The organism is Variovorax defluvii, from assembly GCF_039541515.1.
Classification (GTDB): domain Bacteria; phylum Pseudomonadota; class Gammaproteobacteria; order Burkholderiales; family Burkholderiaceae_C; genus Variovorax; species Variovorax defluvii.
Window position 1 is genome coordinate 145,027 of the sequence record NZ_BAABGJ010000009.1, and the last position, 57,076, is coordinate 202,102.

47 protein-coding genes, 4 tRNA genes and 1 pseudogene (1 of these 52 cut by a window edge) are annotated in these 57,076 nt (G+C 67.5%); 20 read left to right on the plus strand and 32 right to left on the minus strand.

The features are described from left to right. Positions 1–444 (minus strand): annotated as a pseudogene (locus ABEA07_RS05795) (hypothetical protein); the annotation flags it as partial. A 216-nt stretch (positions 445–660) separates the two neighbouring features. Here ABEA07_RS05795 and ABEA07_RS05800 point away from each other — a divergent pair. The 9 genes from ABEA07_RS05800 (at position 661) to ABEA07_RS05840 (ending at position 9,926) form a co-directional block, all read left to right on the plus strand. Continuing rightward, a complete protein-coding gene (locus tag ABEA07_RS05800; RefSeq protein ID WP_345536478.1) occupies positions 661–2,298 on the plus strand; it encodes an MFS transporter in 1,638 nt (545 codons plus the stop codon). Between the two features lie 207 nt (positions 2,299–2,505). Next, entirely contained in the window at positions 2,506–4,284 is a 1,779-nt protein-coding gene (locus ABEA07_RS05805; RefSeq protein WP_345536479.1) for a nitrite/sulfite reductase, read from the plus strand. Positions 4,285–4,366: 82 nt separating this feature from the next. Beyond that, positions 4,367–4,792: a DUF934 domain-containing protein gene (locus ABEA07_RS05810; RefSeq protein ID WP_345536480.1), complete on the plus strand. Its 426-nt coding sequence runs from the start codon at positions 4,367–4,369 to the stop codon at positions 4,790–4,792. After that, positions 4,789–5,409 (plus strand): phosphoadenosine phosphosulfate reductase domain-containing protein, encoded by a 621-nt coding sequence (locus ABEA07_RS05815; RefSeq protein ID WP_345536481.1) that lies wholly within the window; start codon positions 4,789–4,791, stop codon positions 5,407–5,409. The genes ABEA07_RS05810 and ABEA07_RS05815 overlap by 4 nt, the downstream gene beginning before the upstream one ends. Before the next feature lie 61 nt (positions 5,410–5,470). Continuing rightward, positions 5,471–6,424, plus strand: a complete 954-nt coding sequence (cysD, locus tag ABEA07_RS05820) for a sulfate adenylyltransferase subunit CysD (RefSeq protein ID WP_345536482.1) — start codon at positions 5,471–5,473, stop codon at positions 6,422–6,424. Between the two features lie 127 nt (positions 6,425–6,551). Beyond that, entirely contained in the window at positions 6,552–7,892 is a 1,341-nt protein-coding gene (locus ABEA07_RS05825; protein ID WP_345536483.1) for a sulfate adenylyltransferase subunit 1, read from the plus strand. A 39-nt stretch (positions 7,893–7,931) separates the two neighbouring features. After that, a complete protein-coding gene (fdxA, locus tag ABEA07_RS05830) occupies positions 7,932–8,261 on the plus strand; it encodes a ferredoxin FdxA (RefSeq protein ID WP_345536484.1) in 330 nt (109 codons plus the stop codon). Beyond that, complete coding sequence (locus tag ABEA07_RS05835) at positions 8,219–9,289, plus strand: NAD(P)/FAD-dependent oxidoreductase (RefSeq protein ID WP_345536485.1); 1,071 nt, start codon at positions 8,219–8,221, stop codon at positions 9,287–9,289. Before fdxA ends, ABEA07_RS05835 begins: the two co-directional genes overlap by 43 nt. Before the next feature lie 70 nt (positions 9,290–9,359). Further along, positions 9,360–9,926, plus strand: coding sequence for a phosphatase PAP2 family protein (locus tag ABEA07_RS05840; protein ID WP_345536486.1), 567 nt, complete (start codon positions 9,360–9,362; stop codon positions 9,924–9,926). Between the two features lie 33 nt (positions 9,927–9,959). Here the strand turns inward: ABEA07_RS05840 and ABEA07_RS05845 are convergent, their stop codons facing one another. Further along, entirely contained in the window at positions 9,960–10,220 is a 261-nt protein-coding gene (locus ABEA07_RS05845; RefSeq protein WP_345536487.1) for a TIGR04438 family Trp-rich protein, read from the minus strand. A 102-nt stretch (positions 10,221–10,322) separates the two neighbouring features. Here ABEA07_RS05845 and ABEA07_RS05850 point away from each other — a divergent pair, with 102 nt between their 5' ends. Beyond that, positions 10,323–10,628 carry a c-type cytochrome gene (locus ABEA07_RS05850; RefSeq protein WP_345536489.1) on the plus strand — a complete coding sequence of 102 codons (306 nt, stop codon included), beginning with the start codon at positions 10,323–10,325 and terminating at the stop codon, positions 10,626–10,628. A 5-nt stretch (positions 10,629–10,633) separates the two neighbouring features. Here ABEA07_RS05850 and ABEA07_RS05855 read toward each other — a convergent pair whose 3' ends face one another. Together ABEA07_RS05855 and acs are read right to left on the minus strand one after the other, a co-directional pair. Next, entirely contained in the window at positions 10,634–11,143 is a 510-nt protein-coding gene (locus tag ABEA07_RS05855) for a LapA family protein (RefSeq protein ID WP_345536490.1), read from the minus strand. A 90-nt stretch (positions 11,144–11,233) separates the two neighbouring features. Next, complete coding sequence (acs, locus tag ABEA07_RS05860) at positions 11,234–13,231, minus strand: acetate--CoA ligase (protein ID WP_345536492.1); 1,998 nt, start codon at positions 13,229–13,231, stop codon at positions 11,234–11,236. 186 nt (positions 13,232–13,417) lie between these two features. Between acs and ABEA07_RS05865 the strand changes: the two genes are divergently transcribed. Further along, positions 13,418–14,038 (plus strand): YqhA family protein, encoded by a 621-nt coding sequence (locus ABEA07_RS05865; protein WP_345536493.1) that lies wholly within the window; start codon positions 13,418–13,420, stop codon positions 14,036–14,038. An 18-nt stretch (positions 14,039–14,056) separates the two neighbouring features. On the opposite strand, the gene fumC is transcribed toward ABEA07_RS05865, so the two are convergent. Next, positions 14,057–15,454, minus strand: a complete 1,398-nt coding sequence (fumC, locus tag ABEA07_RS05870) for a class II fumarate hydratase (RefSeq protein ID WP_345536494.1) — start codon at positions 15,452–15,454, stop codon at positions 14,057–14,059. Positions 15,455–15,615: 161 nt separating this feature from the next. Here fumC and ABEA07_RS05875 point away from each other — a divergent pair, with 161 nt between their 5' ends. Genes ABEA07_RS05875 through ABEA07_RS05885 form a run of 3 tightly spaced genes read left to right on the plus strand, consistent with a single transcriptional unit; the run spans position 15,616 to position 18,763 of the window. Further along, positions 15,616–17,169, plus strand: a complete 1,554-nt coding sequence (locus ABEA07_RS05875) for a fumarate hydratase (protein WP_345536496.1) — start codon at positions 15,616–15,618, stop codon at positions 17,167–17,169. Beyond that, on the plus strand, positions 17,166–17,990 hold the full coding sequence (murI, locus tag ABEA07_RS05880) for a glutamate racemase (RefSeq protein ID WP_345536497.1): 825 nt from the start codon (positions 17,166–17,168) through the stop codon (positions 17,988–17,990). The genes ABEA07_RS05875 and murI overlap by 4 nt, the downstream gene beginning before the upstream one ends. 11 nt (positions 17,991–18,001) lie before the next feature. Beyond that, a complete protein-coding gene (locus ABEA07_RS05885; RefSeq protein WP_345536498.1) occupies positions 18,002–18,763 on the plus strand; it encodes a PA3715 family protein in 762 nt (253 codons plus the stop codon). Here the strand turns inward: ABEA07_RS05885 and ABEA07_RS05890 are convergent. The 12 genes from ABEA07_RS05890 to ABEA07_RS05945 form a co-directional block, all read right to left on the minus strand. Next, positions 18,730–20,070, minus strand: a complete 1,341-nt coding sequence (locus ABEA07_RS05890; RefSeq protein WP_345536500.1) for an MFS transporter — start codon at positions 20,068–20,070, stop codon at positions 18,730–18,732. The genes ABEA07_RS05885 and ABEA07_RS05890 overlap by 34 nt on opposite strands. A gap of 72 nt (positions 20,071–20,142) precedes the next feature. Further along, entirely contained in the window at positions 20,143–20,769 is a 627-nt protein-coding gene (locus ABEA07_RS05895; RefSeq protein WP_345536501.1) for a DUF6806 family protein, read from the minus strand. Between the two features lie 22 nt (positions 20,770–20,791). Further along, a tRNA-Leu gene (locus tag ABEA07_RS05900) sits at positions 20,792–20,884 on the minus strand. 90 nt (positions 20,885–20,974) lie between these two features. Then, positions 20,975–21,048, minus strand: a tRNA-Cys gene (locus ABEA07_RS05905). A gap of 77 nt (positions 21,049–21,125) precedes the next feature. Then, positions 21,126–21,201: transfer RNA gene (locus tag ABEA07_RS05910), tRNA-Gly, on the minus strand. Positions 21,202–21,255: 54 nt separating this feature from the next. Next, positions 21,256–23,697: an endopeptidase La gene (lon, locus tag ABEA07_RS05915; RefSeq protein WP_345536502.1), complete on the minus strand. Its 2,442-nt coding sequence runs from the start codon at positions 23,695–23,697 to the stop codon at positions 21,256–21,258. A gap of 123 nt (positions 23,698–23,820) precedes the next feature. Then, positions 23,821–25,086: an ATP-dependent Clp protease ATP-binding subunit ClpX gene (clpX, locus tag ABEA07_RS05920; protein WP_345536503.1), complete on the minus strand. Its 1,266-nt coding sequence runs from the start codon at positions 25,084–25,086 to the stop codon at positions 23,821–23,823. Between the two features lie 146 nt (positions 25,087–25,232). Beyond that, positions 25,233–25,841 carry an ATP-dependent Clp endopeptidase proteolytic subunit ClpP gene (clpP, locus tag ABEA07_RS05925; protein ID WP_345536504.1) on the minus strand — a complete coding sequence of 203 codons (609 nt, stop codon included), beginning with the start codon at positions 25,839–25,841 and terminating at the stop codon, positions 25,233–25,235. Positions 25,842–25,933: 92 nt separating this feature from the next. Next, entirely contained in the window at positions 25,934–27,247 is a 1,314-nt protein-coding gene (gene tig / locus ABEA07_RS05930) for a trigger factor (protein WP_345536505.1), read from the minus strand. Positions 27,248–27,276: 29 nt separating this feature from the next. Then, a tRNA-Leu gene (locus ABEA07_RS05935) sits at positions 27,277–27,363 on the minus strand. Positions 27,364–27,485: 122 nt separating this feature from the next. Then, a complete protein-coding gene (locus ABEA07_RS05940) occupies positions 27,486–30,659 on the minus strand; it encodes an efflux RND transporter permease subunit (RefSeq protein WP_345536506.1) in 3,174 nt (1,057 codons plus the stop codon). Between the two features lie 10 nt (positions 30,660–30,669). Beyond that, entirely contained in the window at positions 30,670–31,839 is a 1,170-nt protein-coding gene (locus ABEA07_RS05945; protein WP_345536507.1) for an efflux RND transporter periplasmic adaptor subunit, read from the minus strand. 181 nt (positions 31,840–32,020) lie between these two features. Between ABEA07_RS05945 and hpnC the strand changes: the two genes are divergently transcribed. The 3 genes from hpnC (at position 32,021) to hpnE (ending at position 35,113) form a co-directional block, all read left to right on the plus strand. Continuing rightward, positions 32,021–32,935 carry a squalene synthase HpnC gene (gene hpnC, locus ABEA07_RS05950; RefSeq protein ID WP_345536508.1) on the plus strand — a complete coding sequence of 305 codons (915 nt, stop codon included), beginning with the start codon at positions 32,021–32,023 and terminating at the stop codon, positions 32,933–32,935. After that, on the plus strand, positions 32,932–33,771 hold the full coding sequence (gene hpnD / locus ABEA07_RS05955) for a presqualene diphosphate synthase HpnD (protein ID WP_345536510.1): 840 nt from the start codon (positions 32,932–32,934) through the stop codon (positions 33,769–33,771). The genes hpnC and hpnD overlap by 4 nt, the downstream gene beginning before the upstream one ends. 76 nt (positions 33,772–33,847) lie before the next feature. Further along, complete coding sequence (hpnE, locus tag ABEA07_RS05960; RefSeq protein ID WP_345536512.1) at positions 33,848–35,113, plus strand: hydroxysqualene dehydroxylase HpnE; 1,266 nt, start codon at positions 33,848–33,850, stop codon at positions 35,111–35,113. An 82-nt stretch (positions 35,114–35,195) separates the two neighbouring features. On the opposite strand, the gene ABEA07_RS05965 is transcribed toward hpnE, so the two are convergent. After that, positions 35,196–35,927: an HAD family hydrolase gene (locus ABEA07_RS05965; protein WP_345536513.1), complete on the minus strand. Its 732-nt coding sequence runs from the start codon at positions 35,925–35,927 to the stop codon at positions 35,196–35,198. 16 nt (positions 35,928–35,943) lie between these two features. On the opposite strand from ABEA07_RS05965, the gene hemH reads away from it, so the two are divergent. Then, on the plus strand, positions 35,944–36,993 hold the full coding sequence (hemH, locus tag ABEA07_RS05970; RefSeq protein ID WP_345536514.1) for a ferrochelatase: 1,050 nt from the start codon (positions 35,944–35,946) through the stop codon (positions 36,991–36,993). Here hemH and ABEA07_RS05975 read toward each other — a convergent pair. The 14 genes from ABEA07_RS05975 to ABEA07_RS06040 all read right to left on the minus strand — a co-directional run bounded on the left by ABEA07_RS05975 (position 36,975) and on the right by ABEA07_RS06040 (position 53,559). Beyond that, complete coding sequence (locus ABEA07_RS05975; protein ID WP_345536515.1) at positions 36,975–37,481, minus strand: DUF1993 domain-containing protein; 507 nt, start codon at positions 37,479–37,481, stop codon at positions 36,975–36,977. The two genes, hemH and ABEA07_RS05975, sit on opposite strands and share 19 nt — an antisense overlap. A gap of 50 nt (positions 37,482–37,531) precedes the next feature. Further along, positions 37,532–38,407, minus strand: coding sequence for an alpha/beta fold hydrolase (locus ABEA07_RS05980; protein WP_345536516.1), 876 nt, complete (start codon positions 38,405–38,407; stop codon positions 37,532–37,534). 168 nt (positions 38,408–38,575) lie between these two features. After that, positions 38,576–39,640, minus strand: coding sequence for a branched-chain amino acid ABC transporter permease (locus ABEA07_RS05985; RefSeq protein WP_345536517.1), 1,065 nt, complete (start codon positions 39,638–39,640; stop codon positions 38,576–38,578). A gap of 10 nt (positions 39,641–39,650) precedes the next feature. Further along, positions 39,651–40,637, minus strand: coding sequence for a branched-chain amino acid ABC transporter permease (locus ABEA07_RS05990; RefSeq protein ID WP_345536519.1), 987 nt, complete (start codon positions 40,635–40,637; stop codon positions 39,651–39,653). Between the two features lie 956 nt (positions 40,638–41,593). After that, a complete protein-coding gene (locus tag ABEA07_RS05995; RefSeq protein ID WP_345536591.1) occupies positions 41,594–42,322 on the minus strand; it encodes an ABC transporter ATP-binding protein in 729 nt (242 codons plus the stop codon). After that, positions 42,319–43,083: an ABC transporter ATP-binding protein gene (locus tag ABEA07_RS06000; RefSeq protein WP_345536520.1), complete on the minus strand. Its 765-nt coding sequence runs from the start codon at positions 43,081–43,083 to the stop codon at positions 42,319–42,321. Before ABEA07_RS06000 ends, ABEA07_RS05995 begins: the two co-directional genes overlap by 4 nt. 9 nt (positions 43,084–43,092) lie before the next feature. Then, positions 43,093–44,277: a substrate-binding domain-containing protein gene (locus tag ABEA07_RS06005; RefSeq protein ID WP_345536521.1), complete on the minus strand. Its 1,185-nt coding sequence runs from the start codon at positions 44,275–44,277 to the stop codon at positions 43,093–43,095. A gap of 263 nt (positions 44,278–44,540) precedes the next feature. Continuing rightward, complete coding sequence (locus ABEA07_RS06010; protein WP_345536522.1) at positions 44,541–45,905, minus strand: HlyD family type I secretion periplasmic adaptor subunit; 1,365 nt, start codon at positions 45,903–45,905, stop codon at positions 44,541–44,543. Then, positions 45,902–47,491 carry a type I secretion system permease/ATPase gene (locus ABEA07_RS06015; protein WP_345536523.1) on the minus strand — a complete coding sequence of 530 codons (1,590 nt, stop codon included), beginning with the start codon at positions 47,489–47,491 and terminating at the stop codon, positions 45,902–45,904. The genes ABEA07_RS06010 and ABEA07_RS06015 overlap by 4 nt, the downstream gene beginning before the upstream one ends. A 142-nt stretch (positions 47,492–47,633) precedes the next feature. Next, complete coding sequence (locus tag ABEA07_RS06020; RefSeq protein ID WP_345536525.1) at positions 47,634–49,616, minus strand: hypothetical protein; 1,983 nt, start codon at positions 49,614–49,616, stop codon at positions 47,634–47,636. Between the two features lie 51 nt (positions 49,617–49,667). Then, positions 49,668–50,306 (minus strand): hypothetical protein, encoded by a 639-nt coding sequence (locus ABEA07_RS06025; RefSeq protein ID WP_345536526.1) that lies wholly within the window; start codon positions 50,304–50,306, stop codon positions 49,668–49,670. 49 nt (positions 50,307–50,355) lie between these two features. After that, positions 50,356–50,994 (minus strand): hypothetical protein, encoded by a 639-nt coding sequence (locus ABEA07_RS06030; RefSeq protein WP_345536528.1) that lies wholly within the window; start codon positions 50,992–50,994, stop codon positions 50,356–50,358. A gap of 114 nt (positions 50,995–51,108) precedes the next feature. Further along, positions 51,109–51,828 (minus strand): helix-turn-helix transcriptional regulator, encoded by a 720-nt coding sequence (locus ABEA07_RS06035; protein WP_345536530.1) that lies wholly within the window; start codon positions 51,826–51,828, stop codon positions 51,109–51,111. A gap of 195 nt (positions 51,829–52,023) precedes the next feature. Further along, on the minus strand, positions 52,024–53,559 hold the full coding sequence (locus ABEA07_RS06040; protein ID WP_345536531.1) for a sigma-54 interaction domain-containing protein: 1,536 nt from the start codon (positions 53,557–53,559) through the stop codon (positions 52,024–52,026). A 140-nt stretch (positions 53,560–53,699) separates the two neighbouring features. On the opposite strand from ABEA07_RS06040, the gene ABEA07_RS06045 reads away from it, so the two are divergent. Then, positions 53,700–55,901 carry an FAD-dependent oxidoreductase gene (locus ABEA07_RS06045; RefSeq protein WP_345536533.1) on the plus strand — a complete coding sequence of 734 codons (2,202 nt, stop codon included), beginning with the start codon at positions 53,700–53,702 and terminating at the stop codon, positions 55,899–55,901. A 244-nt stretch (positions 55,902–56,145) separates the two neighbouring features. Continuing rightward, a protein-coding gene (locus ABEA07_RS06050) for an efflux transporter outer membrane subunit (protein ID WP_345536535.1) crosses the window boundary here: on the plus strand, positions 56,146–57,076 show its 5' portion. Its footprint extends 575 nt past the window's final position; the window shows 931 of its 1,506 coding nt (coding positions 1–931); its start codon is at positions 56,146–56,148; the stop codon falls past the right edge of the window.

Consider the following 57,076-nt stretch of genomic DNA (forward strand, 5'->3'; position numbering starts at 1 on the left):
CCACAAACGTGCCGAACTCTGTGCCCCCACGCTCGGCACTGCGTGTCCTCGCTGCCCCCCGAGGGGGCTGCGCCCGCCTTGGGGCGGCCCGGCGGCGGGCGCAGCCTCGCACCGCACCCAAAGCAGCGATTCGACCGGCAGCCCCTGGGCCGCCAGCGCCGGGCCAAAGGGCTCCTGCGGCGCGCCGATCAGCACCACCGGCCCGGAACGCTCTCGCACCGCCTGCGCCAGCGCGGGCAGCAGCAGCTGCCAGGCATGGGCTTCGGGCGCGGCCTGCAGCAGCTCGGTCATCGCGCCCACCGGCCAGCCGCCGCCGGGCAGCTCCGCATCGAGGGCCGCATGGCCCGTGCCGATGACCCGGCCATCGGCCTGGCCCAGCGCATCCCCGCTCCACAGCTTGTGGCGCGCGGCGGCGGAGAGAGTGTCGAAGGAAGGCAGGCCCATGGTGTCTTGGGAGGCATCCGCTGAACTCAGCGATTGCCCGGAGTACTGTATGAATATACATGCATCCGGGCTGCTGCACCACCGGCGCACACCTTGGCTATGTCGGGGGTGGGGGGGCTACGTCGTCCTGGAGTCCGGCGGCGGGGGGCCTGTGCCGCTGAGCGGCCCCGCCGCCTTCACTTCGCTACCATGCGGGCGCACCCGCCCGGAACACGCATGAAGCCCCCGTCAACGAAGCCCCAGAACATCGCCTTCCACCATCCCCTCGCCTTCTGGATCGGCTGTATCGCCATCATCGGCGGCGTGCTCGCGCACGTGCCGATGTTCATGATGGGCCGCCACACCGGCTGGCAGATGGTCGGCATGGAGATGGACGCGACCATGCTCACCGGCATGGCCATGATCCCGCTGGGCGTCCTGCTGGCCATGTACGGCCTGATGCCGCGCATCGCGCAGATGAAGAAGAGCCTGCACGGCGACCGTCACCTGCAGTTCCACGTGGCCGATGGCGTGCCGCTCAATCGGGAGCACTGGAAGCTGGTGATCGTCCTGGTGATCGCGCTGGCGGTGGACGTGCTCAAGCCGGCGACGCTGGGCTTCGTGATGCCGGGCATGACGACGGAATACGAGATCAGCAAGCAGACCGCCGGCATCCTCGCGCTGGTGGCGCTGACCGGCACCACCGTCGGCTCGGTGCTCTGGGGCCGGATGGCCGACGTATTCGGCCGGCGCGCGGCCATCCTGCTGTCGGCGCTGATGTTCATCGGCACGGCCATCTGCGGCGCGATGCCGACCTTCGGCTGGAACCTCGCCATGTGCTTTTTGATGGGCGCCTCCGCCGGCGGCCTGCTGCCCATCACTTTCACCCTGATGGCCGAAACGGTGCCGGCCGCCCATCGCGGCTGGCTGCTGGTGGCGCTGGGCGGCGTCGGCACCTCGGCCGGCTACCTGCTGGCGGCGGGATCGGCCGCACTGCTGGTGCCGGAATTCAGCTGGCGCGCGCTGTGGCTGCTCGGGCTGCCGACGGGGCTGCTGATCATCTTCCTGGGCCGCTACATCCCTGAATCGCCACGCTTCCTGGCCAACGCGGGACTGGACGACGAGGCGCGCGCGGTGCTCGCGCGCTTCGCCAGGGCGCGGGCCGGCACGAGTGCGACGGCCGAGGCCGCGCCCGCTGCGGTGATCGCCGAGGCGGAGCCGCCGGCCGCCGGCATCGCCCAGCTGCTGCAAGGCCCGCACGCGCGGATCACCTGGGGCCTGATGGTCTGCGGCGTGGCCTGGGGCCTGGTGAACTTCGGCTTCCTGCTGTGGCTGCCGACCAACCTGGGCAGCATGGGCATGGACGCCACCGCCGCCAGCGCTCTGCTGGCGCGCTCGGCGCTGCTGGCCCTGCCCGGCATCGCGCTGGTGATCTGGCTCTACCACCGCTGGAGCAGCATCGGGGCGCTGGTGCTTTTCATCGCGCTCACGACGGCCACCTTGCTGATCTTCTTCGGGCTCGGCCTGGCGCGGGTCCAGTCGAGCATGGCGATGGTGCTGACCACCGCGCTGCTGCTGGTGAGTTCCAGCGGCGTGATCGCAATGCTCATTCCCTACGCGGCCGAGATCTACCCGGTGCACCTGCGCGGCACCGGCTCGGGGGTGGTCGCGGCCGGTTCCAAGTTCGGCGGCATCCTGGGCGCGGGCTTCGGGGTGCTCGGCGTGTTCGGCCATTTCGCCGCCTCGGCCCTCCTGATCGCGCTGCCGATGGCGGTGGCGGCCTTCATGCTGGCGCGCAGCGGCATCGAGACGCGCGGGCGCGGGCTGGAGGACATCCAGGAAGCCCTGGGTACAAGCCGTGGCAGCACGCCTTGAAAACCTGAAGCCACACATCCCCGCCCTCATCGCTCTTATCCGCAATAAGCATTCCATCGGCCCGCAAGCCGCATGGAGACTGGTGAATAAGCTTATCCGCATAAAGCGCGAACCAAAAAATCGTTTGGTTCCATAAGCGTCGCTTCTAAAGTCACGGCCTCGTTGAGGGGGCGTGGACGCACCCCTCCCAGCAGCCAAGAAAACACGATGTACCAATACACAGACTTCGACCGCCAGTTCGTGCAGCAGCGCGCTGCGCAATTCCGGGACCAGCTCGAACGCTGGCAGGCCGGCAAGCTCTCCGAGGACGAATTCCGGCCGCTGCGCCTGCAGAACGGCTGGTACGTGCAGCGCTACGCGCCCATGCTGCGGGTGGCGGTGCCCTACGGCGAGCTGTCCAGCGCCCAGCTGCGCGTGCTGGCCCGCATCGCCCGCGAATACGACGAGCCCGAAGCCGAGGTCTACAAGAATGCCCTGAAGACGCAGGGCAAGCTGGGTACGCACAAGCTGCCCACGCACTACGGCCACTTCACCACGCGCCAGAACGTCCAGTACAACTGGATCCCGCTGGCCAAGTCGGCCGACGTGATGGACCTGCTCGCCTCGGTCGACATGCACGGCATCCAGACCAGCGGCAACTGCATCCGCAACATCACCAGCGACGAGCGCGCCGGCATCGCCATCGACGAAGTGGCCGATCCGCGCCCCTTCGCCGAGATCATGCGCCAGTGGAGCACGCTGCATCCCGAGTTCGCCTTCCTGCCGCGCAAGTTCAAGATCGCCATCACCGGCGCCTCGGAGGACCGCGCCGCCACCGGCTGGCATGACGTGGGCCTCAAGCTCCTGAAGAACGAAGCCGGCGAACTCGGCTTTCGCGTGCAGGTCGGCGGCGGCATGGGCCGCACGCCCATCGTCGGCACCGTGCTGCGCGAGTTCCTGCCCTGGAACCAGATCATGAATTACCTGGAAGCCGTGGTGCGGGTCTACAACCGCTACGGCCGGCGCGACAACATGTACAAGGCGCGCATCAAGATCCTGGTGAAGGCCGAGGGCCAGCGCTACATCGACGACGTCGAGGCCGAGTACAAGCAGATCATCGAACACGACGGCGCGCCGCACACCATTCCGCAGGCCGAGTTCGATCGCGTGGCCGCATCCTTCGTGCCGCCCCAGCTCGCCACCCGCGTGTTCCAGAGCGCCGAGCAGACCGACGCCGAACTGCGTGCGCAGGCCGCGGACGACGTGATGTTCGCGCGCTGGCTGCAGCGCAACGTGGCGCCGCACAAGAACCCGTCGCTGCGTGCGGTCACGCTGTCCTTCAAGCGCATCGGGCAGGCCCCCGGCGACGCTTCGGCCGACCAGCTCGACACCGCCGCCAGGCTGGCCGACCGCTTCTCGGCCGGCGAGGCCCGCGTCACGCACGACCAGAATCTGCTGCTGCCCTGGGTGCATGCCGAAGACCTGCATGCGCTCTGGCTCGCCGCCCGCGAAGCCGGCTTCGCCAGCGCCAACGTGCACCTGCTGACCGACATGATCGCCTGCCCCGGCGGCGACTTCTGCGCGCTGGCCAACGCCCGCTCGATCCCGATCGCCGAGGCCATCACCGAGCGCTACCAGGACCTCGACGAACTCGACGACCTGGGCGAGATCGACCTGCACATCAGCGGCTGCATCAATTCCTGCGGCCACCACCACAGCGGCCACATCGGCATCCTGGGCGTCGACAAGGACGGCAAGGAGTGGTACCAGGTCACGCTGGGCGGCTCCGATGGCTCGGCGCTCTCGGGCGCGGCCCAGCCGGGCAAGGTGGTCGGCCCCTCTTTCTCGGCGGCCGAGGTGCCGGACGTGATCGAAGCCGTGCTCAACACTTACCGCGACACGCGCGAGGCCGGCGAGAGCTTCATCGATGCGCTGCGGCGCGTGGGCATCGAGCCCTTCAAGGCCGCGGCCAACGCCGCGCGCTTCAAGGTGGAGGAAGCAGCATGAGCGCGGCGCAGAACCGCTTCAAGCAAGCTCGCGCCCCCTGGGGGGGCAGCGAGGACACGTCAGTGCCGAGCGTGGGGGCCCTATGAACAAGACTTTGCGCATCCTGTCGGCCGAAGAGCACGTGGACGACGGCAGCCCCAACGTGCTGCAGCTCGACAACGATGCGGACCCGCTCGCGATCGAGGTCTGCCTCGACGACGTCGAGCGCATCGACCTGCACTTCCCGAAGTTCACCGACGGCCGCGCCTACAGCCAGGCCTTCCTGCTGCGCCGCCGCCTGGGCTTCAAGGGCGACATCCGCGCCACCGGCGACGTGCTGATCGACCAGCTGGTGCAGATGCAGCGCACCGGCTTCTCCAGCGCGGTGCTCAAGGAAGGCGTGGACGCCTCCGCCGCACAGCGGCAGTTCGACCGCTTCGCCGCCTACTACCAGGGCGATGCGGTGCAGCCCGCGCCCCACTTCGCGGCGGCGGGATCCTCCGAGTCCGCCCGAGAGGCTTCGGCATGAGCATCGATCTCGCACGCATCAATTCCGAACTGGGCCGCAACGCGGAAGGCCTGGTGGACTGGGCCATCGGCCTGGGCCAGCCCGCGATCGTCACGACGAACTTCCGCCCCTTCGAGGCCGTGATCCTGCACATGGTGACGCGCGCCAAGGCGGATGTGCCCGTGGTCTGGATGGACAACGGCTACAACACCGAGGCCACCTACCGCTTCGCCGACGAGGTGACGAAGCTGCTGGGCCTGCAGCTCCACATCTACCTGCCGCGCCGCTCGCGCGCCCATCGCGAAGCGTTGGAAGGCCCCACGCCCGCGCTCGACGATCCGCGCCACGCGGCCTTCACGGAGGAAGTGAAGCTGGAGCCCTTTGCCCGCGCGCTGCGCGAGACGGCGCCGAAGGTCTGGTTCACCGCGCTGCGGGCCACCGACACGGCCGTGCGCGCGCAGATGGACCCGGTCAGCGTCAACCCGGACGGCCTGATCAAGGTCGCCCCGCTGCTGCACTGGTCGTCCAAGGAGCTGTACGCCTACTGCGAAAAGCACGGCCTGCCCAACAACTTCGACTACGTGGACCCGACCAAGGGCGAAGAGAACCGCGAGTGCGGACTGCATCTCGCGCACTGAGCGCCAACGCCCCGCTTCGCCCCGCTTCGACGATCGATTGCAACACCCAGCACGCCACCCGATGAACGCCCGAACCGACCACGAATTGCTGCTGCAGACCGCGCACGCGCCGGCCCACCTGTCCAATTCCCAGCTCGATGCGCTGGAGGAAGAGACCATCTTCATCCTGCGAGAAGTCGCGGCGTCCTTCGAGCGGCCGACCCTGCTGTTCTCCGGCGGCAAGGATTCGCTGGTGCTGCTGAAGTGCGCCGAGAAGGCCTTCGGCGCGGGCCGGCTGCCCTATCCGCTGCTGATGATCGACACCGGCCACAACTTCCCCGAGGTGACGGCCTTCCGCGACCACCGCGCGCGGGAGCTGGGTGCCGAGCTGATCGTGCGCAGCGTCGAGGATTCGATGGCCCGCGGCACCGTGCGCCTGGCCCACCCGGGCGAGTCGCGCAACGTGCACCAATCGGTCACGCTGCTGGAGGCGATCGAGGAATTCCGCTTCGATGCGCTGATCGGCGGCGCGCGCCGAGACGAGGAAAAGGCCCGCGCCAAGGAGCGCATCTTCTCCCACCGCGATGCCTTCGGCCAGTGGCAGCCCAAGGACCAGCGGCCCGAACTCTGGACCCTGTTCAACACCCGCCTGGCCCCGGGCGAGCATTTCCGCGTGTTCCCGATCTCGAACTGGACCGAGCTGGACGTCTGGCAGTACATCGAGCGCGAGCACGTCGCCCTGCCCTCGATCTACTACACGCACAAGCGCGAAGTGGTGGAGCGCCGCGGCCTGCTCGTGCCCGTGACCGAGCTGACGCCGCCGCGCGACGGCGAGAAGGTCGAAGTGCGCGACGTGCGCTTCCGCACGGTGGGCGACATCACCTGCACCTGCCCGGTCGAGAGCCTGGCCGCCGACGCGGCCGACGTGGTGGTCGAGACGCTGGCGGCCGAAGTCAGCGAGCGCGGCGCGACGCGCATGGACGACAAGACTTCCGAAGCCTCGATGGAGAAGCGCAAGAAGGACGGATATTTCTAGCTCGCCTCCAGGCTTCGCGCACTTCGTGTCGCTTCGCACCCCCCGACCGGGGGCGACACCAGCGGCCCGGCAAAGCCGGCTCCGCGGTGGCCCTGGAATAGCGCCCCAACGGGCAGTTGAGAATCAAATGAACGTGACCACTTCACACGCCGCCGCGTCTTCGTTTCAAGCTGCCGACACTGGCACCGCCCTGCGCTTCATCACCTGCGGCAGCGTCGATGACGGCAAGAGCACGCTGATCGGCCGCCTGCTGGTCGACAGCAAGACCGTGCTGCAGGACCAGCTGGCCGGCGTGCAGCGCGGCGGCGAGACCGACCTCGCCCTGCTGACCGACGGCCTGTCGGCCGAGCGCGAGCAGGGCATCACCATCGACGTGGCGTACCGCTACTTCTCGACCGCGCGGCGCAAGTTCATCATCGGCGACGCGCCGGGTCATGAGCAGTACACGCGCAACATGGTCACAGCCGCGTCCAGCGCCGACGCAGCCGTGGTGCTGGTCGACGCGACCAAGCTGGAATGGGCGGCCGAGGTCAGCGACGGCGAAGTGGTACGCCGCGAGCTGCTGCCGCAGACGCGCCGCCACACGCTGCTGTGCCACCTGCTGCGGGTGCAGTCGATCGTGTTCGCGGTCAACAAGCTGGACGCCATCGCCGATGCCGAACTGGCTTTCGAGCGCATCTCGGCCGCCCTGGCGAGCTTCGCCGAGGCCGCGGGCGTGCAGGTCGCGGCCACGGTGCCGATCTCGGCGCTCAAGGGCTGGAACGTGGCGTCGCGCCATGGTGACTGGTGCGGCTACGAAGGCCCGAGCCTGATCGAGCTGCTGGAAGACCTGCCCGTCACCCAGCAGGACGAAGCCGTGCCCTTCGCCTTCCCGGTGCAGTGGGTCGAGAAGTTTTCCGGCTCGGCCGACACGTCCAAGGGCCGCCGCGTGTTCTGGGGCCGCGTGGCCAGCGGGCACGTCGAACCCGGACAGCGCGTGGCCGTGATGCCCGGCAACCAGACCGCCACCGTGGCCCAGGTGCTCAGCCACACGCGCCAGCCCAAGGCGGTGCACGCGGGCCACAGTGCCGGCATCGTGCTCGACCGTGAGCTCGACGTCTCGCGCGGCGACTGGCTGCTGGCGCCCGAGGCCTTCGAGCCGGTGCGCGAGATCACCGCCACCATCGCATGGCTGGACGACGAGCCGCTGGTCGCCGGGCGCGTCTACTGGGCGCTGCAGGGCCACCGCTGGGTCAAGGCCAAGGTGGCGCGCATCGTCGACCGCGTCAACATCACCACGCTCGAGTCCGAGCCGGCCGAGCGGCTGGAGCCCAATTCGATCGGCGACGTGGTGCTGTCGCTGCAGCAGCCGCTCGTCGTGCTGCCCTTCAAGCAATCGAGGGCACTGGGCTCGCTGGTGCTGGTCGACACCGCCTCGCACAGGACCTCGGCGGCCGTGCTCGTGCAGCCGCCGGCGCCAAGGGCCTAAAATTCAGCGTTTTCTCCAACGATCGATCCCCACCCCGTCATGACCCACGTCGTCTCCGAAGCCTGTATCCGCTGCAAATACACCGATTGCGTCGATGTGTGTCCCGTGGACTGCTTTCGCGAAGGCCCCAACATGCTGGTGATCGACCCGGACGAGTGCATCGATTGCGCGGTCTGCATCCCCGAATGCCCGGTCAACGCGATCTACGCCGAGGAAGACCTGCCCGCCAACCAGTTGGCCTTCATCAAGATCAACGCCGAGCTGGCGGTGGCCGACGGGTGGAAGAGCATCACCAAGCGCAAGCCGGCACTGCCGGATGCCGACGAGTGGAAGGACAAGACCGACAAGATCGGGGAGCTGGTGCGCTGAACGCTCCCGCCGCGCTCCCCGCGCCCATCGAGACCGACGCGCTGGTCATCGGTGCCGGTCCGGTCGGGCTGTTCCAGGCCTTCCAGCTTGGCCTGCTCGAAATCCCTTGCCACATCGTCGATGCGCTGCCAGCCGCGGGCGGCCAGTGCGTCCGGCTCTATGGCGACAAGCCGATCTACGACATCCCGGGCATCCCTGCAACCAGTGGGCAGGGCCTGGCGGACGCGCTGCTGCGGCAGCTCGAGCCGCTGAAGCCCGTTTTCCACTTCGGCCAGCAGGTCCAGACCCTCGAACGGCAGGCCGATCAGCGCCTGCTGCTTCGCACCGATGGCGGCACGGCCTTCCTGGCGAAGACGGTGTTCATCGCGGCCGGTGTCGGCGCCTTCGTTCCCAAGCGCATCGCGCTGGAGGGCATCCAGCGTTTCGAAGGCAGCACGCTTTTCTATCACCCCGATTCCCTGGACCGCTTCGACGGCCAGGCGGTGGTGGTCAACGGCGGCGACGATGCCGGCCTCGCGACGGCGCTGGCTCTGATCGGGCGGGCGCGGCAGGTCACGCTGCTGCACCGCCGCGACGGCTTCCAGGCCGACGACGCGCTGGTGCGCCGGTTTCGCGAGCAGGTGGCGGCCGGTGCCCTGGGCTTCGCGGTCGGCCAACCCATCGCCTTCGACGGCCGGACCCTGGAGATCAACACCCCCGACGCGCAGACCCGCAGCCTGCCGCTCGACGCCCTGATCGCCTGCCTGGGCATCTCGCCCCGCCTGGGGCCGATCGCCGACTGGGGGCTGGAACTGGTGCGCAAGCAGGTCCCGGTGGACACGGAGCGCTTCCAGACGCGCGAGCCGGGCGTGTTCGCGGTCGGCGACGTCAATACCTATCCGGGCAAGAAGAAGCTGATCGTCTGTGGCTTTCACGAAGCGACCCTGGCCGCCTGGGCCGCCACGGAGATCGTGTTCCCGGGCAAGGCCGTGCCGCTGCAGTACACCACCACCAGCACCCGGCTGCATCAGCTGCTGGGGGTGGGCTGACGACCATCAAGCGGCCCGCATCGGCGACCGTTCATCGAACAGTCAGCGCCAGCGTCTACGATTTCCCCCCATGCAGGCATTGAACATCTCGCTCTTCCATGCCATCGCCGCGGGCCATCACCCTGCCTCGCCCTGGCTGCTCTGGTTGGCCGCACGCGTCGCGGAAGGCTCGACCTGGGTGTGTCTGGCGATGATGGCCTGGCTCGCGTGGCGGCAGCCGGCGCAACGGGTCTACGTGCTGGCGGCCCTGTTGGCTGCAGGCGTGGCGTCTGTCCTGGCCCAGCGGTTGGCGGAAGTCATCGGCATGCAGCGGCCCTTTGTGCTGGGCCTGAGCCCTGCCCATATCGAGCACGGCATCCGTGGCACGCTGCCCAGCGCGCATGCCACGGTGATGTTCACGGTGGGCCTTGTGTTCTGCCTCCGCGCGGCCACCCGGTGGCTCGGTATCACCATCCTGGCGATCGCGGCGCTCACAGGCTGGGCACGTGTCTACGTCGGCGTGCATTTCCCCTTGGACATCCTGGCCGGCCTGCTGTTGGCCGGCGTCATCGCCGCGATCTTCTGGGGGCTGGAACGGTGGGGCCGCCGGCTCGTCGCGCCGGCCACTGCGCGCAACGACGACCTGCAAGCGCGCTGACGGGACAGTCGTCGGCGCCGCGCACCCGGCAAGTCAACGCCCGCGCTTGCGCCGGTTGGAGCGGCTGGTCAGCAGGCCCAGCTGGCTGCGCTGGCGGTCGATGCGCGCCTGGCGCCGCTCGTTCTCGCGTTCGACCACCTTGCGCTTGGTGTAGCCCGAGGCATCGGCCCAGGCCCACCAGGCAACCGCCAGCGCGAAGGGAATGAGCACCACCCACCAGCTCCACTGGGCCACGAAGCCGACTTCGAAGAACTTGAGAGCCACGGCGATGAGGCCCAGGAACAGAAACCACATGAAAACCCCTCCGATCGTCCGGCCCCTTCCCGCGAGGGCCGTGCACCGCGCTACCTACAATGGCGTTGGATCCACTTTAACGCACCCACGTCACCTGGCCTTATGAAAAGAGCGTTCCTCGTCGCCGCCCTCGGCCTCGCCGCGGCAGCCCCTGCCCTCGCCGACCTCGCGCTGGCCACCTCCAAGAACTGCATGAGCTGCCACGCCGTGGACCGCAAAGTCCTCGGCCCCTCCTTCAAGGAGGTCGCAGCCAAGTACAAGGACAACAAGGGGGCGGCAGACATGCTGGCCACCAAGATCGTCAAGGGCGGCTCGGGCGTCTGGGGCGCGGTCCCGATGCCCGCCAACAATCAGGTGAGCGAGGCCGACGCGAAGAAGCTGGCGGCCTGGGTGCTCTCCACCAAGTAAGCGCGTCAGACGGCCGGCGGCATGCCGACCGGCTCCCGCGTCTCGCGCCGGCGCTCGAAGCGGTCCTCGAGCTGGCCAATGTGGGCGGCGAGCGCGTTGTCGGTGTGCTCGGAGCGCACCTTGATCATGGTCTCGAGCTGCTCCACCCGTGCCAGCAGCGCCGCATGACGCTCTGCGTTGCGCGCCATGTGGGCGTTCTCCTGTGCCTCGAGAAAGTTGCGCAGTTCCGTGAAGCGCGAGGCCTCGGCCCGATCGGCCAGGTCGCGCTGGGCCTGCATTTCCTTGGTGTGCCGGCGCGTCTCGAGCAGCACGGTGCTCTGCAGGTACACCACGTAGGCGGCGAAGAAGACGCCCAGCAGCACCGTGAGCCCCAGCATGATCAGGCCCAGCGGCGCCGAGACCTCCATGAAGCCGATCGACATCGCGGTGGGCGCGGCCAGCACACCCCAGTTCAGAGCCGCCAGGGCCGCGATCAGCAGCACGATGACCAGGAGCACGCCTGTTCTCAATCCCATGGGAGTCTCTCCTGAAGCTTCGATGGGAACGTTTGTAACGTATCCGGCGCCTCCTGCCTGTCGGACGGGGACGCGGGCCGCCCTGGAGGGCTAGTACGCCTGGCCGAGCTGCTCCAGGATCGCAGGGTTCTCCAGCGTCGAGGTGTCCTGCGTGATGGCCTCGCCCTTGGCGATGCTGCGCAGCAGGCGCCGCATGATCTTGCCGCTGCGCGTCTTGGGCAGGTTCTCGCCGAAGCGGATGTCCTTGGGCTTGGCGATCGGGCCGATCTCCTTGGCGACCCAGTTGCGCAGCTCGGCGGCGATTTGCCTGGCCTCGTCGCCGCTCGGCCGGCCCCGCTTGAGAACGACGAAGGCGCACACGGCCTCGCCCGTCAGGTCGTCGGGCCGGCCGACCACTGCGGCCTCGGCCACCAGGTCGGTCTTGGCGACCAGCGCGGATTCGATTTCCATCGTGCCGAGGCGGTGGCCGGAGACGTTGAGCACATCGTCGATGCGCCCGGTGATGCGGAAGTAGCCGCGGTCGGCGCTGCGCACCGCACCGTCGCCAGCCAGGTAGATGGTGCCGCCCATCTCCTCCGGAAAATAGCTCTTCTTGAAGCGCTCCGGGTCGTTCCAGATGGTGCGGATCATCGAGGGCCAGGGCCGCTTGATGACCAGCATGCCGCCGGCGCCGTTGGGAATGTCCTTGCCGGTCTCGTCGACGATCGCCGCCATGATGCCGGGCAGCGGCAGCGTGCAGGAGCCCGGCACCAGCGGCGTCGCCCCGGGCAACGGCGTGATCACGTGACCGCCGGTCTCGGTCTGCCAGAAGGTGTCGACGATGGGGCACTTCTCGTGGCCCACGTTCCGGTAGTACCACATCCAGGCTTCGGGGTTGATCGGCTCACCCACCGTGCCGAGGATGCGCAGCGAGGAGAGATCCCAGTTCCTGGGGTGCACCTTCTCGTCGCTGTCGGCCGCCTTGATCAGCGAACGGATCGCGGTCGGCGCGGTGTAGAAGACCGTGACCTTGTGCTTCTCGATCATCTGCCAGAAGCGGCCTGCGTGCGGGAAGGTGGGGACGCCCTCGAAGATGACCTGCGTGGCGCCGGCGGCCAGCGGGCCGTAGGCGACATAGGTGTGGCCGGTGATCCAGCCGATGTCGGCGGTACACCAGAAACGGTCCTCGGCACGGATGTCGAAGGTCCAGTCCATCGTGAGCTTGGCCCACAGCAGGTAACCGCCGGTGGAATGCTGCACGCCCTTGGGCTTGCCGGTGGAGCCGGAGGTGTAGAGGATGAAGAGCGGGTGCTCCGCGCCCACGGGCACCGGCGGGCATTCGCTGCTCTGGCCCTTGAGCACCTCGTCGAAGGTCTTGTCGCGGCCTGCGACCATGTTGCATGCGGTCCGGGTGCGCTGGAAGACCAGGACGGTCTTCAGCGTGTCGCAGCCGCCGAGCGCAATGGCGTCGTCGACGATGCCCTTGAGCGGCAGCTCCTTGCCGCCTCGCATCTGGAAGTTGGCGGTGATCACCGCGACCGCACCGGCGTCGATGATGCGCTCCTGCAGCGCCTTGGCCGAGAAGCCGCCGAACACCACGCTGTGCGTGGCGCCGATGCGCGCGCAGGCCTGCATCGCGACCACGCCCTCGATGGTCATGGGCATGTAGACGATGACACGGTCGCCCTTGGCGATGCCCTGCGCCTTCAGCGCGTTGGCGAACTGCGAGACGCGCGCCAGCAGCTCCTTGTAGCTGACCTGCGTGACCGCACCGTCGTCGGCTTCGAAGAGGATCGCGGTCTTGTTCTCGACCGGGGTGCCGACGTGCTTGTCGAGGCAGTTGGCCGAGGCATTGAGCTCGCCGTCGTCGAACCACTTGTAGAACGGCGCATTCGATTCGTCGAGGGTGCGGGTGAAGGGCTTGGTCCACACCACGTTGCTCCTGGCCTGGCGCGCCCAGAAGCCTTCGAAGTCATCGGCGGCCTCCTTGCACAGCGCGTCGTAGGCGGCCATGCCGGAAATTCGGGCGCCCTGCGTGGCACGGGCATCGGGAGGAAAGACTCGGTTCTCGACCAGGACGGACTCGATCGTCGATGCGCTGCTGCTCATTCTTTGTCTCCAGTGACAAGGGGATTGACGGATGCTACTGTCCGCGTCCGCACTTACGGGCGTCTGACGCCCCATGTTAGCGACACGATCGTCACATGGCCGTCCTGGTGGGCACTCTAGAATCGCGCCTTTCCCCGTCATCCCCTCTTCCTTCCCCGACCTGCGTCCCGTCACCGGCCCGCCCCGATGTCCAACCTCGATCCGCTCCTCCAGAACCGCACGGGCAAATCCTCGCCCCTGCGCCCGCTGCCCAACCTGATCTTCGCGAGCCGCTGGCTGCAGCTGCCGCTCTACCTGGGGCTGATCGTCGCGCAAGGCGTGTACGTGGTGCACTTTCTGGTCGAACTGCTGCATCTGGTCGAGGCCGCTTTCGGCAGCGAGGAGGCGCTGAAGTCGCTCATCACCAGCATCGGCTACAAGACCACCGCGCCGATCAACACGCTCAACGAGACGGTGATCATGCTGGTGGTGCTGGCGCTCATCGACGTGGTGATGATCTCCAACCTGCTGATCATGGTGATCGTCGGCGGCTACGAGACCTTCGTCAGCCGCATGAACCTCGAAGGCCACCGCGATCAGCCCGAATGGCTCAGCCACGTGAACGCCTCGGTGCTGAAGGTCAAGCTGGCAACCGCCATCATCGGGATCAGCTCGATCCACCTGCTCAAGACCTTCATCAACGCGGACAACTACTCCGACCGCGTGCTGATCGCGCAGACCGCGATCCACATCGCCTTCCTGCTGTCGGCCATGGCGATTGCCTACACCGACAGACTGATGTCGCCCCCGCCCGGCGGCGGCCACTGACGGCGCCGGCGTCGCGGTTCAGCGGCCGGTCATGTGCTCGGGCACCACCCACTGGTCGAACTGTTCGGCCGTGAGGTGCCCCGAGGCGATCGCCGCCTCGCGCAGGCTGCTGCCTTCCTTGTGCGCCTTCTTCGCGATGAAGGCCGCCTTGTCGTAGCCGATGTGCGTATTGAGCGCCGTGACCAGCATGAGCGAGCGCTGCACCAGCTCCTTGATGCGCTCGCGGTTCGGCTCGATGCCCACGGCGCAATGGTCGTTGAAACTGCGCATGCCGTCGGCCAGGAGCCGCACGCTCTGCAGGAAGTTATGGGCCACCATCGGCCGGAACACATTGAGTTCGAAATTTCCCGAGGCGCCGCCGATGTTGATGGCCACGTCGTTGCCGAACACTTGCGCCGCCAGCATCGTGACCGCCTCGCTCTGGGTCGGGTTGACCTTGCCCGGCATGATGGACGAGCCCGGCTCGTTTTCGGGGATGCTCAGTTCGCCGATGCCGCTGCGCGGGCCGCTGGCCAGCCAGCGCACGTCGTTGGCGATCTTGGTCATGCTGGCCGCCAGGGTCTTGAGCGCGCCATGCGCATGGACCAGGGCGTCGACCGAGGCCATGGCCTCGAACTTGTTGGGCGCGGTCACGAAGGGCAGCCCGGTCAGCCGGGCCAGTTCGGCCGCCACCTGCTCGGCATAGCCCTTCGGCGCATTGAGGCCGGTGCCCACGGCGGTGCCGCCCAGCGCCAGCTCGCACAAGTGAGGCAACGCCGCGCGCACATGGGCCTCGCCGTGGGCCAGTTGCGCCACGTAGCCCGAGAACTCCTGGCCCAGCGTCAGCGGCGTCGCGTCCTGCAGGTGAGTGCGGCCGATCTTCACGATGTCGGCGAAGTCCCGGGACTTCTTCTCCAGCGTGCCGCGCAGCAGCGCGATGGCCGGCAGTAGCCGGTGGGTGATGGCCTCGACCGCCGCCACGTGCATGGCGGTGGGAAACACGTCGTTGGACGACTGGCTGCGGTTCACGTCGTCGTTGGGATGGACCAGGCGCCCTTCGCCACGCTCGCCGCCCAGCAGCTCGCTGGCACGGTTGGCCAGCACCTCGTTGACGTTCATGTTGGTCTGGGTGCCCGAGCCGGTCTGCCACACCACCACCGGGAACTCGCCCTGGTGCCCGCCGGCGATCACCTCGTCGGCTGCCGCGACGATGGCCTGGGTCTTCTTCTCGTCCTGCAGTCCGAGGGCATGGTTCACCGCGGCCGAGGCGCGCTTGACCTTGGCCAGCGCCAGGATGATCTCGCGCGGCTGGCGCTCGCCGGAGATGTCGAAGTTCTGCAGCGAGCGCTGGGTCTGGGCGCCCCACAGCCGGTCGGCCGGGACCTCGATGGGACCGAAGGTGTCGCGTTCGATGCGGGTTCCAGGGGAAATCGTCATGGCGCCATGCTCCAGGGGTCGAAAGGCCGTGCAGTATCGCCCCAAACAAGAACCGCTCGCATTGGGCATCGCATTGCCCGCATTCGCACAGGGGCCCAGCCCTCGTCAGGCTGGGATAATCGCCCGGTTTGCCTGTCCCCCCCTCCCCCACGAAGCACACCATGACCATCATTCAGCAAGCCGACCTGATCGAGTCGGTCGCCGCCGCCCTGCAATACATCAGCTACTACCACCCCAGCGACTACATCGCCCACCTGGCGCGCGCCTACGAGCGCGAGCAGAGCCCCGCGGCCAAGGACGCGATGGCGCAGATCCTCACCAACAGCAAGATGAGCGCCACCGGCCAGCGGCCCATCTGCCAGGACACCGGCATCGTCAACGTCTTCCTCAAGGTGGGCATGGACGTGCGCTGGGGCGGCTTCACCGGCAGCCTCGATGACGCGATCAACGAGGGCGTTCGCCGCGGCTACAACCACCCCGACAACACGCTGCGCGCCTCGGTGGTGGCCGACCCCCAGTTCGACCGCAAGAACACCAAGGACAACACCCCCGCCGTCATCTTCACCGAGATCGTGCCCGGCAACACCGTCGAGGTGACTGTGGCCGCCAAGGGCGGCGGCAGCGAGAACAAGAGCAAGCTGGTCATGCTCAATCCCGGCGACAGCGTGGTCGACTGGGTGCTCAAGACCGTGCCCACCATGGGCGCCGGCTGGTGCCCGCCGGGCATGCTGGGCATCGGCATCGGCGGCACCGCCGAGAAGGCCGCCCTGCTGGCCAAGGAAAGCCTGATGGACGACCTGGACATGCACGAACTGCTGGCCAAGAAGCGCTCCGGCGCCGAACTCGACAAGGTCGAGGCGCTGCGCGTGGAGCTTTACGAGAAGGTCAACGCCCTGGGCATCGGCGCGCAGGGCCTGGGCGGCCTGGCGACGGTGCTGGACGTCAAGATCAAGATGTACCCCACCCATGCGGCCAGCAAGCCGGTGGCGATGATCCCCAACTGCGCGGCCACGCGGCATGCGCACTTCGTGCTGGACGGCTCGGGCCCGGTGTACCTCGAGGCGCCTTCGCTGGACCTCTGGCCCAAGATCGACTGGGCGCCCGACTACAACAAGAGCAAGCGCGTCGACCTGGACAAGCTCACGCCGGAAGAAGTGGCGAGCTGGAAGCCGGGCGACACGCTGCTGCTCAACGGCAAGATGCTCACCGGCCGCGATGCCGCGCACAAGCGCATCCAGGGCATGCTGGCCAAGGGCGAGAAGCTGCCGGTGGACTTCACCAACCGCGTCATCTACTACGTCGGCCCGGTCGACCCGGTCAAGGACGAAGCGGTGGGTCCCGCCGGCCCGACCACGGCCACGCGCATGGACGGCTTCACCGAGATGATGCTGGCACAGACCGGGCTGATCGCGATGATCGGCAAGGCCGAGCGCGGGCCTGTGGCGATCGAAGCCATCAAGAAGCACAAGAGCGCCTACCTCATGGCCGTCGGCGGCGCCGCCTACCTGGTCAGCAAGGCCATCAAGACGGCGAAGGTGGTGGGCTTCGAGGACCTGGGCATGGAAGCCATCTACGAGTTCGACGTGGTGGACATGCCGGTGACCGTGGCGGTCGACGCGGGCGGCACCAGCGCGCACATCACCGGTCCGGCCGAATGGCAGAAGCGCATCGCCACCGGGCAGTTCAAGACCATCATGATGGAAGAGGCTGCTTGAGCAGTCCGGGCGCCTCTGCAGAGCGGCCGATCGGCGTCTTCGACAGCGGCGTCGGCGGCCTCAGCGTGTTGAATGCGCTGCGCGAGGAATTGCCCCGCGAGCGCTTCGTGTACTTCGCCGACAACGGCCACGCGCCCTACGGCGAGCGCGGCGATGCCTACGTGGCGCAGCGCACCGCTGCGGTGGCCCGCTACCTGCGCGAGCGGCATGGCATCAAGGCGCTGGTGGTCGCATGCAATACGGCCACGGCGGCCGCGATCCATGCGTTGCGCGACGAGCACCCGGACCTGCCGGTGGTCGGCGTCGAGCCGGCGCTCAAGCCAGCGGTGGCCGCGAGCCGCACCGGCCACGTCGCGGTGATCGCGACGCGGGTCACGCTGGAGAGCCGCAAGTTCGAGGCCCTGCGTGCCTCTCTGGCGGGCCAGGCGGTGTTCCACGTCGTTCCCTGCGACGGCCTGGCGGGCGCCATCGAGCGCGGTGACGATGCCGCGATCGCCCGACTGAGCGAGGGCTATCTGCACGATGCCGGCCGTTTCGGCACCGCGCCGGGCGAGATCGACACGCTGGTGCTGGGCTGCACGCATTACCCCTTCATCGCCGCCGAGTTGCGCCGCCATTGCGGCGAGTCGGTGCGCTTCATCGACACCGGCGCGCCGGTCGCCCAGCAGACGCGGCGGTTGCTGGCGCAGGCCGGGCAACTGGCCGGCGATGGCGATGGCTCGGTCATGCTCGTCAGCAGTGGGGCGCCGAGCGCACTCGACGCCGCGGCCGCGCGCTGGCTGGTCCGCCCTGCCGCCGGCGCGGTCCTTGCCACGGCTTGATTCGCTTGCGCATGCGCCGAAGCTTGTTCCTTGCCTCGCTGCTGATGGCCGTCGGCACGGCCGGGCATGCCGCCTGCGAGACAGGCCTCGCGGAACGCATGCACGCGAAGCTGCACGCCGACCGCGCGCTCGACCATGAACGCGCGGCCTGCCAGCCCTGGCGCGGTGTCAACGGCCGCGTCATCGTCGTTCTGCCGCTGCCGCGCTCTTCCTCGGTGCCCGGCTTCACCCAGTTCGACCTGGATGTGCTGGTCGTTCAGCTGGCCGACAACGGCAACAGCGAACGCGCCACCATCGTCAGCCGGCTCTTCGAGTCGGAAGCCCTGCGCGAATACGACGTCCGCATCCGCGCGATCAAGGTCGACACCAGCCGCTACGTGCTGGCGGACGGTGCGCGCGCCTTCGGGCTGCGCGTGCTGCGCCAGGGCGCGTCGCGCCTGAGCCCGTATTCGAATGAGACGCTGAGTCTCTACCTCCCACAGGGATCGAAGCTGGCCAAGGTGCTGGACGGAGTCGAGGTGGTATTGGAACGAGGCGAATGGGATGCCAACTGCGCCGGCAGCTTCGAGACCGTGCGCAGCAACTTGTCGGTCGCGCGCAGCACGACCCACGGCTACGCCGACCTGGTTCTGCGCCAGTCGCACTCGGAGACGGTTTCCAGCGCACAGGGCGAGACCTGCACGACACAGGAGCGGCAGTCCACGTTCAGCTCGCAGACCTGGCGCTACGACGGATCGGCCTATCGCGCCGCAAAGGGTTCGACGCCCGACTGAGGCCCGCCCTCCTCGCGCAGCGCCGCCGCCCGCCCACGCCGCATGTCGATCGGCAACAGCAACAGCAACCCGGCCACGAACAGCACCGCCGTCGTCAGGATGGCGATGCGCTGGTTACCGCCGGTCATCCAGGTGATCGCCCCATAGCTCAGCGGCCCGATGATGCCCGCCAGCCGCGTCGCGAAGGTCCACAGGCCGAAGAACTCGGCCAGTTGGCGAGGTGGGGCGAGCACCCCCGTCATGGCGCGCCCGGCCGACTGGCTGGAACCCATCGCCAGGCCCGCGATCGATGCTGCCCACCAGAAGCCGCCCTTGGTCGTGACCGACGCTGCGATCAGGCACACGGCAACCCACGCCAGCAGCGTGCCCCCGAGCGCGCGCCGATGGCCGATGCGGTCCTGCAGATAGCCGAAGCCGAAGGCGCCTAGCGCCGCCGCGATGTTGAGTACAAAGATCAGGACCATGGTCTCGCTCGGCACGAAACCGATCACCTGCTCGGCGTAGATCGCGGCCAGCGTGATCGCCACCGCCACGCCGCCCTGGTAGCACACGGTGCAGGCCAGCAGCCACATGAAGTCGCGATAGGCACGCGCCTGCTGGAAGGTTTCACGCAGTTGCTGCCAGGCACTGCGGCGTTCGCCCGGCGCGGAGGGGATGGCGCGCTCCGGAAGCAGCGAGAAGGTCACGCAGGCAGCCGCGCCATAGATGGCGGCGGTGATGAGCATGGTCACCGGCACGAAATGCGAGGCAGGCAGTGCGTGCGCCTGCGACCACAGCACATAGCCCAGGCACAGCCCCAGGGCGAGCATGCCGCCCACGTAGCCGAAGGCCCAGCCCCATCCGCTGACCTTGCCCATGCCCTCCGCCGTCGCGAGTTCCGGCAGGAAGGCGCCGGTGAGCGACTCGCCGTACGAATAGAAAGTGTTGGAGACGACCACCAGCGCCATCGCGAGTGCCACACCCGCGGCACCGCCGGCCTGTGGCGTGAACGCGAGCGCCGCCGTGCCCAGCACGCAGCCGGCGGTGACGACGGCCAGCACCTTCTTCTTGGCGGCATGCAGGTCGGCCCAGGCACCGATCGCCGGCATGCTCAGCATCACGATTGCGTAGGAGACGCTCAGCGCCACTGTCCAGGCAAAGGCCCCCCAAGGTGCACCCTTGGCGATCCCGCCGACGAAGTAGGCGGCGAACACCGCCGTGATCACCACCGTGGTGTAGCCGGAGTTGGCGAAGTCGTACATCGCCCAACCGAACACCTCGCGCTTGCGCACGCCGGGACGCAGGGCAGATTGGGAGAAAAGGGCCAAGCGACGCTCCTCGAATGAAGGTCGCCGAGCATAGCGGAGCAGCCGGGCCGCACCGCGGAAAGACCGAAGGACTCAGTGCAGGTGGCGCGGACGGCGTCCGCCGCCATGGCCGCCGGGCCCGCCCGAGCCGCCGCGCGGGCGCTTGCCGATTTCCAGCGAGTTGACCAGCGCGTCGAAGCGGTCGCCGAAGAGCTTGTCTATCTCGGCCACCACGCCGCCGAGTTCCGAACCGTCGAAGTGACGTTCCATGAGGTTCACCACATCCTCGACCAGCAGGTCGCGTTGCACCTGCATGATCGCCGCCGGATTCGGGCCGACGAAGAGCATGAGGAAGTCGTCGCGCGACTCTTCGTCCGGGTCGCCCTCCTCCTCGTCGAAATCGGTGTCGTAGAAGGTGACCTCGATCGCCGCGCCCTGTTCGGCCAGTTCGTTCAGCGCCATGCACATTTCATCGAGGGCCTGGCGGAAGTCTTCGTCGCCGGCCACAGTCCAGCAGACCTGGAGCATGTGCTCCTTCTGCTCGAAGCGGATACCCGGCTCCTCTTCATAAACGCTGCTGGCACCGTCGGCCAGCGAACGGGCGCCGGCGTACTTCCAGAGGGGTTTGAGGGCTTCCTGGATCTGCTCGAAAGTGACGTCAGCGCGCAGCGGCACGTCGCCATGGACGTGGATTTCGAATGGAGCGTTGTAGCGAGGCATGTCATGCTCCCTTGTGATGTGGTGGTGCCCGGAACCGGAGTCGAACCGGTATGCCCCTTATGCAGGAAGCGGCGGATTTTAAGTCCGATGTGTCTACCAATTTCACCATCCGGGCGTCCGGTTGGATAGCGACGATACCCGAAACGAAAACAGCCCCGACAACGATGGTTGGAGGGGCTGTCCGATCGACGGTACCGGGAAAAGGTGGAGGCGCGACCCGGAGTCGAACCGGGCTAGACGGATTTGCAATCCGTTGCATAACCGCTTTGCTATCGCGCCATGCGTGTGTCGATGTCTCTTTTTTTTCTGCGAACTCGCGAAAAAAAGGGAAGCATGCAGCTTCCCTTTTCGAATACTGGAGCGGGAAAAGAGTCTCGAACTCTCGACCTCAACCTTGGCAAGGTTGCGCTCTACCAACTGAGCTATTCCCGCGTTTCAAGCCTTCAATTATAGACCAATTTTTCGAGGTCTCGCAAGCGCCGGGCCTCAATGTTTGACGGACCCTTCGACAGCCTGCGACGCACGCTGCTTGGCCGATTCGGCCATCGCCGCCGCAGCAGCCGCGACCTCTTCGTCCGACAGCGGTGTGGGCTGCTTCTCCAGCGCGATCTCGAGCACCTTGTCGATCCACTTCACAGGCACGATTTCGAGGCCGTTCTTCACGTTCTCGGGAATGTCCTGCAGGTCCTTGGCGTTCTCTTCTGGGATCAGCACCGTCTTGATGCCGCCGCGCAGCGCGGCCAGCAGCTTTTCCTTCAGGCCGCCGATGGCCGTGACCTCGCCGCGCAAAGTGATCTCGCCGGTCATCGCGACGTCGGCACGCACCGGGATGCCGGTCAGCGCAGAGACGAAGGCCGTGGTCATCGCCGCGCCGGCGCTGGGGCCGTCCTTGGGCGTCGCACCATCGGGCACGTGGATATGGATGTCGCGCTTCTCGAACACGTCGTCCTTGATTCCGAGCCGGCGCGCGCGGCTGCGCACCACGGTGCGGGCAGCCTCGACAGATTCCTTCATCACGTCGCCGAGCGAACCCGTGCGGCTGATCACGCCCTTGCCCGGCATGGTCACTGCTTCGATCGTCAGCAGGTCGCCGCCCACCTCGGTCCAGGCAAGGCCCACCACCTGGCCGACCTGGTTCTGCTTCTCGGCCAGGCCGAAGGTGTACTTGCGCACACCCAGGAACTCGTTGAGGTTCTTGCCCTCGACCACGACCTGCGGCGTCATCTTCTTGAGCAGCAGGCCCTTGACCACCTTGCGGCAGATCTTGGAGAGCTCGCGCTCGAGCGAACGCACGCCGGCCTCGCGCGTGTAATAGCGCACGATGTCGCGCACGGCCTCCTCGGTGATGAGCAACTCGTCTTCCTTGACGCCGTTGTTCTTCATCTGCTTGGGCAGCAGGTAGCGCAATGCAATGTGGGTCTTCTCGTCCTCGGTGTAGCCCGCCAGGCGGATGACTTCCATCCGGTCCAGCAACGCCGGCGGGATGTTCATCGAGTTGGATGTAGCGACGAACATCACGTCCGACAGGTCGAAGTCGACCTCCACGTAGTGGTCACCGAAGGTGTGGTTCTGCTCCGGATCCAGCACTTCCAGCAGCGCGCTCGACGGATCGCCGCGAAAGTCGGTGCCCAGCTTGTCGATCTCGTCCAGCAGGAAGAGCGGGTTACGCGTGCCCACCTTGTTCAGGCTCTGCAGCACCTTGCCCGGCAGCGCGCCGATGTAGGTGCGGCGGTGGCCGCGGATCTCCGCCTCGTCGCGCATCCCGCCCAGCGCCATGCGGGTGTACTTGCGGCCGGTCGCCTTGGCGATCGACTGCCCCAGGGACGTCTTGCCCACGCCCGGCGGGCCGACCAGGCAGAGGATCGGCGCCTTCACCTTGTCCACGCGCTGCTGCACCGCGAGATATTCGAGGATGCGGTCCTTGACCTTCTCCAGGCCGTAGTGGTCCTCGTTGAGGACCTCCTCGGCATGGGCCAGGTCGTGCTTGATCTTGGTCTTCTTGCTCCAGGGCAGGCCCACCAGCACGTCAATGTAGTTGCGCACCACGGTGGCCTCGGCCGACATGGGAGACATCAGCTTGAGCTTCTTGAGTTCGCCTTCGGCCTTCTTGAGCGCTTCCTTGGGCATTTTGGCGAGCTTGATCTTCTTCTCGATCTCCTCGATGTCCGCGCCCTCTTCGCCTTCGCCCAACTCCTTCTGGATCGCCTTGACCTGCTCGTTGAGGTAGAAGTCGCGCTGGTTCTTCTCCATCTGGCGCTTCACCCGGCCGCGGATCTTCTTGTCGACGTTGAGGATGTCAACCTCGCGCTCGAGCTGGCCGAACAGGTTCTCCAGCCGCGCCTTGATGTCGTCGAGATCGAGCACGGCCTGCTTGTTGTCCAGCTTGAGCGGCAGGTGCGCGGCGATGGTGTCGGCCAGGCGGCCCGGATCGTCGATGCTGGAGATCGAAGTCAGGATCTCCGGCGGAATCTTCTTGTTGAGCTTGACGTACTGGTCGAATTGCTGCATCACCGCACGGCGCAGCGCCTCGACCTCGGTGCCCTTCTGCGCGGCAGCGTCAGGCACCTGGACGGGCGTCACGTTGGCGGAGAAATGCGATTCGCCGTCGTCGATGCGGTTGACGCGTGCGCGCTGCTGGCCTTCGACCAACACCTTCACCGTACCATCGGGCAGCTTCAACATCTGCAGGATCGTGGAAATGCAGCCGACCTGGAACATGTCCTCCACGGAGGGCTCGTCCTTGGCGGCGGCCTTCTGGGCGACCAGCATGATCCGGCGCTCCGCCTCCATCGCCAGCTCGAGGGCCTTGATGCTCTTGGGACGGCCCACGAACAGCGGTATCACCATGTGGGGGAACACGACCACATCGCGCAATGGCAGAAGAGGCAGGTCGAGCTCGGTGGCGGGCAGGGGGGTATGACCGGACATGGGAATCCTTTACTTGATCATGGAAAGATGGTCGGCCGCGCGCGCTTTTCAAGCCCGCGGGCACGGTAATCGTCAAAGACGCCGGTCGTCGTGATCGGAGGGGCCGGCCTGACGAACACCCGGTCAGGCCTTCTTGGCCGCCTCGCGGTACACGAGGAGCGGCGGCTTGCTTTCGTCGATTGTGGATTCTTCGACCACGACCTTGTCGACATTGGTGGCATTCGGCAGCTCGAACATGGTGTCGATCAGCGACTGCTCCAGGATCGAACGCAGGCCGCGCGCGCCGGTCTTGCGGGCCAGGGCCTTGCGCGCGATAGCGCGCAGCGCGGCTGGACGGATCTCCAGGTCCACACCTTCCATCTGCAGCAGCTTGGTGAACTGCTTGACGACCGCGTTCTTCGGTTCGGTGAGGATCTGGATCAGCGCGTCCTCGGTCAGCTCGGCCAGGGAAGCCACGACCGGCATCCGGCCGACCAGCTCCGGGATCAGGCCGAACTTGATCAGGTCCTCGGGCTCGACCTCGCGGAACACCTCGGTCAGACTGCGCTGTTGCTTGCTCTTGACCGACGCGCCGAATCCGATGCCCGAGGCTTCGGTGCGGTTCTCGATGACCTTCTCCAGCCCCGCGAAGGCGCCGCCGCAGATGAACAGGATGTTTGTCGTGTCGATCTGCAGGAAGTCCTGGTTGGGATGCTTGCGCCCACCCTGCGGCGGCACGCTCGCCATGGTGCCTTCGATCAGCTTGAGCAGCGCCTGCTGCACGCCCTCGCCCGACACGTCGCGGGTGATCGAGGGGTTGTCGGACTTGCGCGAGATCTTGTCGATCTCGTCGATATAGACGATGCCGCGCTGCGCACGCTCGACTTCGTAGTTGCAACTTTGCAGCAGCTTCTGGATGATGTTCTCGACGTCCTCGCCGACGTAGCCGGCTTCCGTCAGCGTGGTGGCGTCGGCCATCACGAAGGGCACGTCCAGCATGCGGGCCAGCGTCTGGGCCAGCAGGGTCTTGCCTGAGCCGGTGGGGCCGATGAGCAGGATGTTGCTCTTGCTCAGCTCGACATCGTCACCCTTGGCCTTGTCCTTGTGGCGCAGGCGCTTGTAGTGGTTGTACACCGCGACCGAGAGCATGCGCTTGGCCGGCTCCTGGCCGATCACGTAGTTGTCGAGGTTGGCCTTGATCTCCACTGGCGTCGGCAGGTCGTTGCGCGGCTCGCGCGACTCCTCGCCCGCCGGCAGTTCGTCACGGATGATCTCATTGCACAGGTCGATGCACTCGTCGCAGATGAACACCGACGGACCGGCAATCAGCTTCTTGACCTCGTGCTGGCTCTTCCCGCAGAACGAGCAGTAAAGCGTTTTTTCGCTGGAAGAGCCTTTCTTTTCGGCCATGGACAGATGCCTCGTAACGGGGGTTTAACAATGATAGCGAAGAAGAATGCCCCTCGGCCCGTCCCCGGCCCGAACAAAAACGGCGTTCTCCGTGCGGAAAACGCCGTCTTCGCCCGGGCCCCATGGCGCCGGCCGTTCGGACCCGGTCAGCCGCGCTTGGCGATCACCTGGTCGACGAGACCGTACTCCTTGGCCTCGTCCGCGCTCAGGAAGTAGTCGCGCTCGGTGTCGCGGGCGACCTTCTCCACGCTCTGGCCGGTGCGCTCGGCCAGGATGCGGTTCATCTGCTCGCGCGTCTTGAGGATGTCGCGGGCGTGGATTTCGATGTCCGTGGCCTGGCCGCGGGCGCCGCCCAGAACCTGGTGGATCATGATCTTCGAGTTGGGCAGCGAGAAGCGCTTGCCCTTGGCGCCGGCCGCCAGCAGGAAGGCGCCCATGCTGGCAGCGAAGCCCACGCACAGGGTGGACACGTCCGGCTTGATGAACTGCATGGTGTCGTAGATCGCCATGCCGGCGCTCACGCTGCCGCCCGGGGAGTTGATGTAGAAGGAGATGTCCTTGTCGGGGTTCTCGCTCTCCAGGAAGAGCAACTGCGCCACCACCAGGTTGGCGGTCTGGTCGTTCACCTCGCCGACCAGGAAGATCACCCGCTCCTTGAGCAAGCGCGAATAGATGTCGTAGGAACGCTCGCCGCGGCCCGATTGCTCGATGACCATCGGGATCATGCCGAGGCCTTGAATGTCCTGTGCGCTCATTGTTTGCTCTCCAGAGAGGTTTGTACTGTACCGAGACGACATGGGGCTCGTGCTCCAAAGCACAAGCCCCATGAGGGATGCGCCGGCGGCGATCAGCCCTGCTGGGCCATGAGCTCGTCGAAGCTCACCGACTTTTCGTTGACCTTGGCCTTGCTCAGGACGAAGTCCGTCACGTTGTTCTCGATCACCACCGCCTCGACCTCGGCCAGGCGGCGGTTGTCGCTGAAATACCAGCGCACCACGTCGGCCGGCTTTTCGTAGCTGGCGGCCAGTTCATCGATGTGGGCCTTGATCTGCTCGGGCTTGGCCTGCAGGTTGTTGGCGCGCACCAGCTCGGCCACCACCAGGCCCAGGCGGACGCGGCGTTCGGCTTGCGGGCGGAACACGTCGTCGGGGATCGGCGCCTTGTCGGCATCCTTGATGCCGCGCTGCTTGAGCTCGGCGCGGGCGCCTTCGACCATGCGATCCACCTCGGCCTGCACGCTGGACTTGGGCAGATCCAGCTCGGCGTTGGCGACCAGGGCATCCATCACCGCGGTCTTGTTGCGGGCCAGCAGGCGGAACTTGACCTCGCGCTCCAGGTTCTTCTTGATGTCGGCGCGCAAGCCCTCGACCGTGGCATCGGCGATGCCGAGCGACTTGGCCAGTTGCTCGTTCACTTCGGGCAGGTGCGAGGCCTCGATCTTCTTCACGGTGACCATGAAGTCGGCCTGCTTGCCGGCCACGTCCTTGCCGTGGTAGTCGGCCGGGAAGGACAGCGGGAAGGTGCGGCTGTCGCCGGACTTCAGGCCGCGCACGGCATCCTCGAATTCCTTGAGCATCTGGCCTTCGCCGACGATGAACTGGAAGTCGTCGGCCTTGCCGCCCTGGAAGGGTTCGCCGTCGATCTTGCCCTCGAAGTCGACCGTGACGCGGTCGCCGTCCTCCGCGGCGGCGTCCTGGGCACGCTGGGCGAAGGTGCGGCGCTGCTTGCGCAGGATGTCCAGCGTCTTGTCGATGGCGTCGTCGCCGACCTCGGCGCTGAGCTTGTCGACCTCGGCATTGGCCAGGTCATTGATCTTGACGTCCGGGAACACTTCGAAGATCGCATCGAATGCCAGCTGGCCTTCGGGCGCGCCTTCCTTCTCGGTGATGCGCGGCTGGCCGGCCACGCGCAGCTTGGCCTCGTTGGCGGCGTGCGAGAAGGCCTCGCCGACCTTGTCGTTCATGACCTCGTAGTGCACCGAGTAGCCGTAGCGCTGGGCCACCACCGTCATCGGCACCTTGCCGGGGCGGAACCCGTCCATCTTGACGGTGCGGGCCAGCTTCTTGAGGCGTGAATCGACCTCGGACTGGATGGTGCCGACGGGCAAGGTCAGCGTGATCTTGCGCTCGAGCTTCTCGAGGGTCTCAACGTTCACGGTCATTTCGTAAGTTCCTTGTGAGGGTCTTGTGCTGGTGCGCGGGGCCGGACTCGAACCGGCACGTTCTTGCGAACGTCAGGACCTAAACCTGGTGCGTCTACCAATTTCGCCACCCGCGCGGTCCCCAGTTTTTTCCAGTTTTCCAGGTGACCAATACGGAAAACGGCCCTCAAGGCCGCCTTCGTATTCGACGAGCAGCCGGCCGAGAGGCCGACCGCCTGAAATCGGTCAACCCGGTATTTTAAGCGCGAACCAAGGCCTCCTCTGCTTCCTTGGCAGGGTCGGCTTCATCGCGCCGCACGCGGAACCAGGCGGCATACATCGCCGGCAGCGCCAGCAGCGTGAGCACGGTGGCCACGATCAGCCCGCCCATGATGGCCACGGCCATCGGGCCCCAGAACACGCTGCGCGAGAGCGGAATCATCGCCAGCACAGCCGCCGCCGCCGTCAGCACGATCGGCCGCAGCCGGCGCACCGCCGATTCGACGATCGCGTCCCAGGTCGCCACGCCGTCGGCGCGGTCGTGCTCGATCTGGTCGATCAGGATCACGGCGTTGCGCTGGATCATGCCCATCAACGCGATCACCCCCAGCAGCGCGACGAAGCCGAAGGGCCGGCCGGAGATCAGCAGCGCGCCTGCCACGCCGGCGATGCCCAGCGGCCCGGTCAGGAACACGAGCATCGAACGGCTGAAGCTGTGAAGCTGCAGCATCAGCAGCGTGAAGGTCAGGAACAGCATGATCGGCAAGCCGGCCACGATCGAGGACGAGCCCTTGCTGCTCTCTTCCACCGCGCCCGCCACCTCGATGCGGTACGCGCCCTGTCCCTCGGCATGCCATTTGGCCTCCAGCTTGCGCAGCGCGGGCAGCAATTGCTCGGTGACGGTCGCGCCCTGCAGGCCCTCGATGATGTCGCCCTGCACGGTGATGGCGTAGTCACGGTTCTCGCGCCACATCACGCCCGGCTCCCAGGTGAAGACCGGCTTGGCGATCTGCAGCAGCGGAATCGAGCGGCCCGACGCGGTGGGCAGATAGGCGTTGCCGATGTCCGAGATCGACTCGCGCTCGTCGGGTTGCTGGCGCAGCACGATGTCGATCAGCAGGTCGTTCTCGCGGTACTGGCCGACGTTGGTGCCGCTGAACATGGTGCGCGAGGCCTGGGCGATCGCCTGGCTGGTGACGCCCAGCGCGCGCGCCTTGTCCTGGTCGACCACCAGCCGGATCACCTTGACCGACTCGTTCCAGTTGTCGTTGACCCCGCGCATCCTGGGGTTCTCGCGCAGGATGGCCTTGACCTCGTCGGCATGGATGCGCAACTGCCCCGGCTCGGTGCCGATCACGCGGAACTGCACCGGGTAGGCCACCGGCGGCCCGTTGGGCAGCAGCTTCACCCGTCCGCGGATCTCCGGGAACTCCTCCGCCAACATCGCCGGCATCTGCAGGCGCAGCTTCTCGCGCACCTTCAGGTCCTTGGCCAGCACGATCAGCTGGGAGACGTTGGACTGCGGAAAGGTCTGGTCCAGCGGAAGGTAGAAGCGCGGCACGCCCGAGCCGATCCAGGTGCTGACCGAGGCGACGCCCTCCTCCTTCAACAGGCGCTGCTCGACCCGCTTGGCCACTTCCTCGTTGGCGGCGAAGGAGGTGCCTTCCGGGAACCACAGGTCGACCATGATCTCCGGCCGGCTCGAGTCGGGAAAGAACTGCTGCTGCACCTTGCCCATGCCCACGATGCCCAGCGCAAAGATCAGCAGCGTCGCGCCGATCGTGAGCCAGCGGTGCTCGACGCACCAGTTCACCATGCGCCGGAAGGTGTTGTAGAAACGCGAGTCGAACAGCTCATGCGGCGGCGCGTCGGGATCGTGCGGCTTGACCTTCAGCAGCAGCGTGCCCAGGTAAGGTACGAAATACACCGACACCAGCCACGACAACACCAGCGCGATCACGGTCACGAAGAAGATCGCGAAGGTGTATTCGCCCACCGTCGACTTGGCGATGCCGATGGGCAGGAAGCCGGCGGCGGTGATCAGCGTGCCGGTCAGCATCGGCTTGGCGGTGACGTCGTAGGCAAAGGTGGCGGCACGCACCTTGTCGTAGCCCTCTTCCATCTTCCGCACCATCATCTCGACCGCGATGATCGCGTCGTCCACCAGCAGGCCCAGCGCGATGATCAGCGAGCCCAGCGAGATCTTGTGCAGCCCGATGCCGAAGTACTGCATCGCCAGGAAGGTCACGGCCAGCACCAGCGGGATGGTGATGGCCACCACCAGCCCCGGGCGGACGTCCACGTGCCAGCCGAAGCGCCCGCCCTTGTGCAGCCCGAGGGAGATGAAGCTCACCGCCAGCACGATCGCGACCGCCTCGATGAGCACTTTCACGAATTCGTTGACCGAGGTCGCGACCGCCACCGGCTGGTCCTGCACCTGCCGCAGCCTCACCCCGGCCGGCAGGCGCTTGTCGATCTCGGCCGTCGCGGCGCGCAGCGACTTGCCCAGCGCGATGATGTCGCCGCCCTTGGCCATGGAGATGCCCAGCCCGATCACTTCCTTGCCCTGGTGCCGCACCTTGACCTGGGGCGGGTCGACGTAGCCGCGGTGGATCTCCGCGATGTCGCCCAGTCGCATCTGGTTGCCGGAGCTGCCGCGGATCGGCATCGTGCGCAGCTGCTCCACGCTGGTGAACTGGCCGGCCACGCGCACCTGCACCACGTCGGCCGGCGCCTGGATCGTGCCCGCGCTCTCGACCGCGTTCTGCTGCCCGAGCTGGGACAGCACGCCGTTGAAGTCCAGTCCCAGCTGCGCCAGGCGCTTCTGCGAGACCTCGATGAAGACCTTCTCGTCCTGCACCCCGAACTGCTCGACCTTGGCCACGTCCTTCACGCGCAGCAGCTTCTGGCGCACGTCGTCGGCGAAAGTCTTGAGTTCGGCATAGCTGAAGCCGTCGCTCTCCAGCGCGTAGATCACGCCGTAGACGTCGCCGAATTCGTCGTTGAAGAAGGGCCCCTGGATGCCCGCTGGCAGGGTGCCGCGGATGTCGCCGATCTTCTTGCGCACCGTGTACCAGACATTGGCCACGTCGCCCGGGGGCGAGGAATCCTTGATCTGGAAAATGATCTGCGACTCGCCGGGCTTGGAGTAGCTGCGGATCTTGTCGGCATAGGGCGCCTCCTGCAGCGTCCGCTCGATCTTGTCCGTCACCTGCTCGGCCACCTGCTGCGCCGTGGCGCCGGGCCAGTAGGTGCGTACCACCATCGCCCGGAAGGTAAAGGGAGGATCCTCGTCCTGCCCGAGCTGGAAGTAGGCGGCGATGCCGAGCAGCATCAGCACCACCATCAGATAGCGGGTGAGCGCCGAATGGTCGAGCGCCCATTTCGAGAGGTTGAATCCGGCCTTGCCGGTACCAGCAGCCTGCGCGGTCATGGCGGACTCGTCAGCGGGCAGCGGAAACCGGCACGACCGTGCCCGGGCCCTTGACCGGCTCCTGGGCCGCCGAAGCGGGTGCGGCGCGCTTGTCCCGGTAGATCGAGACCTTCTGCCCCGGCGACAGCACGTGCACCCCGGCCACCACCACCTGCATACCCGGCGTCAGGCCACTGCCGATCACGGCCTCGTTGCCGTCGGCGGTGCTCACCTCCACCGGCTGCGAGCGCACCGTCATGCTGGCCTTGTCCAGCACCCAGACCGCGCTGCCCTGGCCTTCCTGGCGCAGCGCTGTGGTCGGCAGCTTGATCACCGCCGCGCCGTTGCGCGAAAGCGCATGCGGGCGCGCATAGACCGTGGCGCCGAGCGCGGGCGCCGTGGCCGCATCGATCGCGACCTTGACGGCGAAGGTGCGCGTCACCGTGTCGGCGCTGGCCGCCACCTCGCGCACCTTGCCTTCGATTTCCTTGTCGTCGGCCCAGCCGCGCACCGTGACGGGCGAACCGGCCTTCACCAGCCCGGCGCGGTCTTCCGGCACGGAGAAGACCACGTCGCGCGCGCCGTCCTGCGCGATGCGCACGACCGGCGTGCCGGCCGAGACCACTTGTCCCGGCTCTGCCTCGATCGCGGTGACGATGCCCGGGACGTCCGCCACCAGTGTCGTGTACTGGGCCTGGTTGCCCTGGGTGGCCAATTGGGCCTGCGCCTGTTCCAGTTGCGCCTGGGCCGCCTTGTATGTGCTTTCGCGCCGCTCGAGCTCGGCGGCGCTGATGAAGTTCTGCTCCCGCAAGCCACGGTAGCGCTTCAGGTCGGCGGCTGCCAGGTCACGGTTCGTCTGCGCCGCTGCCTGCTGGGCGCGGGCCGCCTCGGCGGCCAGCCGGTAGTCCTGCGGATCGAGCTGGGCGAGTGCCTGGCCGGCCCGGACGTGCTGGCCCAGTTCGGCCTGCCGGCGGATGATCTTGCCAGCCACCCGGAAGCCCAGCCGCGATTCGATGCGCGCCCGCACCTCGCCGGCGAACTCGGGCTCAGTACCATACGCGCTGGTGCCCACCGTGATCACCTTGACCGCCCGCACCGGCTCCGCCGCAGGCTGGGGACGTGAGCAGCCGGCGAGCGCCAGTGCGGCAAGCACGAGGAGGCCAGCGCGACGGAAGGCAGGGGACGTGGACGACGCGGTCATGAAACACCCTTGGAAGAAACGATGGGGGTCATTAATGACCAGCCGGTTAGTAATCTAGGGTAACTGCGAACCGTTGTCAATTACCGAAAGGCGCCGGCACCAGGGGACGTGACCCATGGCATGCAGAGGGCGCCACACCGGCGTCACTGACCTGAGAACCGCGTGCACGACAATCCGCCGGGTGCCTTCCACGTCCCCTCCCGCCATCGCGCCCGCCCCCACCCACTACGAAAACTTTCCGGTCGCCTCATGGCTGTGCCCCCCACGCCTGCGGCCACCCATCGCAGCGATCTACGCGTTCGCGCGCACCGCGGATGACATCGCCGACGAAGGCGATGCCCCGGCCGACCAGCGCCTCGACGATCTGCGCGCCTTTCGCACCGAACTCGCGGCCGCGGCGCACGGCGCCCCGCCCTCGGCCCGCTGGCCGGCGGTCTTCGGCCCGCTCGCGCAGGCCATGCGCGACTTCGCCCTGCCCGAGCCGCTGCTGGCCGACCTGCTCTCCGCCTTCATGCAGGACATCGAGAAAACCCGGGATGCCACCGGCTATGCAGATCGCGCCGAACTGCTGGACTACTGCCGCCGCTCGGCCAATCCGGTCGGCCGGCTGCTGCTGCATCTCTACGGCGTCGACGACGCGCGATCGCTCGCATGCAGCGATGCCATCTGCAGCGCTCTGCAGCTCGTCAATTTCTGGCAGGACCTGAGCGTGGACCTGCCACGCGCCCGCTTCTACCTGCCCGCGGCCGAGCTGGCATCACACGGCCTGTCCCCCCAGGCGCTGCGAGACTTCAGGCCCTCGAGGCCCGCCGCGCCGCCGGCCGCCGCCCTCGCACTGGTCCGCAGCCTGGTGGCCTGGGCCCGCGCGCTGATGAACGAAGGCGCCCCGCTCGTGCACCGCCTGCCCGGCCGCGCCGGCTGGGAGCTGCGCCTCGTCGTGCAGGGCGGCCTGCGCATCCTCGACAAGATCGAGGCGCTGGGCTTCGACAGCTGGTCGCGGCGCCCGACCATCGGCAAGGCCGATGCGCCCGCTCTCGCCTGGCGTGCCCTGTGGATGCGGAGACAATCGCCCGCGATGACGAGTTCTCCACGATGACCCCCGAGCAGTACGTCCAGGACAAGGCCGCCGCCTCGGGCAGCAGCTTCTACTACGCCTTTCTCTTCCTGCCCCGGCCGCGACGCGCCGCGATCACGGCCTTCTATGCCTTCTGCCGCGAGATCGACGACGTGGTCGACGAAGTCAGCGACCCCGGCGTCGCCGCCACCAAGCTCGCCTGGTGGCGCAACGAGGTGCAGCAGGCCTTCGCCGGACGGCCGCAGCATCCGGTGATGCAGGCGCTGATGCCGCATGCCGGCACCTACGGCATCGAGGCGCGCCAGCTGCAGGAAGTGATCGACGGCTGCCAGATGGACCTGGAGCAGACCCGCTACCTCGACTTCGCCGGCCTGAAGCGCTACTGCCACCTGGTGGCCGGCGTGGTGGGTGAAGGCGCCGCGCGCATCTTCGGCCAGACCGAGGCGCAGACCACCACCTACGCGCACAAGCTGGGCCTGGCGCTGCAGCTCACCAACATCATCCGCGACGTCGGCGAGGACGCGCTGCGCGGGCGCATCTACCTGCCGGTCAACGAGCTGCAGCAGTACGACGTCAAGGCGCACGAGATCCTGAACCGCGTCCATTCCGAGCGCTTCGTCGCGCTCATGAAGTTCCAGGCCCGGCGCGCCCATGCGGCCTACGACGAAGCCCTGTCACTGCTGCCCGCGGCAGACCGGCGCGCGCAGAAGCCGGGACTCATGATGGCCAGCATCTACCGCACCCTGCTGCGCGAGATCGAGCGCGACGGCTTCCAGGTGCTGAACCAGCGCGTGAGCCTGACGCCGCTGCGCAAGCTCTGGCTCGCGTGGCGGGTGCAAGCCCTCGGCAAGTTATGACAGCCCGGCTTCTCGCGCGCTTCGCTCGTGTCGCTCCACCCCCCGAGGCGGAGGGACGGCCCGGCGGCGGCCGACTGTGACCCAGGCCATCGCCGTCATCGGTGCGGGCTGGGCCGGCCTGGCCTGTGCGGTCGAAGCCCGGCGCGCCGGCCATGCGGTGACGGTATTCGAGGCCGCGCGCACGCTCGGCGGCCGCGCCCGTGCCCTGCCCGCGCGGCTGCCGGACGGCACACCCATCCTGCTCGACAACGGCCAGCACATCCTGATCGGCGCCTACAGCGCCACACTGGGCCTGATGCGCGAGCTGGGCATCGACCCCGAAGCCGCACTGCGCCGGATGCCGCTGCAACTGCGCTTCGCCGAGGGCGGCGGCCTGCAAGTGCCGGCAGGCTGGCCGCCGCCGCTGGACCTGCTGGTGGGCATCCTCGGCGCGCGCGGCTGGTCGCTGCGCGACAAGGCCGCGCTGGTGTCGACCGCGCTGCGCTGGCGCCTCTCGGGTTTCCAGTGCGATCCGCTGGCCTCGGTCGATACCCTCTGCGCCACGCTCACCCCGCGCGTGCGACGCGAACTCGTCGAGCCGCTGTGCGTCTCGGCCCTCAACACGCCCGTGGCCCGCGCCAGCGGCCAGGTGTTCCTGCGCGTGCTCCACGACGCCCTGTTCACCGGGCGCGGCGGCGCTGATCTGCTGCTGCCGCGGGTCGACCTGGGCGCGTTGCTGCCCGATGCCGCGGGCCGCTGGCTCGCGCAGCACGGCACCGAGGTGGCGATGGGCCTGCGGGTGCAAGCCCTGTCGCGCACCCCCGCGGGCTGGCGGGTCGATGGCCAGCGCTTCGATCGCGTGGTGCTCGCCTGTCCGCCCTGGGAAGCCGCGCGCCTCGCCGCCGCGGTCGGCTTGCCCGAGACCGCCAACTGGGCGCAGACCGCGCAGGCGCTGCAGCACGAAGCCATCGCCACCGTCTACGCCACCGGCGGCACGCCGTTGCCCAGCCCGGTGCTGGCGATGCGCACCTCGCACGCCGCACCGGCCCAGTTCGTCTTCGACCGCGGCCAGCTCGGCGGCCCGGCGGGCCTGCTGGCCTTCGTGGTCAGCGCCAGCACGGAGGAACGCGAAGCGCTCGAGCAGCAGGTGCTGGCACAGGCGCGAGAGCAACTGGGCCAGACCGGTCTCGCGCCGCTGCTCACGGTGGTGGAGAAGCGCGCCACCTTCGCCTGCACGCCAGGCCTGGAGCGCCCGGCGGCCCGCATCGCCGCGGGCCTGGTCGCCTGCGGCGACTACGTGGACGGGCCGTACCCCGCCACGATCGAGGGCGCCGTGCGCAGTGGCAAGGCCGCGGGCGGATAGGCCGCCGGGGCGTGCTCGGCACGCACCCTGCGCGGGCGGGGGCCGGGCGCATTCCGACGCGGCGCGCCCTGCGCCTGCGCGTTCAGAACGCCCCCGACTCCAGCGCCGCGCACAACGCGCGCAGGTCCGGCACGATCAGATGCGGCCGCGCCCCTTCTTCCCAGGGCCGCTCGTCGCGCACCAGCCACGCGGCCTGCATGCCCGCGCCGAGCGCGCCCACCACGTCCAGCGCGGCGTCGTCGCCCACGTGGAGCACCTGCTCGGGCCGTTGCCCGACCGCGGCCGCGGCGGCGTGGAAGATGGCCGCGTGCGGCTTGCCGCTGCCGAACTCGCGGGCGCTGAAGGCGGCGCGGAACCAGCGGCCCACGCCGGTGAGCTCCACGCTCGCGTTGCCGTTGGAGACGGCGACCAGCGGATAGCGCTCGCTCAGCCATTGCAGGGCCGGCAGCGCGTCGTCGTAGAGCGTGACCCGCTGGCGCTCGGCGAAGAAGGCATCGAAGGCCGGATCGGCCAGCGCCGGGTCCTCGCCCGCGCGCCGCAGCGCGGTTCGGATCGACTCGCGGCGCAGCGCGCTCAGGTCGTGCGCGAGGTCGGAGCGCTCCTTTTCCGTGGCCTCGCGCAGTTCGCGCAGCACACCGGGCGCGACCAGCAGCTCCGCAGTCTTCGGTGCCTCGCGCACCAGCCAGTCGTGCAGCACGCGCTCGGCGCGCTCGATGGTGGGCCAGATGGGCCAGAGGGTGTCGTCCAGGTCGAGCGTGATCGCGGCGATGCGCTTCACGTCGAGCGCCTGGGTGTCGGGGGTCGCGGGGGCCATGGCCGAGAATAGCGCAATGCCTTTTCTTTCATCCGCTCCTGCCGCCGCGAACGACCGGGAGCGCATCGCCGTGCTCTGGTGCAACCTCGGCACCCCCGACGAACCCACCGCCGCCGCCGTGCGGCCCTTTCTCGCGGAATTCCTGGGCGATCCGCGCGTGGTCGAGATCCCCAAGGCCCTCTGGGCACCGATCCTGCACGGCATCATCCTGCGCACGCGGCCAGCCAAGTCCGCCGCCAAGTACGCCGGCATCTGGACGCCCGAGGGCTCGCCCCTGAAGGTCTGGACCCAGAAGCAGGCAAAGCTGCTGGCAGGCTGGCTGGGCGAGCGCGGCCACCGCGTGACAGTGCACGAAGCGATGCGTTACGGCCAGCCCTCCATCCCGGCCCAGCTCGACGCGCTGGCGGCCCAAGGCGTGACCCGCATCCTGGTGCTGCAGGCCTACCCGCAGTACTCGGGCACCACCACCGCGAGCGCGATCGACGCCGTCAATGCCTGGAGCGCACGCCGCCGCCGCGTGCCCGAGTTCCGCTTCGTCAACGACTACCACGACGACCCGCTCTACATCGAGGCCCTGGCCCGCAGCGTCGAAGCCCACTGGAAGCACGAAGGCCGGCCCGACCGGCTGCTGCTGAGCTACCACGGCATCCCCGAACGCAACATCCGGCTGGGCGACCCGTACCAGGACCAATGCCTCGCCAGTGCGAGCCTGCTGGCCGCACGGCTGGGACTGGCGCAGGCGCAGTACCAGGTCACTTTCCAGTCCCGCTTCGGCCGCGCCAAATGGCTGGAGCCCTACACCGAGCCGACGCTGCGCGCGCTCGGCGCCTCCGGCGTGGCCCGCGTGGACGTGATGTGCCCGGGCTTTCCGACCGACTGCCTGGAGACGCTGGAAGAGATCGCGATGGAAGGCCGCGACGCCTTCCTGCAATCCGGCGGCAAGGCCTTCCACTACATCCCCTGCCTGAACGACAGCCCGGACTGGATCGACGCGCTGTGCGCGCTGGCCGAGCGCCACCTGGCGGGCTGGCCCACGCGCGTAGCGGCTCAGAACCTGCCGAGGTAGTCGAGCTTGCCCACAGGCACGCCGCTGTGTCGCAACACGGCGTAAGCGGTGGTCACGTGGAAGAAGAAGTTCGGCAACGCGAACTGAAGCAGATAGCGCTGCGCCGTGAACTCGATCTGCGTGTCGCGCACCTTGAGCACGACGGGGCGGTTTTCGCCGCCATCGACCTGTGCGCGGTCGATCGACTTCAAGAATTCCACCGTCTTCGCGATACGCGCCTCCAGTTCCTCCCAGCGCGTCTCGCTGTCCTCGTAGCTCGGTGCCGAAATGCCGGCGATGCGTGCCGCGCCCAGCTTGGAGGCATCGCTGGCCCGCTGTACCTGCCCGGCCAGCGTGAGCATGTCCGGTGCGAGCCGCGCCTCGACCAGCGTGGCCGGGTCGAGGCCGGTTGACCGGGCGTGGGCCAGGCCCTTGTCGAGCACGTGGGACAGCTGGCCCAGCCCGCGCAGAAACACGGGCACCGAGATGTCGTAGAAGGAAAGCGCCATGAATAAAGTCTCCGGGTTGATCCGGCGACGGATTGTGGCGATCTGTTCGATCACGCGCCGGCCGCGCGCACAAAGGCCTCGATCGGCTCCAGGTGCGCCGGCACATTCAGCGCGGGCGCGTGCCCGCATCCGGGCACCTCGATGATCTGCAGTCGCCCGGCCGCGCCCGGGCCGCGTGCGCGCATCTCGATCAGGGTCTCGGGCAGCACCAGGTCGGAATCCGCGCCGCGCAGGCACAGCAGCGGCACCTCGATCGCGTCGTAGTGCGGCCACAGGTCGTAGTCATCCGGATGCACGATGAACTGCCGCACCATCGCCGGGTCGTAGTGCGGCGTCACGCGCCCGTCGGGCAGGCGCCGCGTGGAACTCTCCGTCAGCCGCCGCCATTGCGCATCGCTGAGCCAGCCGTAGGGTTGGTAGACGGTGCGGAAGAAGGCCTCCAGCTCCGTCACCGTTTCGAAGGCCGGCGGGTTGCCGGCGTAGGACCGGATGCGTGCCACCGCCGCATCGGCGATGCTCGGCGCGTTGTCGTTGAGCACGATGCTGGCGATGCGCGCCTTCATGCGCGGCTCGACCAGCCCACCTGCGCAAACCATCCCGATCGCCCCGCCCATCGAGGTGCCGACCCAGTGGACGCGCTCCAGGGCCAGCGCCTCGCACAAGCCCGCGGCCAGGCGCGCGTAGAAGCGCAGTTGGTACTCCTCGTCCGGCACCGGGCTCCATTGGCTCAGGCCGCGGCCCAGCGTGTCCGGGCAGATCACCCGAAAGCCTTGCCGCGCGAAATGCGCCGCCAGCTCGTCCATGTCGCGGCAGGTGCGGGCCAGCCCGTGCCAGGCGACGACCACGGGCCGGCCGGGCTCGCCCCAGTCCAGCCAATGGATCTCGCGGCCCGCGATGCGCAGGTAGTTCGAAGTCGGTGCATTCATTTCAGGGCTCCATGACGCTGCGCGTCCTCCACGACGCACGAAACACGCAGGCCGCGAAGCCGGCCCGTTCGGGAGCACCCGAGGAACCGGCTTTGCCGGGCCTCTGGGTGCGCCCCCGGGTGAGGGGGTTGGCGGACCACACGAAGTGGGGGAGCCTGGGGGAGAGCGTCATGTCACGGCCCTCGCGCGCAGGCGGCCGACGATGCCGGTCGGGAAGTAGTAGACGGACAGCACGAACAGCAGGCCCAGCCACAGCAGCCAGCGGTCGGGCGACAGCAGTGCCGCCAGCGCCGGCACGCCGCTCACGGCCTCGTTGCCCAGGCGCAGCAGGTCCTGCAGGTAGCTTTGCGCCACCACGAAGAGCGCGGCGCCGATGGCCGCGCCGTAGATCGTGCCCATCCCGCCGATCACCACGATCAGCAGCACGTCGATCATGATCTCGAAGGACAGCGAGGTGTCCGGCCCGTTGTAGCGCAGCCAGATCGCCAGCATCGCCCCGGCCAGCGTCGCGAACAGCGCCGACAGCACGGAGGCCGTGGTGCGATACACCACCACCCGGTAGCCGATCGCCTCGGCGCGGAACTCGTTCTCGCGGATCGCCTGCAGCACGCGGCCGAAGGGCGAGTTGACGATGCGCAGCAGCGCCAGCACCAGCACCACCGCGGCGACGAAGAGCAGGTAGTAGCACAGCAGCCGGCCGTCGAGCGACACGCCGAGGAAAGGCTCCTGCGCGAACTCGAAGCTCGGCGAGATCAGCTCCGGCAGCTTGAAGGTCAGCCCGTCCTCGCCGCCGGTGAAGTCCGACAGCTGCGAGGCCAGCGTCTGGAAGGCCGAGGCCACGGCGAGCGTGATCATCGCGAAGAAGATCGCCCGCACCCGCAGCGAGAACAGGCCGATCGCCAGCGACAGCAGCAGCGACACCACCAGCGCCACGCCCAGGCCCAGCAGCACCGCGCCCCACCCCGGCCCCAGCCGCGTGGCCGAGATCGCGATGCCGTAGGCGCCGATGCCGAAGAACATGGTGTGGGCGAAGCTCACGATGCCGGTGTAGCCCAGCAGCAGGTCGAAGCTCGCGACCAGCACGATGAACACCAGCACCTTGGCCGCCACGCTCAGCGCCTTGACGCCCGGGAAGATGAAGGGCGCGAAGGCCAGGGCGAAGAACAGGCCGATCAGCAGCACGGCCAGCACGCGGCTGCGCGGCAGGTCGTTGGACAGAAGTCGATTCAGCATTCGGCAGCCCTCACCTGCTGCCCGCCACGGGGTACACGCCCTGCGGGCGCCACAGCAGCACCGCCACCATCAGCGCGATGCTCGCGAACTGCGTGGCCACCGGCAGCAGAAAGCCGGTGTAGTTGGTCATGAGCCCCACCAGCAACGCGCCGATCAACGCGCCGGTGGTGGAGCCCAGGCCGCCGATGATGATCACGATGAAAATCAGCACGTTGACCTGCGCGCCCATCTGCGGGATCAGGTTCTGCTGGAACAGGCCCCACATCACGCCGCCCAGGCCGGCCAGCGCGCTGCCGACCACGAAGACGCCGACGAAGAGCTGACCGATGCGGTAGCCGAGCGACTCGACCATCTCGCGGTCCTGCACGCCGGCGCGGATCAGCAGGCCGATCTTGGTGCGGCCCAGCGTCCAGGCCAGCAGGCCGAAGACGAAGATGCCGACCGCCACCGCCAGCAGGCGGTACTTGCTGATCGCGGCATCGCCCACCAGCAGCGAGCCGCGCAAGCCATCCGGCAGCGGCAGCGGGAGCTGGCCCGGGCCCCAGATCACCTTGATCAGTTCCTCGCCGATGATCATGCCGCCCATGGTGATGAGGATCTGCTTCAGGTGCTGTCCATACACCGGCCGCACGATGAATCGCTCGAAAGCCAAACCGATCGCGCCGGCCACGAGCATCGCCACCAGCATGGCGGGGAACACGGCCACCAGGTTGTGCAGGATGGATTGCGAGCCGGTCCAGTCGCCCATCGCGCCGAGCACGGTGCTGGCGACGAAGGCGCCCAAGGCGATGAACACGCCATGGCCGAAGTTGAGCACGTCCATCAGCCCGAACACCAGCGTCAGGCCGGAGGCGATGATGAAGATGATCATGCCCATGGCCAGGCCGGCGACAGTGAGCGTGAGCCAAGTGGAGAAGGAGCCGGTCAGGGGCAGGGCGACGAGCGCCAGCACGGGTACCAGCACCAGGGGCTTCCAGTCGAGGTCGAATGTTTTCATGTCTTACTCCCTCTCCCTCTTGAAGAGGGCTGGGGTGAGGGCTCCGGGCGCTTGGTTTGGCATTGCGCTTGCCGCGGCGCAGGAGCCGGGAATTCGCCCCGGCGGGCGACTTACTTTTCTTGTCTCGCCAAGAAAAGTAAGCAAAAGAAGGCGACCCCGCTGCGCGCGTCCCTCCGCTTCGCTCCGGGCAACCTGCGGTGCTCGCACATCCGGCCCCGCCGCAGAACTCGCTGCGTTCACTTCGTTCACTACGCTCAAACAGCTGCGGCGAGTCAGTTCACGAAGCACGCCTGTCCTCCGGCAGGCGTGCGGGCCGGATGCACTGCGCTCCTCGGCACGCGCAGAGGGGATGGAACTCCAACGCGCCATGGCGCGTCCTTCCGTGGAATGCTGTAAGGCAGGGGCTGCAGCTCTGCGTGCACTTTGCGCAAGCTCACGGCCCCAATTGCTGCTGGTCTGCCTGGATGCTGCCAAAGCGCATGAGCATGAGCATGAGCATGCGCTCGATGCTGCGCGAAGCGAAGCGAGCCGACGTTCGCCGAGCGCAGCGATGGCCCGTCCCACTCCCCTCTGCGCGTGCCGAGGAGCGGAGCACAGCCGGCCGGCATGCCTGCCGAAGGACAGGCATGCTTCGTGAACTGACTCGCCGCATCTGTTTGAGCGCAGCGCCCGCAGGGCGCGTAGCGAGTTCTGCGGCGGGCCGGCTGTGCGAGCACCGCAGGTTGCCCGTAGCGAAGCGGAGGGACGCGCGCAGTGGGGTCGCCTTTCTTTGGTTACTTTCTTTGGCGAGACAAAGAAAGTGACTCGCCCGCCGGGGCGAATTCCCGGCTCCTGCGCCACCACTGCCGCAGCGCCAAACAAAAGGCCCGGAGCCCTCACCCCAACCCTCTTCCAGAGGGAGAGGGAGAGGGAGAAAGACAGTACCCTCATCACCCATCGGGCGCAAGACAGCGCGCTCACAGTGCCAATCCCAGCAGCGACTGCTGCAACTGCTCGTCGGCCGAGAACGCGGCCATGCTCCCGCTGTGCACCACGCGCCCGTTGTCCATCACCGCCACCGTGTCGCCCAGGCGCTGCGCGAAGTGGATGTTCTGCTCCACCAGCAGGATCGTCACGCCGCTCTTCTTGAGCTGGTCGAAGGCGTCGATCATGTTGTTGATGATCGCCGGTGCCAGGCCCTTGCTGGGTTCGTCCACGATCAGGAGTTCGCGCGGCTCGACGATCGCGCGCGAAACCGCCAGCATCTGCTTCTGCCCGCCCGACAGCTTGCCGGCCGGGTGGTTCCAGAATTTCTCGACGGCCGGGAAGAGCCCGAAGATCCACTTCAGGCGCGCTTCGTCCATCTGCTGCGCGTTCTTCGCGCCGCGCGCGGCCAGCAGCATGTTCTCCTTGACCGTGAGATCCGAGAAGATGCCCATGTTCTCCGGCACGTAGGCGATGCCCAGTTCCGCGATCTGCGGCGTGCGCAGCGCCGTGATGTCCTGGTCGCCGAAGCGCACCCGCCCTTGAGACGCATGCCACAGCCCCATGATCGTCCGCAGCGTGGTGGTCTTGCCCGCTCCATTGCGCCCCAGCAGCATCGTGAGCTGCCCCCGCGGCACCGCGAGATCCACGCCATGCAGGATGTGGTAAGCCCCGATGTGGGTGTGCACGCCTTCCAGCGTCAACAGGTTCTCGCCCATCAGGCCTTCTCCTTCGCGACGCCGAGATAAGCCTCCTGCACCACCGGCGAGGCGATCACCTTGGCGGGCTCGCCGTCGGCCACCAGTTGCCCGTTGTGCAGCACGATGATGCGGTCGGCCAGCTCGCGCACCACGTCCATCTTGTGCTCGACCAGCAGGATGGTCTTGCTGCGGTCCTTCTTCAGCGCGCGGATCAGGTCGAGGATGACCGGCGCCTCGGCCGCGTTCATGCCCGCCGTGGGCTCGTCGAACATGAAGACCTTGGGCTCCAGCGCCATCAGCAGCGCCACCTCCAGCTTGCGCTGGTCGCCGTGCGGCAGGCTGGCCACGGTGGCGTGTTCCTTCGCCTTCAGCGCCACGTCGGCCAGGATGCGGTCGGCCCGCTCCGTGAGCGTGCGATGGTCGCTCCAGATGCTCCACAGGTTCAGGCCGCGCCGGTGCGCGCCCTCCTTCGTGGCCTGCACCGCAAGCCGCACGTTCTCCAGCACCGTGAGGTGAGGGAACAGGTTCGTCAACTGGAAGGCCCGGCCCAGGCCCGCACGCGTGCGCGCGGAGGCGCTCAGGCCCGCCAGCGGCTGCCCGTCCAGCGACACCGTGCCGGCCGTCGCCTTGAGCTGTCCCGAGATCAGGTTGAAGTAGGTGGTCTTGCCCGCGCCGTTCGGACCCACGATCGCGGTCAGCGTGCCAGGTGCGAAGCTGCAGCTGACATCGTTGACGGCGACGTGGCCTCCGAAACGGACGGTGAGCCCGCGCGTTTCGAGCATCGGCGGGGTCTAGCGCTTGTTCTTGATGGGGATGTCCATCTCGGACGCCTTGATCTCGTGAACGAGCTCCGGCACGCCCCACGTGAAGGCCGGGTCGGCCTTGATCTTGAAGTGGTACATGCTCTGCAGCGCCTGATGGTCTTCCTTGCGGAAGGTCATCGTGCCCTTGGGCGTGTCGAAGCTCATGCCTTCCATCGTCGAGATGAGCTTGTTGGTGTTGGTGTCGCCCCCGGTCTTCTTGAGCGCCGTCACCACCGCCATCGCGGCGCTGAAGCCACCGGCGGTGAAGAAGTCCGGCGGCGTCTTGAACTCCTTGTAGTGGGCCGCGACCAGCGCCTCGTTCACCGGGTTCTTCGGGATGCCGAAGTAGTAGTAGGTCGCCCCTTCCATGCCCGGGAATTGCTTGTAGCTGGCCATGGCCGGCAGGATGTTGCCGCCGGTGGCGATCTCGATGCCGTAGCGCTTGAGATCCAGGTCGGCGATCTTGAAGGGGTTGCCCGCGCCGGCCCAGACGATCCAGATCACCTTGCGGCCAGGCAGGTCCTTGAGCTTGTCGATCAGGCGCTGCGCACCGGCGGTGAAGTCCGTGGTGTTCTGCGGCAGGTATTCCTCGTGGACGATCTTGGCCTTCTTCACCGCCTCCTTGAAGGCCTTCACGCCGTCACGGCCGAAGGCGTAGTCCTGGGCCAGCGTGGCGATGCTGACGCCCGGCTTGTCCAGCGCCACGGCATTGCTGATCGCGTCCTGGCTCGAATTGCGGCCGGTGCGGAAGATGTACTTGTTCCACTTGTCGCCGGTGATGGAGTCGGCCACCGCGGGTTCCACCAGCAGGATCTTCTTGTACTCCTCGGCCACCGGCAGCATGGCCAATGCCACGCCCGACGACGTGGGGCCGACCGCGAGCGCGGCCTTGTCGTCCGCATAGGCCGCGGCCAGCAGCGACTTGCCCAGGTCGGGCTTGCCCTGGTCGTCCTTCTCGATCACCACCAGCTTCTTGCCGTTGACGGCCATGCTGCCGCCGGTGGCGTAGTTCAGGCCCATCAGGAAGCCGGTCTGCGTCTGCTTGCCATAGGCCTCCAGCGGACCGGTCTTGCTGTAGATGTGGGCGATGCGGATCTCGTTGGACTGGGCCCAGGCGGGCGCGGTGCCCAGTGCGGCGATCGCCGCGAGGGCGACGAGATGGCGACGGTGCATTTCGATGTCTCCTGAGAATGGATGGCTGAATATTGCACAGTCCATGCCAGGCGGAAATCTGCGAATACCCCAGGACTTTCCCTCGCGATGGCAGCGACTAGCCTGGATTCGAGGCAGTTGGTGTGCCTGATATTCAGCCAGTTGTATAGGATTGGTTCAGGGTTTTCCTGAGCCTCGAAGCCAGAACCGTGAAGCGACCGCTGCACATCAACGCGGTGGCGTATCACGAAAAAGCGGGGCTTCACTGAGCCGCCGCTTTGCCATCAACGCTCCCGCAGACTGCGCCGGACGCCATCGAGCACGGGGTCGAACAGATAGCGCCATGCGCTGCGCTCTGCCGTCGGGATGAACACCTCGGTCTGCATGCCAGGCGCCAGCACCAGCGCCTGGCCGGCCAGCTCGCCGGCGGCCTGCAACGCCTCCGGACTCACGGTGACATGCGCCACGTAGTACGGCGCGGCCGTGTGGGGATCGGACAGGCGGTCGGCACCCAGGTAGCCGAGCCGTCCCTCGACCTGCGGCGTGGAGCGGGCACGGTACGCGGCGAGCATCACATGCGCGAGGCCCGCGCTCGCCTGCACGCGCTGCACGTCCCGGATGTCGGCCGGCGCGATGCGGGCCTCGATCACCAGTCCAGCGCCGGCCGGCACGATGTCCAGCACCGGCTCGCGCGGACCGATGGCGGCACCGACCGTGTGGGCCTTCAGGTCCACCACTTCTCCGGCGACCGGCGCCACGATTCGCTGCCGGCTCTGCGCATCGAGCGCCGGCCGCAGCGCCTGCTCGATCTGCGCAAGCTGGCCGGAGACCTCTTTCAACTCGTCCGCCGCCGCGCGCGCAAACTCGGTCTTCTGGGCCGCCAGCTTCAAACGGGTCTCCGCCTCCCTTTGGCGCGCCTGCGCCAGCTGGCTCCGGCTGGCCTGCATGCGCGCGCGGTAGTCCGCCACCACCCGTTGCAACTCGCTCAACCTGGCATCACTGATGAAGCCATCAGCCTTGAGCTTCTCGTTGGCCGCCAACTCGCGCCGGGCCAGGCCCAAGGCAGATTCGGTGGTGGCGATCAGTTCGTCCTGGCTGGCGGTCTCGCGCCGGATCTGCGACCACTGTTCACGCAGCCAGCGCGCCTGTTCGGCCTGCTGATGGGCACGGGCGGCGAACAGTCCCTGCTCGCGCCGGGCCAGCAAGGTCCACAGCGACATGTCGCGCGTCTCGCCGCTCGCCGGGGAGCGCTCGTGAAAGTCCTTGAACTTCGGCGCGAACGGAATGCCGGCGATCTCGGCTTCGAGCCGCTGAGCCTTGAGCGTACCCGCCATCCACTGCTCGAGCAGGGCCTGTGCCCCGGCGGCCACGCGCGCATCGGCCAGGGTGACGAGGACCTGGCCCTGCGCGACCCGATCGCCGTCTTTCACGTGGATGGCGGCGATGATGCCGCCCTCGGCATGCTGCACCGTCTTGCGATTGCCCACGGACTTGACGGTGCCCTCGGCGATCACCGCCGCGGCCAGCGGTGCCAGGGCGGCCCAGGCGCCCAGCGCCAGGGCACCGAGCAAGGTGCCACACAGGCCGGCGCGCCAGGCGCGGCGCATTTCCCGTTGCCATGGCGGCGCGGGCGCGGGCCCGGCATTCATGCCCTGCTCTCCTGCCTTGCCAGCATGGCCCGGTTGCGCCTGACCATCCATTGCCGCACCTGTTCGCGCGGGCCGAACTGCTCGACCGCGCCCTGGACCAGCACCAGCACATGGCTTGCCGACGCGATCAGGTGCGGGCGATGGGTGATGACCACGACGGTGCAGCCCCGCTCGCGCAAATCGTGCAGGCAACGCGCCAGGGCCTCCTCGCCATCCGCATCGAGATGGCTGTCGGGTTCGTCCAGAACGACGAGACGGGGCACGCCGGCGCCCGGCGTGGCATAGATCGCGCGGGCGAGCGCGATGCGCTGGCGCTGCCCGCCCGAAAGCAGTTGCGCGCCTGGCGCGCTGCCGAGGAGCGTGTCGTAGCCGCGGGGCAGCGCTGTGATCAGCGCATGCGCGCCGGCGCGCTGTGCGGCCTCGACCACCGCATCGCTTTGTTCGTTCGTGAGCGCCTCGGTCGGCTGCCACAGGCGCGCAATGTTGTGCGCCACGCTGCCGTCATGCAACTGCACATCCTGCGGCAGGTAACCGGTCGCCCATCCGCGGGCCCGTGCGCTGTATTGACGCAGCGCGGCGCCGTCCAGCGACACCTCGCCGTGGGTCGGAACCTGCACGCCCGCCAGCACGCGCGCCAGTGTGCTCTTGCCGCTGCCGCTGTGACCGAGTACGGCCAGCAGCGCGCCCGCAGGCAATGTGAGACTGAGGCCGTGCAGGATTGCGCCGCGGTCCGGCGAGAGCGCCACACCCACGTCCACCAGCCGCAGTTCGCCCTTGGCGGGTGGCAGGACGGTCTCCGGCCACAGCCTGCCGACATCGGCCTTGGACGCGAAGGCGTGGCGCAGCCGAAGCAGCGCCTTGCGGGCTTCCAGTTGCTGCTTCCAGCCGCCGATCAGTACTTCGATCGGCATCAGGGCCTTGCCCAGCAGAATGCTGCCGGCGATCATCACGCCGCCGGTGGCATGACCCTGAAGGACCAGCCAGGCACCGATGGCAAGCACGCCCAGTTGCAACACCTGACGTAGCAGCTTGCCCCAGCCCTTGAGGCTGTGCCCCTGCAGATCGGCAGCCAGTTGCGCGCCGGCCGCCCTGTCTCTGATGGCCAGCCATGCCGCGCCCATCTGGTCTTGCTGCCCATGGGCTTGCAGGACTTCGGCAAAGGCGGCGATCTCGCCGGAGCTGCGCTGCGCCTGCAGTTGGGAATCCTCGGCCGACGCCACGGTGGCCCGCAATCGCCATTCGGTCAGCCATGCCAGTCCGACGAGCATCAGCACGCCGCACAGGGCTACCGCCCCCAGCAGCGGATGAAAGGCCGCGATGACGAGCAGGTAGACCAGGCACCAGGGCAGATCGATGACCGCCAGCAGCGCCGGGCCGCCGGTGAATTTCCGCAGCGCGGCCATGTCGCGCCACAACTGCTGGATCGCCGCGCCCGCCTGCAGGGCCGGGAGATGAAGCATCAGCGGCACCAGGTCATGCGCGAGCTGCGCCTCCATCTCCGCCGCGCGCGCCGCGTGCCAGCGCACGCGCGACGTGTCGACGATCCACCATGCCGCGAGCGACAGGACGGCGGCGGCCAGCAGCATGAGCAGGGTTTCGCTGCGCCGGCTGGTCAGCACACGGTCGTAGATCTGCAGCGTGACGAGCGTCGGGATCAGCAGCAGCAGGTGAACGACCGAGCTGCCGACGAAGGCCCCGAAGATCTCTGCGGATGAATACCGGCGCACCTCAGCCCCAAGGCTCCGGCTCCGGAATCCGCACCTCCACCTCCAGATCCCACTCCGGAACCGGTGGAGGCGCCTGAAAGTCCGACGGCGGGAAGAAAGTCGGGAAAGGCGAAGGCAGGAAAGGATTGAGTGGCGCCAGGGCCGGCAGGACGAGGAAGGGCAAAGCAGGCGCCGGGCCGATGGCGGGCGGCAGCGGCGCCGGCAACGGCGCACCAGGCCAATAAGCGCTTGCCTCCCTGGAGATCAGCAAGCCCTGCGGGTTGAACCGCGAAATGACCTGGTAGCCGGGCGTCACGCTGTAGTCGAGCCACGTCCGGCTGCCGTCGTCGTGGTACACGTTGGCCATGGTTTCGTGGCCGAACACGTCGAAATCGTGTTCGACCCGGTTCCAGTACTGCGAGTCGTCCTGGTCATCGTCGTAGCGCTTGCGGCGGCCATCGTCGAAGAACAGGTTGGCTTCGTCTTCACGCCCCGCCGCATCGAAGCGGGACTCGACCCGGCTCCAGGGCTGCGAGCCATCCTGGTCGTAGTCGAACCAGTTGCGGCTGCCGTCGTCCATGTACAGGTTGGCATGCGCTTCGCGGCCCTGGGCATCGAAGTGCGAGACCAGCGTGCTCCAGCTTTGGCTGTTGTCCTGATCGTCGTCGTACCAGTCCCGGCTGCCGTCGTCCTGGTACACGTTGGCATAGTCCCGGCGGCCCGACGCATCGAAATGCGACAGCACCGTGCTCCAGGCTTGGCTGCCGTCCTGGTCGTAGTCGGTCCAGTCCCGGCTCCCGTCGTCCAGGGTGACGGAGCGCCAGTCTTCGCGTCCTCCCGCGTCGACGCGGTTCTGCCAGATGCTGTCACCGCGCGTGTTGGCCTGGTCGTAATCGGTCCAATCGCGGCTGCCGTCGTCCAGGGTGACGGAACGCCAGTCCTCGCGCCCTGCCGCATCCACGCGGTTCTGCCAGATGCTGTCGCCGCGCGTGTTGGCCTGGTCGTAGTCGGTCCATTCATGGCTGCCGTCGTCCTGTTCGACCGAGACCCAGTCCGTGCGGCCCTGCGCATCGGTATGGGTTCGCGAGACGCTGTCGCTGCGGATGTTGGCCTGGTCGTAGTCGGTCCAGTCGCTGCTGCCGTCATCGAGCCGCGCGTCGACGAGGTCGATGCGGCCTTCGAGGTCGTAGATCGTGGTTCGCGTGCCATAGTCGGCGTTGTTGCGGGCGCCGTCGGTTTCGGTCACCCGCGAGACCATTCCCGATGCCGTGTACTGCACTTCCATCGTGTCGCCGCGCAGCGGGCCGGCATAGGTGACCTCCTCGACGATCGATCCATCAGGTTCGATGTGAAGTTCGGAATTGCTCCAGTCCGATGACCTTGAAACCTGAGACTGGAAGCCTTGAAGAAGCGACTGCAGTGGGCCTTGGAATGGCGGCGGCTGGACTGTGAAGAGCTCGGGATGCGACTGCTTGTACTCGTAGGCGGGGGTGCCAGGGGTCGTGAGCGGGTCTGTCAGCGCGTCAGAGGGCCACCGTCGACCATCGGCGTCGGTGACGAAAAGCGCTCTGCGCTCGTCGGCGGGAATCAGGTTGATGGGCAGCGATGTGCGCGATGTGGTGAGGTCGGTCACGCCACCGGCTTTGAGCACGGCTTGGACGAAGGTCACGCAGTTCTCGCCGCCCAGGGTGGCGAGGCCGTTGTAGGTGTGATCGGCGAAACGCCAATCAGAGACGGCTTGCGTCATGGCATCGTGTTGCGCACTGTCGATTGCAATCGACCTGCCCCAGCCTACGTCATCAATAAACCCGGCATGGCTGTTGTTCCGGTCACCGCGCGCATGCGTCGTCAGACCCTCGCCCACTTTCCCGGGGCCATGTGGATCGCCGGGCGTGCTGGGTGCGAAGCCGTAGTAGTCGATACGCCCCTGCCCGTCATCAAGCTTGATGAAGGCGTGCGGCGTGCCGACGTTGTCGACATAGACCGTAATACTTGGTTGTCCCATGATGCGCTCCTCTCTAATGGGCTGTTTGGGATGACGGGAATCGCGAAACGGCTATTCGATTGCTCGTGAATTGAAGAAGGGACGATCAATGAGGATGTGTGGCTTCAAAAAGTCAAGCTCCTTCGCATCCCGCAACACAGCGACTCGAAGCCGATAGATGCCACGGCGCTGGTTTGAAAAGCCCGACAACGTACGAGTAATTGCACTTCCGCTATAGGTTCCACCACCACGCTGGGCCAGGTTGTCGCGCTCATGTTGTGCGGCGATGCTGCCGTCGTCTCTCAGCAACTCCCATCGCAGATGAAAACCTGGCGTGGCGTTCCTGCATGTCCGAGGCCGCATTCCTTCGTCCGGGCCATTGGTCCAGCACGTATCGGATCCGCCATCGCGCCTTTGCTGCACAGTAAGACTGCTGTCCGCAGCGACAAACCCCAGTGAGACAGTCCATCGTTCACCAGGCCCTTTGATCTCAAATGGTTGCGTCGTATGGCGGTACTCCTTGCGCAATTCAATGGGCTCGGCCAGCAGCGCCGACGGAAAGTGCTTCGCCACCGGCACCGGGTTGCCCGGCGTGGTGAGGACCTTCGGTGGAATGACCCAGCAGCCGGGAAGCGCCAGGATCGAGGCACACAGCGCGAGCGCTGCAGTTGCGCGAAGCCAATGGCTGAGCACGATGATCGGTTGTCCCATGATGTCTTTCTCTTCGGTGAGGTCGTGGAGATGCTCGAAAGCTGATCCGCTATCCGTTCGTTCTCGCATCGAAGAAGGGCCGATCGAGAAGAATGTGCGGCTTCAAGAAATCGAGTTCCTTCGCATCTCGCATCACGGTGATGCGCAAGCGGTACACGCCGGGCCGTTGATCGCGAAACCCGGACAGGGTGCGCGTGATGGCCTCCGTGCCGTAGGTTCCTCCCGCGCCTCGAACCAGGTTGTCTCTCGCGTGTCGCACTGCGACGGTTCCATCGTCCCTCAGCAGTTCCCATTGCACGTGAAAGCCGGGCGTCGCGTTGGTGCAAGCCTCGAAGTGCATCCCCTCGTCGGGGCCGTCCGTCCAGCAGATGTCGGAGCCTCCGTTCATCTTTCGGTCGCGGCTCAAGGCCACATCGCTTCTCACGAACCCGAGCGCGACCGCCCACCGTTCGTTGCCCTCCTTGATCGTGAAGGGCTGCGTCGTGTGGATGTGCCCCTTGCGCAGCCGGATGGGCTCCGCCAGGCGCGCCGACGGAAAGTACTGCGCCACCGGAAGCGGATGGCCCGGCACGGTCAGCACCCTGGGCGTGAGGAACCAGCACCCTGCAAGGGCCAGGGCGAAGGCCACTGCCGCAGCGGCCGAGGCTGCTCGAATCCTGCGGTCGATCGCGCCGCCCGCCTTTCTCATGAAGTCCTCCTTGTGTCTCGATCCGATGCGCCGACGCGACTGCGTTCGCGCCGAATCCAACTGCGCGAATGGTCCCTGGTTCTCCGCCGGGCGCATAGATGACAAATGTCCCTCCTACTTCAGCAAGGCAATGAGCTCCGTCCTCTTGCGCACACCCACGCTCGCGTAGACCTTCGCCAGCTGATTGCGAACGCTCTTCTCGGTGATCCCGATCGCCAGCGCGATGGCCTTGTTGCTCTTGCCGGCAGCCAGCTGCCGCACGATGTCTCTCTGCCTCGGCGTCAACCCCTCGAGCCCGCCTGCGGCCGTGTTCCGCGTCAGCGCGATGTGCGACAGCATCAGGTCATTGAGCACCGGTGCGATCAGTGTCAGCGCTTCGAGGTGCCAGTCGCCCAGCGGCTCCCTCACCCCGGCGAATCCGAAGTAGGTGCCCGCGCTGGCCTTGATGTTGAGCACGCCGTGCCCGGCCACGTTGCCGAGGCCGAAGCGAGCGATCTCGTCGAGTTCGAAGGCGCTGGCGTGCGGCGGCGGATTCTTCGGGTCGATGTGGAAAGGCCGGCGGGCGCCGAACCACCACCTCAACGATCCGCGCTGGCTCAGCTCGAAGGTGGTCGAGATCTGGCGCAGGTAGGCCTCGTCGTGGCCTGCGGCGAGCATGTGCGTGACCGCCAGTTGCCCCGCCACCAGTTCGCCGTGCCCGAGCACGACGCCTTTGAAGGGAAAGAACTTCCGCAGCGGCCCTTCGAGCCACGCGATCAGGCTGCCGGCGGAGGCGAGCGGATGGGTGACGGCGGCAACCCAGGCATCCAGATCAGTCCTGGTGAGATGCTTCATTCTTCGACTCCCCCGTTCCCAGCCTCGGTGACGCAACCGGGCGAGATTCTGAGGGAAAGTTCACACCAGGAATCTGGTGAATTCTGACGAACAGGAACTGGCGCGCGAAGTCATGCCATCGACCGACCGACCCCGGGTCGGGGCAGGCACGGGTCGGCGCACCCAACGCGGACTCGTCGGGCCGTCGAGGTCAGTTCATCCCGCGCCGTCCAGCCGTTCGTAGAGCGTCGCCCGCGAGATCTTCAGGAGCCGCGAGGCCGCCAGCTTGTTGCCGCCGGTGGCCGCCATCGCCGCGGCGATGGCCTTGCGCTCCAGCTCGGCGACCTGCTCCGCCAGCGGGCGCAGCAACTGCGCCTTGTCGTCGGCCGATGCGCCAGGCGCCGGCTGCAGCGGATCGGGCGCGGCGATCTTCTCCTGCCCCGTCTCGCGCAGGATGCGCTCCAGCTGCGCCGCGTCGATGCGCAGCGAGTCGCTTCGCATGGTCACCTGCTCCAGCACGTTGCGCAGCTCGCGGATGTTGCCGCGCCAGTGCTGCGCGGCCAGCAGCGCCAGCGCGTCGGGCATCAGCTCGGGCGGAGCTTCGCCGCTGCGCAGGGCCATGTCTTCGCCCAGGGCTTCCACCAGCGCCGGGATGTCGGCACGCCGCTCGCGCAGCGGCGGCACGCGCACCGGCAGCACGTTGAGTCGGTAGTACAGGTCCTCGCGGAAGCGACCCTCGCGCACCAGCGCCGGCAGGTCGCGCGAGGTGGCGGCGATGACGCGTGCGTCGAAGGGCACCAGCTTGTTGGAGCCCAGCGGCTCGATCTCGCCTTCCTGCAGCGCGCGCAGCAGCTTGGCCTGCAGGGGCAGCGGCATGTCGCCGATCTCGTCGAGGAAGAGCGTGCCGCCGTCGGCCAGCTTGAACTTGCCTTCGCGTGCCCGGCGGTCGGCGCCGGTGTAGGCACCGGGGGCGACGCCGAAGAACTCCGCCTCCAGCAGCGTGTCCGGCACGGCCGCGATGTTGACGCTGACGAAGGCGTTGCGCGCGCGTGCCGAGGCGGCATGGATCGCATGCGCCAGCAGCTCCTTGCCGGTGCCGGTCTCGCCCAGCAGCAGCACCGGGCTGGAGGACTGCGCCGCGCGCCGCGCATGCCGCTTCACCTCGACCGCGGCCGGGCTCGATCCGATGAAGCTGGCGAAGGTGTACTTGGAGCGCCGCTGCCCCTCGGCCGACTGCTGCCAGATCGGGTTGTTGCGCTGGCTCGCCAGCTCGCGGCGGGCGTCGTCCAGGTCACGCTGCAGCAGTGCGAACTTGCTGATCAGCGGCTGCAGCGTCGTCTCCGGATGGTCGAAGAGCACGATGCCGATGGCGCCGATCACCTCGCCCACCGCCCCGCCCTCGCGCTCCTCGCGCAGCGGGATGCGGCTGACAACGAAGGTGCCGGCCTTGTTGGTAAGCAGGTCGATCAGCACCGGCTCGCCGGTCTCCAGCACCCGCCGCATGAGCGTGTTGGGGATCACGTCCTCCACCGGGTGGCCGAGGAACTGGTCGATGGAAGAGAAGCCCAGCGCCGGCAGGAAGCGGCGGTAGCCCTCGTTCACCCAGACGATGCGGCCGCCGCGGTCGACCAGGAACATGCCCTGGCTCATGCTGGAGAACAGGTGGAACATCGAGCGCGCGGCGAGGGCGAGGATGCCTTCGGCTTCGAGTGGGAGCGTGGACGCGGCCGAGGAATCGGTGGATATGGACATCGATGGCAGGGAGTTTCCCTTGGGTCGTCGTATCTGGCGAATTGTGGTGGAACTGTAGCGTCGCCTTGGTTACCGACCAGGCGGCGGCGAGCCAACGCAGTGACCAGACCAAATAACCTGCCCAAGAGATAAACAAAAATATGCATCTGAATAGCCTTGCGCGAGCATGGAGGCCATCTGTTCCGGTCATTAGCGCCACCAGCCGCACGCTCTTTCGCGGAGACGCGCCCGCGCCCCCATCTAGCGAGGAGATCCTGAAAGCCCGCATTCCGCCCATTGCCAATGCAATGCTGCAGGGCATCGGAAACGTGCTGTGCATTGCGCCGAGGTCACAGACCTGGCTTGCCGGCGCGCCGGCCAACGTCACGTTCCTGCCCCAGGCGATCCCGCGGGACGAATTGATGCGCTCCATCCAGCGTTTCCAGCCATCCGCGATCGTCGTCGGCGACCAGGCCGTCGACAACGAACTCAGCGCAGCATGGAAAGCCGCATGCCCTGGCCAGCAGCTCGTACTTATTCGCAGAGGCACGAGCCTGGACAAGATTGATAGGCGCGCGTGCGAAGACCATGGCATCCAGCTCGCCAATACCCACGGCGTGAACGCAACGCATGTCGCAAGCTACGCAGCAACGCAGCTAAGGGATGCACAGGGCCGCATCAATGCGGACATCCGCCTGCTCGGCTACGGGGCCGTCGGGTCAGAGCTCGTGAGGCTTCTGCGCACGGAGGCTCCACCCCTGAAGGTTACTGTTCTCGTCCGTGAAGGCAGGTCCAGGGCGGGGACCGGACCGGAGCAACGCGACAACTGCGTCTTCATCGACAGCTGGGAGCAGGCTTTCGACGATGCCAGCGCGGTCGTGATCGCGGTCGCGACGAACCGGGAAACGGTCGGCAGGATCGACCAACACCACATCAACCGAATGAACGGCCCGGGTCGCATCGTCTGTGTCTCGAAGCCCGACGTATTCAGCGACGAAGCGCTGGTGGCACTGGCGGACAGGCGCGATATCGAGCTCGTCGTCGACTATGGCCCCGCCACGCTGGAAGCCTTTCAGCAGCGGCTGCAGTCACTCGGCGTGCCGCAGGAGCGCTGGGGCTCGGCGCTGCGTCTGACGAGCTTGGCAGCGACCGGGGACGAGTGCAAGTTCGACCTCGACTACGCCGTCGCGATGCGCTTGGCCACGGTTGCTGTCGACCAGATGGTCGCACGCAAGCTCGGTGACTCCTTTGCCATTCCGGCGCATCCACCGTCGTTCGATGCGCCAGCAGCGGCTGTGGTGGGTCGGGGTATCAATGGACTCTTCCAAACCTTGCTTCTGCGGCTGGCAGGATACAAGGTCTGTGTATATGGAGACGACAACGAGGCCGCCGGCGCGAGCCACAAGAACATCAACATGCGGCATCTGTCCGCGACGGAGACAACTGCCAAGCCCCTCCACAATCCCTTCCTGCTGCCGATCAACTCGGAGTTCATCGTCGCACTTAACCGCGGCGGCATGGAACTCTTTCGAAAGTTCCTGCAAGACAATCCGACGCTGCGTCAACTGGTCCAGGATGATGTCGTTCGTGCGTTCCCCGAAGGAGAGCCGGACCATGGCATGTCGCTCCAGCAAGACATCAGCCTGCGCGACTGGCCCGGTGGCCGGAAGGGTGAGGGCTACAGCGACATCGGTGTCGAGGAGTTTCAGCGCTCGTTCGGCGTTCCCGGCATCGCCCGCGCCATCCGCCTGCCTGGATATGACCTCGAATTTCGCAAGCTCATGCAAACGCTTCCCCGGATGCTCGAAAAGGCCGGAGTGACCTTCGTCGAAGGCCGCCTTGACGCGGAACAGATCGTCGAAATGGGTCGCTGCGATCGGCCTGTTGTCGCGGCCATGGGCGTCGCGGGCGAAGGCGTCATCCCGATCGTCGGCTGGTTCGTCAGGCTGCGGGCGGTGGGCTCGGAGGGCCGCGGAATCCGGGGTCTAAAGCTCCAGTACGACTTGCCGATCGGGGTCATGAATTGCAGGCTCGATGGCGACCACCTTCTGATTTCGGGAGGACAGGTGCCCTTTGGGAGCTCTGAGACCGAAAAGCAGGCGATTCAGGGCAAGGTCCTGGGTGCCATCAGCCGACACTTCCCCCGCTCGTACGCGCAGGCGGTCGCGAGTGACGGACTTGAAGTGCTTGCATGTGCCCGACCGGGCGCCAAGGATGGTCTGCCGCGAATTGAACGGCAAGGCAATCTGCTCAGTTGCGGGGCGACCTATGCCGGCGGCACCACGCAGGGCTTGCTGCTGGCTTCGGTCGTTCAATCGATGATTCAGAACCGCGGCCCGGCCTTCGGCACGGAAAAGCTCTGATGCACGAATGCGCGGCGGCGGCTGACAGGACGCCGCCGTCGCCTGTGCATCAATGGGCGCTTCGATCCTCATCAATCGTACGAGCCGCTGTGGCTAGGATGCTGGATTTTTCGGTCTGTAGGGACTTGGCGAGCGGGCCGTACGGCCTTGCTATGCTGCCCGCCTTGCACAGCCCACAGGCTGCCAACCCGGCCCAGCGACGCGACCTACAGATCGCCAGCCACGCCTTATCTTGCGGACTCTCATGAGGAACATTCGGCTTTCCGCGCTCTGCCTTGCGCTTCCCTTCGTGCTCGCGGCCTGCACGCTGCCGCGGCCGCCGGGGAAGGTCGAGGCACCGGCGCCGGCGCAATGGACGACTCCGCTGCCGCATGGCGGCTCGCTTCCGGCGATGGCGGACTGGTGGCGCCAGCTCGACGATCCGCTCCTGGTCGAACTGGTCGAGGCCGCGCAGGCGGCCAGCCCCAGCGTGGCGAGTGCAGGCGCTCGCATCGCCGAAGCGCGCGCCTCGCGCGTGGCGGCGGGCGCGGCGCTGGCGCCCAACCTCAGCGCGAATGTGTCGGCCACGCGCAGCAACTCGCCGACCAGCGGCTTCGGCGGCGGCCTGGGCGGCACCGGCAGCGCCACCGGCACCAGCTCGTCCCTCACAGAGATCCCGCCCATCACCACCCTCCAGGCCGGTCTGCAATCGAGCTGGGAGATCGATCTCTTCGGCGGCCTGCGCGCCACGCGCGACGCCAGCCAGGCCCGCCTGGGCAGCGCCGATGCCAGGTGGCACGAGGCGCGCGTCTCCGTCGCCGCCGAGACGGCCGATGCCTATTTCGGCGAGCGCGCCTGCCGCCGTCAACTCGCGGTGGCGGAAGCCGACACGCGCTCACGTGCGGAGACCGCGCGGCTGACCGACCTGTCCGCACGCGCCGGCTTCACCGCGCCAGCCGATGCCGCGCTGGCCCGTGCCGGTGCCTCCGACGCCTCGGCGCGGCTCACGCAGCAGCGCGCCCAATGTGCCCTGCTGCGCCAGTCGCTGATCGCACTCACCGGCCTTGATCCAGGCGGCTTGCAGACCCGGCTCGACGGCGCCTCCGTGGACCGCGCGCTGCCGGCGGTGCAGGCCATCGGCAGCGTGCCGGCCGAGGTGCTGGCCCAGCGCCCTGACGTCTACGCCTCTGAACTGG

Excerpts from the sequence above, each read along its gene's own strand:
- ABEA07_RS06035 (WP_345536530.1), bottom strand. The coding sequence starts at position 51,828 with ATGAAGCATCTCACCAGGACTGATCTGGATGCCTGGGTTGCCGCCGTC.
- tig (WP_345536505.1), bottom strand. The coding sequence starts at position 27,247 with ATGACCGTGAACGTTGAGACCCTCGAGAAGCTCGAGCGCAAGATCACG.
- hemH (WP_345536514.1), top strand. The coding sequence starts at position 35,944 with ATGCCTTTTCTTTCATCCGCTCCTGCCGCCGCGAACGACCGGGAGCGC.
- ABEA07_RS05895 (WP_345536501.1), bottom strand. The coding sequence starts at position 20,769 with ATGCCTCGCTACAACGCTCCATTCGAAATCCACGTCCATGGCGACGTG.
- ABEA07_RS05805 (WP_345536479.1), top strand. The coding sequence starts at position 2,506 with ATGTACCAATACACAGACTTCGACCGCCAGTTCGTGCAGCAGCGCGCT.
- ABEA07_RS06045 (WP_345536533.1), top strand. The coding sequence starts at position 53,700 with ATGCATCTGAATAGCCTTGCGCGAGCATGGAGGCCATCTGTTCCGGTC.
- fdxA (WP_345536484.1), top strand. The coding sequence starts at position 7,932 with ATGACCCACGTCGTCTCCGAAGCCTGTATCCGCTGCAAATACACCGAT.
- ABEA07_RS05800 (WP_345536478.1), top strand. The coding sequence starts at position 661 with ATGAAGCCCCCGTCAACGAAGCCCCAGAACATCGCCTTCCACCATCCC.
- ABEA07_RS05980 (WP_345536516.1), bottom strand. The coding sequence starts at position 38,407 with ATGAATGCACCGACTTCGAACTACCTGCGCATCGCGGGCCGCGAGATC.
- acs (WP_345536492.1), bottom strand. The coding sequence starts at position 13,231 with ATGAGCAGCAGCGCATCGACGATCGAGTCCGTCCTGGTCGAGAACCGA.
- ABEA07_RS05850 (WP_345536489.1), top strand. The coding sequence starts at position 10,323 with ATGAAAAGAGCGTTCCTCGTCGCCGCCCTCGGCCTCGCCGCGGCAGCC.
- ABEA07_RS05965 (WP_345536513.1), bottom strand. The coding sequence starts at position 35,927 with ATGGCCCCCGCGACCCCCGACACCCAGGCGCTCGACGTGAAGCGCATC.
- ABEA07_RS05855 (WP_345536490.1), bottom strand. The coding sequence starts at position 11,143 with ATGGGATTGAGAACAGGCGTGCTCCTGGTCATCGTGCTGCTGATCGCG.
- ABEA07_RS06020 (WP_345536525.1), bottom strand. The coding sequence starts at position 49,616 with ATGGGACAACCAAGTATTACGGTCTATGTCGACAACGTCGGCACGCCG.
- lon (WP_345536502.1), bottom strand. The coding sequence starts at position 23,697 with ATGTCCGGTCATACCCCCCTGCCCGCCACCGAGCTCGACCTGCCTCTT.
- ABEA07_RS06005 (WP_345536521.1), bottom strand. The coding sequence starts at position 44,277 with ATGCACCGTCGCCATCTCGTCGCCCTCGCGGCGATCGCCGCACTGGGC.
- ABEA07_RS06040 (WP_345536531.1), bottom strand. The coding sequence starts at position 53,559 with ATGTCCATATCCACCGATTCCTCGGCCGCGTCCACGCTCCCACTCGAA.
- ABEA07_RS05840 (WP_345536486.1), top strand. The coding sequence starts at position 9,360 with ATGCAGGCATTGAACATCTCGCTCTTCCATGCCATCGCCGCGGGCCAT.
- ABEA07_RS05990 (WP_345536519.1), bottom strand. The coding sequence starts at position 40,637 with ATGAAAACATTCGACCTCGACTGGAAGCCCCTGGTGCTGGTACCCGTG.
- ABEA07_RS05975 (WP_345536515.1), bottom strand. The coding sequence starts at position 37,481 with ATGGCGCTTTCCTTCTACGACATCTCGGTGCCCGTGTTTCTGCGCGGG.
- ABEA07_RS05940 (WP_345536506.1), bottom strand. The coding sequence starts at position 30,659 with ATGACCGCGCAGGCTGCTGGTACCGGCAAGGCCGGATTCAACCTCTCG.
- ABEA07_RS06010 (WP_345536522.1), bottom strand. The coding sequence starts at position 45,905 with ATGAATGCCGGGCCCGCGCCCGCGCCGCCATGGCAACGGGAAATGCGC.
- ABEA07_RS06015 (WP_345536523.1), bottom strand. The coding sequence starts at position 47,491 with ATGCTGCTGGCCGCCGCCGTCCTGTCGCTCGCGGCATGGTGGATCGTC.
- ABEA07_RS06000 (WP_345536520.1), bottom strand. The coding sequence starts at position 43,083 with ATGCTCGAAACGCGCGGGCTCACCGTCCGTTTCGGAGGCCACGTCGCC.
- ABEA07_RS05865 (WP_345536493.1), top strand. The coding sequence starts at position 13,418 with ATGTCCAACCTCGATCCGCTCCTCCAGAACCGCACGGGCAAATCCTCG.
- clpP (WP_345536504.1), bottom strand. The coding sequence starts at position 25,841 with ATGAGCGCACAGGACATTCAAGGCCTCGGCATGATCCCGATGGTCATC.
- ABEA07_RS05845 (WP_345536487.1), bottom strand. The coding sequence starts at position 10,220 with ATGTGGTTTCTGTTCCTGGGCCTCATCGCCGTGGCTCTCAAGTTCTTC.
- ABEA07_RS05815 (WP_345536481.1), top strand. The coding sequence starts at position 4,789 with ATGAGCATCGATCTCGCACGCATCAATTCCGAACTGGGCCGCAACGCG.
- ABEA07_RS06030 (WP_345536528.1), bottom strand. The coding sequence starts at position 50,994 with ATGAGAAAGGCGGGCGGCGCGATCGACCGCAGGATTCGAGCAGCCTCG.
- cysD (WP_345536482.1), top strand. The coding sequence starts at position 5,471 with ATGAACGCCCGAACCGACCACGAATTGCTGCTGCAGACCGCGCACGCG.
- clpX (WP_345536503.1), bottom strand. The coding sequence starts at position 25,086 with ATGGCCGAAAAGAAAGGCTCTTCCAGCGAAAAAACGCTTTACTGCTCG.
- hpnD (WP_345536510.1), top strand. The coding sequence starts at position 32,932 with ATGACCCCCGAGCAGTACGTCCAGGACAAGGCCGCCGCCTCGGGCAGC.
- ABEA07_RS05945 (WP_345536507.1), bottom strand. The coding sequence starts at position 31,839 with ATGACCGCGTCGTCCACGTCCCCTGCCTTCCGTCGCGCTGGCCTCCTC.
- ABEA07_RS05825 (WP_345536483.1), top strand. The coding sequence starts at position 6,552 with ATGAACGTGACCACTTCACACGCCGCCGCGTCTTCGTTTCAAGCTGCC.
- ABEA07_RS05985 (WP_345536517.1), bottom strand. The coding sequence starts at position 39,640 with ATGCTGAATCGACTTCTGTCCAACGACCTGCCGCGCAGCCGCGTGCTG.
- ABEA07_RS05810 (WP_345536480.1), top strand. The coding sequence starts at position 4,367 with ATGAACAAGACTTTGCGCATCCTGTCGGCCGAAGAGCACGTGGACGAC.
- fumC (WP_345536494.1), bottom strand. The coding sequence starts at position 15,454 with ATGACGATTTCCCCTGGAACCCGCATCGAACGCGACACCTTCGGTCCC.
- ABEA07_RS05875 (WP_345536496.1), top strand. The coding sequence starts at position 15,616 with ATGACCATCATTCAGCAAGCCGACCTGATCGAGTCGGTCGCCGCCGCC.
- ABEA07_RS06025 (WP_345536526.1), bottom strand. The coding sequence starts at position 50,306 with ATGGGACAACCGATCATCGTGCTCAGCCATTGGCTTCGCGCAACTGCA.
- ABEA07_RS05885 (WP_345536498.1), top strand. The coding sequence starts at position 18,002 with ATGCGCCGAAGCTTGTTCCTTGCCTCGCTGCTGATGGCCGTCGGCACG.